This is a genomic window from Blastococcus sp. SYSU DS0533, from assembly GCF_054050775.1.
Genome location: NZ_JBJGZZ010000009.1, coordinates 115,343 through 171,927, shown reverse-complemented (window position 1 = coordinate 171,927; position 56,585 = coordinate 115,343). Strand labels below are relative to the sequence as shown.

At 76.1% G+C, this 56,585-nt stretch carries 54 protein-coding genes and 1 pseudogene (2 of these 55 running past the window's edge); 23 read left to right on the top strand and 32 right to left on the bottom strand.

Annotation, left to right across the window (positions count from 1 at the left end; all coding sequences use genetic code 11):
* From ACI79W_RS12975 to ACI79W_RS12950, 6 genes are all read right to left on the bottom strand, one after another.
* Window positions 1-137: the beginning of a GntR family transcriptional regulator gene (locus tag ACI79W_RS12975; RefSeq protein WP_456562496.1), read on the bottom strand. It extends 277 nt beyond the left edge of the window; the window shows 137 of its 414 coding nt (coding positions 1-137); the start codon lies at window positions 135-137; its stop codon lies beyond the left edge, outside the window.
* Between the two features lie 247 nt (window positions 138-384).
* Complete coding sequence (gene egtE / locus ACI79W_RS12970) at window positions 385-1,518, bottom strand: ergothioneine biosynthesis PLP-dependent enzyme EgtE (RefSeq protein WP_456562495.1); 1,134 nt, start codon at window positions 1,516-1,518, stop codon at window positions 385-387.
* 19 nt (window positions 1,519-1,537) lie between these two features.
* Window positions 1,538-2,281, bottom strand: a complete 744-nt coding sequence (locus tag ACI79W_RS12965) for an anti-sigma factor domain-containing protein (protein WP_456562494.1) — start codon at window positions 2,279-2,281, stop codon at window positions 1,538-1,540.
* Entirely contained in the window at window positions 2,262-2,864 is a 603-nt protein-coding gene (locus tag ACI79W_RS12960; RefSeq protein WP_456562493.1) for an RNA polymerase sigma factor, read from the bottom strand. Before ACI79W_RS12960 ends, ACI79W_RS12965 begins: the two co-directional genes overlap by 20 nt.
* A gap of 44 nt (window positions 2,865-2,908) precedes the next feature.
* Window positions 2,909-3,589, bottom strand: a complete 681-nt coding sequence (locus ACI79W_RS12955) for a class F sortase (RefSeq protein WP_456562492.1) — start codon at window positions 3,587-3,589, stop codon at window positions 2,909-2,911.
* Between the two features lie 19 nt (window positions 3,590-3,608).
* Window positions 3,609-4,430 carry a DUF4397 domain-containing protein gene (locus ACI79W_RS12950; RefSeq protein WP_456562491.1) on the bottom strand — a complete coding sequence of 274 codons (822 nt, stop codon included), beginning with the start codon at window positions 4,428-4,430 and terminating at the stop codon, window positions 3,609-3,611.
* A 141-nt stretch (window positions 4,431-4,571) separates the two neighbouring features.
* Between ACI79W_RS12950 and ACI79W_RS12945 the strand changes: the two genes are divergently transcribed.
* The gene (locus tag ACI79W_RS12945) at window positions 4,572-5,039 is read left to right on the top strand and encodes a DUF309 domain-containing protein (RefSeq protein ID WP_456562490.1); all 468 of its coding nucleotides are present in this window, start codon (window positions 4,572-4,574) and stop codon (window positions 5,037-5,039) included.
* A gap of 29 nt (window positions 5,040-5,068) precedes the next feature.
* On the opposite strand, the gene ACI79W_RS12940 is transcribed toward ACI79W_RS12945, so the two are convergent.
* A complete protein-coding gene (locus ACI79W_RS12940) occupies window positions 5,069-6,436 on the bottom strand; it encodes a cryptochrome/photolyase family protein (RefSeq protein ID WP_456562489.1) in 1,368 nt (455 codons plus the stop codon).
* A 49-nt stretch (window positions 6,437-6,485) separates the two neighbouring features.
* A complete protein-coding gene (locus ACI79W_RS12935; RefSeq protein WP_456562488.1) occupies window positions 6,486-6,812 on the bottom strand; it encodes an STAS domain-containing protein in 327 nt (108 codons plus the stop codon).
* A gap of 141 nt (window positions 6,813-6,953) precedes the next feature.
* Between ACI79W_RS12935 and ACI79W_RS12930 the strand changes: the two genes are divergently transcribed.
* From ACI79W_RS12930 to ACI79W_RS12920, 3 genes are read left to right on the top strand one after another with little or no spacing between them, the layout of a single operon-like run.
* Window positions 6,954-7,670, top strand: coding sequence for a response regulator (locus tag ACI79W_RS12930; protein WP_456562487.1), 717 nt, complete (start codon window positions 6,954-6,956; stop codon window positions 7,668-7,670).
* Window positions 7,671-7,677: 7 nt separating this feature from the next.
* A complete protein-coding gene (locus ACI79W_RS12925; protein ID WP_456562486.1) occupies window positions 7,678-9,051 on the top strand; it encodes a sensor histidine kinase in 1,374 nt (457 codons plus the stop codon).
* On the top strand, window positions 9,048-10,163 hold the full coding sequence (locus tag ACI79W_RS12920) for an AMIN-like domain-containing (lipo)protein (protein ID WP_456562485.1): 1,116 nt from the start codon (window positions 9,048-9,050) through the stop codon (window positions 10,161-10,163). Before ACI79W_RS12925 ends, ACI79W_RS12920 begins: the two co-directional genes overlap by 4 nt.
* A gap of 85 nt (window positions 10,164-10,248) precedes the next feature.
* Here ACI79W_RS12920 and ACI79W_RS12915 read toward each other — a convergent pair whose 3' ends face one another.
* The gene (locus tag ACI79W_RS12915; RefSeq protein WP_456562484.1) at window positions 10,249-10,827 is read right to left on the bottom strand and encodes an AMIN-like domain-containing (lipo)protein; all 579 of its coding nucleotides are present in this window, start codon (window positions 10,825-10,827) and stop codon (window positions 10,249-10,251) included.
* Window positions 10,828-11,054: 227 nt separating this feature from the next.
* On the opposite strand from ACI79W_RS12915, the gene ACI79W_RS12910 reads away from it, so the two are divergent.
* Window positions 11,055-11,909, top strand: a complete 855-nt coding sequence (locus ACI79W_RS12910) for an Fpg/Nei family DNA glycosylase (RefSeq protein ID WP_456562483.1) — start codon at window positions 11,055-11,057, stop codon at window positions 11,907-11,909.
* Window positions 11,910-12,037: 128 nt separating this feature from the next.
* Here ACI79W_RS12910 and ACI79W_RS12905 read toward each other — a convergent pair whose 3' ends face one another.
* The 6 genes from ACI79W_RS12905 to ACI79W_RS12880 form a co-directional block, all read right to left on the bottom strand.
* Entirely contained in the window at window positions 12,038-13,246 is a 1,209-nt protein-coding gene (locus ACI79W_RS12905; protein WP_456562482.1) for an MBL fold metallo-hydrolase, read from the bottom strand.
* Window positions 13,247-13,384: 138 nt separating this feature from the next.
* On the bottom strand, window positions 13,385-15,844 hold the full coding sequence (locus ACI79W_RS12900; RefSeq protein WP_456562481.1) for an ABC transporter permease: 2,460 nt from the start codon (window positions 15,842-15,844) through the stop codon (window positions 13,385-13,387).
* A gap of 4 nt (window positions 15,845-15,848) precedes the next feature.
* Entirely contained in the window at window positions 15,849-16,622 is a 774-nt protein-coding gene (locus ACI79W_RS12895; protein ID WP_456562480.1) for an ABC transporter ATP-binding protein, read from the bottom strand.
* 224 nt (window positions 16,623-16,846) lie between these two features.
* On the bottom strand, window positions 16,847-17,542 hold the full coding sequence (locus ACI79W_RS12890; RefSeq protein ID WP_456562479.1) for a response regulator: 696 nt from the start codon (window positions 17,540-17,542) through the stop codon (window positions 16,847-16,849).
* A complete protein-coding gene (locus ACI79W_RS12885) occupies window positions 17,539-18,720 on the bottom strand; it encodes a sensor histidine kinase (protein WP_456562478.1) in 1,182 nt (393 codons plus the stop codon). The genes ACI79W_RS12890 and ACI79W_RS12885 overlap by 4 nt, the downstream gene beginning before the upstream one ends.
* 75 nt (window positions 18,721-18,795) lie before the next feature.
* Window positions 18,796-19,383: a copper chaperone PCu(A)C gene (locus tag ACI79W_RS12880; RefSeq protein WP_456562477.1), complete on the bottom strand. Its 588-nt coding sequence runs from the start codon at window positions 19,381-19,383 to the stop codon at window positions 18,796-18,798.
* Window positions 19,384-19,492: 109 nt separating this feature from the next.
* Here ACI79W_RS12880 and ACI79W_RS12875 point away from each other — a divergent pair, with 109 nt between their 5' ends.
* Complete coding sequence (locus ACI79W_RS12875) at window positions 19,493-19,648, top strand: hypothetical protein (protein WP_456562476.1); 156 nt, start codon at window positions 19,493-19,495, stop codon at window positions 19,646-19,648.
* Between the two features lie 5 nt (window positions 19,649-19,653).
* On the opposite strand, the gene ACI79W_RS12870 is transcribed toward ACI79W_RS12875, so the two are convergent.
* Window positions 19,654-20,967 carry a Rieske 2Fe-2S domain-containing protein gene (locus ACI79W_RS12870; protein WP_456562475.1) on the bottom strand — a complete coding sequence of 438 codons (1,314 nt, stop codon included), beginning with the start codon at window positions 20,965-20,967 and terminating at the stop codon, window positions 19,654-19,656.
* Between the two features lie 217 nt (window positions 20,968-21,184).
* On the opposite strand from ACI79W_RS12870, the gene ACI79W_RS12865 reads away from it, so the two are divergent.
* The 6 genes and pseudogenes from ACI79W_RS12865 (at window position 21,185) to ACI79W_RS12840 (ending at window position 27,336) form a co-directional block, all read left to right on the top strand.
* Complete coding sequence (locus ACI79W_RS12865; protein WP_456562474.1) at window positions 21,185-22,312, top strand: sensor histidine kinase; 1,128 nt, start codon at window positions 21,185-21,187, stop codon at window positions 22,310-22,312.
* A pseudogene (locus tag ACI79W_RS12860) lies at window positions 22,309-23,073 on the top strand (LytR/AlgR family response regulator transcription factor); the annotation flags it as partial. The gene ACI79W_RS12865 and the pseudogene ACI79W_RS12860, both read left to right, overlap by 4 nt.
* Window positions 23,074-23,269: 196 nt before the next feature.
* Window positions 23,270-23,620, top strand: coding sequence for a hypothetical protein (locus tag ACI79W_RS12855; protein ID WP_456562473.1), 351 nt, complete (start codon window positions 23,270-23,272; stop codon window positions 23,618-23,620).
* 25 nt (window positions 23,621-23,645) lie between these two features.
* Window positions 23,646-25,166 carry a sodium/solute symporter gene (locus ACI79W_RS12850; protein WP_456562472.1) on the top strand — a complete coding sequence of 507 codons (1,521 nt, stop codon included), beginning with the start codon at window positions 23,646-23,648 and terminating at the stop codon, window positions 25,164-25,166.
* Between the two features lie 168 nt (window positions 25,167-25,334).
* Entirely contained in the window at window positions 25,335-25,730 is a 396-nt protein-coding gene (locus ACI79W_RS12845; protein ID WP_456562471.1) for a DUF485 domain-containing protein, read from the top strand.
* The gene (locus ACI79W_RS12840; RefSeq protein WP_456562470.1) at window positions 25,723-27,336 is read left to right on the top strand and encodes a solute symporter family protein; all 1,614 of its coding nucleotides are present in this window, start codon (window positions 25,723-25,725) and stop codon (window positions 27,334-27,336) included. Before ACI79W_RS12845 ends, ACI79W_RS12840 begins: the two co-directional genes overlap by 8 nt.
* A 189-nt stretch (window positions 27,337-27,525) precedes the next feature.
* On the opposite strand, the gene ACI79W_RS12835 is transcribed toward ACI79W_RS12840, so the two are convergent.
* From ACI79W_RS12835 to ACI79W_RS12825, 3 genes are all read right to left on the bottom strand, one after another.
* Window positions 27,526-27,801 carry a hypothetical protein gene (locus tag ACI79W_RS12835; RefSeq protein WP_456562469.1) on the bottom strand — a complete coding sequence of 92 codons (276 nt, stop codon included), beginning with the start codon at window positions 27,799-27,801 and terminating at the stop codon, window positions 27,526-27,528.
* Between the two features lie 99 nt (window positions 27,802-27,900).
* Window positions 27,901-28,761: a manganese catalase family protein gene (locus tag ACI79W_RS12830; protein WP_456562468.1), complete on the bottom strand. Its 861-nt coding sequence runs from the start codon at window positions 28,759-28,761 to the stop codon at window positions 27,901-27,903.
* Window positions 28,762-28,867: 106 nt separating this feature from the next.
* The gene (locus ACI79W_RS12825) at window positions 28,868-29,605 is read right to left on the bottom strand and encodes a sensor histidine kinase (protein WP_456562467.1); all 738 of its coding nucleotides are present in this window, start codon (window positions 29,603-29,605) and stop codon (window positions 28,868-28,870) included.
* Between the two features lie 59 nt (window positions 29,606-29,664).
* Between ACI79W_RS12825 and ACI79W_RS12820 the strand changes: the two genes are divergently transcribed.
* Window positions 29,665-30,381 carry a response regulator gene (locus ACI79W_RS12820; protein ID WP_456562466.1) on the top strand — a complete coding sequence of 239 codons (717 nt, stop codon included), beginning with the start codon at window positions 29,665-29,667 and terminating at the stop codon, window positions 30,379-30,381.
* 91 nt (window positions 30,382-30,472) lie between these two features.
* On the opposite strand, the gene ACI79W_RS12815 is transcribed toward ACI79W_RS12820, so the two are convergent.
* Window positions 30,473-31,852, bottom strand: a complete 1,380-nt coding sequence (locus ACI79W_RS12815; RefSeq protein ID WP_456562465.1) for a PH domain-containing protein — start codon at window positions 31,850-31,852, stop codon at window positions 30,473-30,475.
* Window positions 31,853-32,023: 171 nt separating this feature from the next.
* Complete coding sequence (locus ACI79W_RS12810; RefSeq protein ID WP_456562464.1) at window positions 32,024-32,563, bottom strand: PH domain-containing protein; 540 nt, start codon at window positions 32,561-32,563, stop codon at window positions 32,024-32,026.
* 68 nt (window positions 32,564-32,631) lie between these two features.
* Here ACI79W_RS12810 and ACI79W_RS12805 point away from each other — a divergent pair, with 68 nt between their 5' ends.
* Window positions 32,632-32,961: a rhodanese-like domain-containing protein gene (locus tag ACI79W_RS12805; RefSeq protein WP_236826386.1), complete on the top strand. Its 330-nt coding sequence runs from the start codon at window positions 32,632-32,634 to the stop codon at window positions 32,959-32,961.
* 57 nt (window positions 32,962-33,018) lie between these two features.
* On the opposite strand, the gene ACI79W_RS12800 is transcribed toward ACI79W_RS12805, so the two are convergent.
* The 4 genes from ACI79W_RS12800 to ACI79W_RS12785 all read right to left on the bottom strand — a co-directional run bounded on the left by ACI79W_RS12800 (window position 33,019) and on the right by ACI79W_RS12785 (window position 37,343).
* Complete coding sequence (locus tag ACI79W_RS12800; protein ID WP_456562463.1) at window positions 33,019-33,798, bottom strand: hypothetical protein; 780 nt, start codon at window positions 33,796-33,798, stop codon at window positions 33,019-33,021.
* Window positions 33,795-34,301, bottom strand: a complete 507-nt coding sequence (locus ACI79W_RS12795) for a SigE family RNA polymerase sigma factor (protein ID WP_456562462.1) — start codon at window positions 34,299-34,301, stop codon at window positions 33,795-33,797. Before ACI79W_RS12795 ends, ACI79W_RS12800 begins: the two co-directional genes overlap by 4 nt.
* Window positions 34,302-34,380: 79 nt before the next feature.
* Window positions 34,381-35,997: a long-chain fatty acid--CoA ligase gene (locus ACI79W_RS12790; protein ID WP_456562461.1), complete on the bottom strand. Its 1,617-nt coding sequence runs from the start codon at window positions 35,995-35,997 to the stop codon at window positions 34,381-34,383.
* A 137-nt stretch (window positions 35,998-36,134) separates the two neighbouring features.
* Entirely contained in the window at window positions 36,135-37,343 is a 1,209-nt protein-coding gene (locus tag ACI79W_RS12785; protein WP_456562460.1) for a cytochrome P450, read from the bottom strand.
* 87 nt (window positions 37,344-37,430) lie between these two features.
* Here ACI79W_RS12785 and ACI79W_RS12780 point away from each other — a divergent pair, with 87 nt between their 5' ends.
* Window positions 37,431-38,363 (top strand): DUF5926 family protein, encoded by a 933-nt coding sequence (locus tag ACI79W_RS12780; RefSeq protein WP_456562459.1) that lies wholly within the window; start codon window positions 37,431-37,433, stop codon window positions 38,361-38,363.
* 394 nt (window positions 38,364-38,757) lie between these two features.
* On the opposite strand, the gene ACI79W_RS12775 is transcribed toward ACI79W_RS12780, so the two are convergent.
* The 3 genes from ACI79W_RS12775 to ACI79W_RS12765 form a co-directional block, all read right to left on the bottom strand.
* Window positions 38,758-40,200 carry a M20/M25/M40 family metallo-hydrolase gene (locus tag ACI79W_RS12775; protein WP_456562458.1) on the bottom strand — a complete coding sequence of 481 codons (1,443 nt, stop codon included), beginning with the start codon at window positions 40,198-40,200 and terminating at the stop codon, window positions 38,758-38,760.
* Entirely contained in the window at window positions 40,197-41,681 is a 1,485-nt protein-coding gene (locus ACI79W_RS12770; RefSeq protein ID WP_456562457.1) for an MFS transporter, read from the bottom strand. The genes ACI79W_RS12775 and ACI79W_RS12770 overlap by 4 nt, the downstream gene beginning before the upstream one ends.
* Window positions 41,682-41,814: 133 nt before the next feature.
* Complete coding sequence (locus ACI79W_RS12765; RefSeq protein WP_456562456.1) at window positions 41,815-43,041, bottom strand: arginine deiminase; 1,227 nt, start codon at window positions 43,039-43,041, stop codon at window positions 41,815-41,817.
* A gap of 117 nt (window positions 43,042-43,158) precedes the next feature.
* Here ACI79W_RS12765 and ACI79W_RS12760 point away from each other — a divergent pair, with 117 nt between their 5' ends.
* Entirely contained in the window at window positions 43,159-43,926 is a 768-nt protein-coding gene (locus ACI79W_RS12760; RefSeq protein ID WP_456562455.1) for an SDR family oxidoreductase, read from the top strand.
* A 125-nt stretch (window positions 43,927-44,051) separates the two neighbouring features.
* Here the strand turns inward: ACI79W_RS12760 and ACI79W_RS12755 are convergent, their stop codons facing one another.
* A complete protein-coding gene (locus tag ACI79W_RS12755; protein ID WP_456562454.1) occupies window positions 44,052-47,372 on the bottom strand; it encodes a BTAD domain-containing putative transcriptional regulator in 3,321 nt (1,106 codons plus the stop codon).
* Between the two features lie 339 nt (window positions 47,373-47,711).
* A complete protein-coding gene (locus tag ACI79W_RS12750; protein WP_456562453.1) occupies window positions 47,712-47,852 on the bottom strand; it encodes a hypothetical protein in 141 nt (46 codons plus the stop codon).
* 38 nt (window positions 47,853-47,890) lie between these two features.
* On the opposite strand from ACI79W_RS12750, the gene ACI79W_RS12745 reads away from it, so the two are divergent.
* Window positions 47,891-48,130 (top strand): hypothetical protein, encoded by a 240-nt coding sequence (locus ACI79W_RS12745; RefSeq protein WP_456562452.1) that lies wholly within the window; start codon window positions 47,891-47,893, stop codon window positions 48,128-48,130.
* 145 nt (window positions 48,131-48,275) lie between these two features.
* Here the strand turns inward: ACI79W_RS12745 and ACI79W_RS12740 are convergent, their stop codons facing one another.
* Window positions 48,276-49,928, bottom strand: coding sequence for an FAD-binding oxidoreductase (locus ACI79W_RS12740; protein WP_456562451.1), 1,653 nt, complete (start codon window positions 49,926-49,928; stop codon window positions 48,276-48,278).
* Between the two features lie 38 nt (window positions 49,929-49,966).
* On the opposite strand from ACI79W_RS12740, the gene ACI79W_RS12735 reads away from it, so the two are divergent.
* Window positions 49,967-51,460 carry a glycerol-3-phosphate dehydrogenase/oxidase gene (locus ACI79W_RS12735; protein WP_456562450.1) on the top strand — a complete coding sequence of 498 codons (1,494 nt, stop codon included), beginning with the start codon at window positions 49,967-49,969 and terminating at the stop codon, window positions 51,458-51,460.
* A gap of 151 nt (window positions 51,461-51,611) precedes the next feature.
* Window positions 51,612-52,406 carry a methyltransferase domain-containing protein gene (locus ACI79W_RS12730; protein ID WP_456562449.1) on the top strand — a complete coding sequence of 265 codons (795 nt, stop codon included), beginning with the start codon at window positions 51,612-51,614 and terminating at the stop codon, window positions 52,404-52,406.
* A gap of 4 nt (window positions 52,407-52,410) precedes the next feature.
* Here ACI79W_RS12730 and ACI79W_RS12725 read toward each other — a convergent pair whose 3' ends face one another.
* Window positions 52,411-53,499 carry an FUSC family protein gene (locus tag ACI79W_RS12725; protein ID WP_456562448.1) on the bottom strand — a complete coding sequence of 363 codons (1,089 nt, stop codon included), beginning with the start codon at window positions 53,497-53,499 and terminating at the stop codon, window positions 52,411-52,413.
* A 299-nt stretch (window positions 53,500-53,798) separates the two neighbouring features.
* Here ACI79W_RS12725 and ACI79W_RS12720 point away from each other — a divergent pair, with 299 nt between their 5' ends.
* The 4 genes in view from ACI79W_RS12720 to ACI79W_RS12705 are tightly spaced (each overlapping or abutting the next) and all read left to right on the top strand, a layout consistent with a single transcriptional unit that may run on beyond the window.
* Window positions 53,799-54,440: an ABC transporter permease gene (locus ACI79W_RS12720; protein WP_456562447.1), complete on the top strand. Its 642-nt coding sequence runs from the start codon at window positions 53,799-53,801 to the stop codon at window positions 54,438-54,440.
* Window positions 54,433-55,617: an ABC transporter ATP-binding protein gene (locus tag ACI79W_RS12715; RefSeq protein WP_456562446.1), complete on the top strand. Its 1,185-nt coding sequence runs from the start codon at window positions 54,433-54,435 to the stop codon at window positions 55,615-55,617. Before ACI79W_RS12720 ends, ACI79W_RS12715 begins: the two co-directional genes overlap by 8 nt.
* Entirely contained in the window at window positions 55,614-56,429 is an 816-nt protein-coding gene (locus tag ACI79W_RS12710; RefSeq protein ID WP_456562445.1) for an ABC transporter permease, read from the top strand. Before ACI79W_RS12715 ends, ACI79W_RS12710 begins: the two co-directional genes overlap by 4 nt.
* Window positions 56,429-56,585, top strand: the beginning of a protein-coding gene (locus tag ACI79W_RS12705; RefSeq protein WP_456562444.1) for a glycine betaine ABC transporter substrate-binding protein. 824 nt of this gene lie beyond the right edge of the window; only the first 157 of its 981 coding nucleotides appear in the window; its start codon is at window positions 56,429-56,431; its stop codon lies beyond the right edge, outside the window. The genes ACI79W_RS12710 and ACI79W_RS12705 overlap by 1 nt, the downstream gene beginning before the upstream one ends.

The following is a 56,585-nucleotide window of genomic DNA, read 5'->3' as shown; positions in this document are numbered from 1 at the left end:
GCCTGGGCTTCCTCAGCCAGGGAGCCGTCGACGATCGCGGTCTCGATCTCGGCGGCCACCTGCCGGAAGACGGGGCCGGCGTCCTCGTTCGCTGAGCCGTCCGGGGGCACCAGGGTCGCGTCAGCCCCTGGGTCCACTACTCATGTGATGCGCCATAGGACCGGTGCGGCGCCGGCTGCAAGGGGTTCCGGGCACACCCGTCGGTGCCGTCCGTGCGGCGATGCGGTGGACGCGCGCTCCGTACGGCAAGAGGGGCGGCGCCCCGTGGTCCGTGCCGACGGCGGAGGTCGAGGCCGAGGGCCAGGGGGGCACCGTCCTGGTGACGGCCGTGGAGGACGACGCCCTCGGCGCGGACGGCCGAGCGAGCCGCCCGGCTGACCGGCGTCAGAGCGCCGCGGCGAGCGCCTCCAGGTCCTCGACCGTGGCGTCCACGTGCGGGGAGACGCGCAGCACGGGGCCGGTCATCTCCCCGGGCGCCCGCTCCGGCCCGAAGGCGCTCAGCACGATGCCGTGCTCGCTCAGCAGGCGAGCGCGCGTCGCGACGACGTCGACGCCGTCCGGTGGGCGCAGCGTGGTGGTCGCGGTCGGCTCCGCCAGCGGCTCCACGACCCGCCACCCGGCGACGCCGTCAAGGAGCTCGCGGGTGGCCCGGCCGAGCCCGGCCAGCCGCGCACGGACCCGGTCCGGGCCGGCGGCCAGGTGCTCCCCGACGGCGACCACGAGGCCGATCCGGCCGGCGACGTGGGCTTCCCCGGACTCGAAGGCCCGCATCGGCGGCACGCCCTCCGGCTCGGGGAGCACCGGCACCAGCTGCGCGGCGACGTGGGGGCGGGCGATGAGCACCCCCACGCCGCGCGGCCCGGCCAGCCACTTGCGCGAGGTGCCGTAGACGACGTCCGCGCCGAGGTCGACGTCCACGTGCCCCAGGGACTGGGCGGCGTCCAGGACCAGCGGGACGCCGGCCGCGCGGCACAGCGCCGCCACCTCACGCGCCGGCTGCACCAGCCCTCGGTGGCTGGCCACGTGCGTCAGGTGCACCACCCGCGGCGGGTCGGTGGCCAGCAACCGCTCCAAGCGGTCGAGGTCGGCGCGCCCCAGGCCGTCGACCGGCAGCGGTTCCGGCCGCAGACCCGCGGCGCGCAACTGCGCCACGTTCGGCGCGAACTCCCCCGGCAGGCAGGCCACCCGCGAGCCGGCGGGCAGCCGCCAGCCGCTCAGCAGGGCGACCAGCGCCGCCTGGGCCGACTCCACGAACGCGACGTCGGCGGCGGCCATGCCGGCCAGCCCACCGAGGACCGAGCGGCCCTGCTGGAGCAGGTCATCGGCCGTCGCCTCCGCCACGTAGCCGCCGAGCTCGGCCTCGTGCCGCGCGTGGTGCGAGGTCGCCTCCAGCACGCGGTGGCTCTGCCGACTGCACGCCGCGCTGTCCAGGTGCCGGCCCGCCGGTCGGGGCCGGGCCTTCCGCCAGGCGGCGCCCAGCTCGTCCAGCGGTAGCGGGGACGGTCGTGCGGCGGTCACCACTGCACGGTAGGCGGCGTCAGCTCTCGATCTGGCCCCGGGCCACGGAGACCCCCGAGTGCGTCGGGTCGCCGTCCAGCGGCTCCACCGATACGTCGACGATCGGGTACGCCGCCAGGTCCAGCCCCGTCGGCAGCTCGAAGGTCTGGGTGCCCGGGCGCAGGACGCCGAGCGGCACCATGTCCACGATGCCCGGCTCGATCAGCCAGATCTCGTAGTACGCGTCCTCGACCGCCGGTGCGTCGAGGTCGACCTCCAAGGCGCGGGAGCCGTCCGGGCGGACGACGACCTCGGCCCGGCCCGAGGCCGGTTCGCCGTCGAGGGGTTCGAGGGCGACCGTCGTGACCGGCTGGGGGGAGCCCTCGCCCTGCAGCAGCGCCACGGCACCCGCGCCGACGACCGCGCCGGTGATCGCGGCGGCCGCGGCCAGCAGCACCGGGCGGCGGCTGCGGCGGAGGGGGAGCACCTGGCCGCCGGTGGCGACAGGTGGAGGCGCGGCGGGCGCTTCCGCAGGCTGCGCGTGGGCCCCCGGCGTCGCCTGCACCCCGGTGGCCGCCGCGATGCCGGCCCACACCGACGCGGGCGGCGCCACGGGCGGCCCGGGCTCGGCGAGCTCCGGTACCGCGACGGCGTCGACGGCGCGCTGGAGGCTCGCGACCTCCGCCCGGCACTCGGCGCAGGAGCCGAGGTGGGCGGCGTCGTCGGCCGGGAGCGGCTCGTGCAGCGCGGCCAGGGCGAGCTGCTCAGGCTGGCAGTGCGGCACCGTCCACCTCCAATCGGGTCCTCAGGCGCTCGAGAGTGCGGCGGATGTGCGATTTCACCGTGCCCAGCGGGATCCCGGTCCGCTCGGCGATCTGGGCGTGGGTGAGATCGGCGAAGAACGCGAGCTCGATGATCCCGCGCTGCGGCTGGCCGAGTCGCTCCAGCTCCTCGAGCACGAGCACCCGGTCGGCCACAACGCTGTCCACGGCGGGCGTCGTCCCGCCGGCCGGTGTGGCCTGCGCCTCGGAGACGGCGGCCTCGGCCTCGCGCCGCATGCGGTCCCGCCGGGCCCACGTGTCGGCGATCTTGTGGCGGCAGACGCCGACCAGCCAGGCCGGCAGCGGGCCCTGCTCGGGGCGGTAGCGCGCGCGGCCGGTCCAGGCGGAGATGAAGGTCTGCTGGGTGACGTCCTCGGCGTCGGGGCCGGGGCCGAAGGCGCGCACCGCCATGCCGTGCAGCTGCCCCGCCCACCGGTCGTAGGCGAGGGCCAGCGCCTGCTCGTCACCCGCGGCGAACCGGCGGCCCACCTCGGCGTCGTCCGGCTCCGCGGAGCCGCGCGGCGCCGGATCGGGGTCGGGGGTCACGGCGCCGACGCTACCCAGGCCCGCGGCCCGGTCCAGGAGCCCGGTCACGGTCTGCTGCCGGGAGCGGGTTCGGCCACCACGACGACGTTGTCCCGGTAGCTGCGGAACTCGGGCAGGAACGGGCCCCCGCACGTGATGACGACCAGCCGGGGCGGGCCGTCGCGGCGGAAGATCTCCTCGAGCGGGAGCACGTCCTTCTCGATGACCTCGCGCGACACGACCCGCCAGCGGGTGCTCTCGCCCGCGGCGTCCGTGACGGTGAGCTCCTCACCGGGGTCGGCGGTCCGCAGGGGGAAGAGCGCCCCCGGGCCCTGCTCGCGGTCGTCCACGTGGCCGGCGATCACGGCGTTCCCCGCCTCGCCGGGCTCGGGGCCGAAGCGGTACCAGCCGACCCGCGCGACGTCCTCCGGCAGGGCCATCTGGCCGTCACCGGCGGTGCCCACGGGTTCGACCGGGGCGGTCACGCCCAGCGCGGGGGCTTCGATGCGCACCGGCGGGGTGATCGCGGGGGCCGCCGTCGGTGCGGCGTCCCGGACGCCCACCGGCGGCAGCCGGGAGGCCGGGGGTTCGGTGGTGAGGGGTTCGGGAGCGGCGGGCCGCTCCAGCACCTGGTCGACCGGCGGACCCGCCGCCGCGTCCGGCCGGGACAGGGCCCAGGCGGTCGGCGCGCCGACGGCGAGGGCCAGGCCCACCACGGCACTGGCGGCGGCGGGTCGCACGGTCATCTCCTCGGGGTGCCGGGGATCAGCGCGAGGAGCGGGCCAGCCGGGACGCACCGGCGGCGGCCAGGGCCACACCGGCGACGGCCGCGGCCCCCACCGGCAGCGGCAGGCCGGAGTCGTCGGCCAGGCCGGCGCTACCGCCCGGCACGCCGGAAGGCGCCGAGTGCTGACCGGAGACGCTCTGGACGGCGAGCTCGTAGCCGGCGTCCTCCGATCCCCACGCGTAGACGATCGTCGTGGCGCCCTCGGCCAGGTCCAGGTCGGCCGGGCCGATGGCGACGGTGTCGGTGCCCGCGAGCACGACGTCGGCGTCGACCGTGCCGGCCGGGACGGTGAGCGACTCCTCGTCCGGGTTGGTCAGCCCGTCGACGACCACCTGCCCGCCCGCGCGCACGTCGACCGCGGGGGCGGCCGCCACGTGGCGCACGGTCACGCGGGCCTGGCCGGCGGGGATGTCACCGGTCTCGTTGACGAACGGGGTGAGCGCGGCCTCGCCGCTCTCGGTCAGGTGGGCCACCACGGTGGCGTCGGCCCCGGCCGGGACGCTGACGCCGTCGGCGGACAGCAGCGGGTCGCCCGAGCCGTCCGGGGCGTCGGCCGGGAACAGCGCCAGGTCGTACGAGCCCGCGGGCAGCTGCAGGGGGTCGGTCAGCGTGCCGGGCTGGAAGTCGTCGATCAGCCGCTCGCCGTTGGCGTAGACGTCCACCGGCGTGTCCGGCACGCCGTGCAGGACCGAGACGGTGGCGGTGTGGTTGTCGGCCAGGGCCGGGGTGGCGACCAGGACGAGGCCACCGGCAACGCCGAGGGCGCCGGCGGTGCGGCCGATGGTGCGGGCGGTGCTCATGGTTGGTTCCTCTCGTCGAAGGGGTCGTGCTGCCCGGTCTTCCGTCCCGTCCGCCGGATCGGATGCAGGCTCCGCCCGGCTGATGTCGCCGGACCGTCGCCCCGAGCTGCTGGCCGGTGGCGAGGGCGGGAGGATGGCCCGGTGCCGGACCGGGATCGCGACGAGGACGGCCGCGCCCGCAACGCCCGCCCGCGGGACGCCCTCGGGCGCCCGCTGCCGCGCGGCGCCGTGGGGGAGGACCGCGCTCCCGAGGGCGTGGTGCGGGCCCCGGCGGTGGCGCTCGCCGAGGCCCAGCGGCTCCTGGACGCCGGCCGGCCCTTCCACGCCCACGAGGTGCTGGAGGACGCCTGGAAGAGCGCGCCGGAGGAGGAGCGGGAGCTGTGGCGGGGGCTCGCCCAGCTCGCCGTCGGCCTCACCCACGCCGCTCGGGGCAACGGCCGGGGCGCGACGACGCTGCTGGAGCGGGGCGCGGGGAGCATCGCCGCTCACGCGGCCGCACCGCCCCACGGCGTCGACGTCGCCGGCCTGGTGGTGTGGGCGAGAAAGCTGGCCGCGGCCCCGGGTGCGGGCGCCGACCCGGCCGCCGCCGCCCCCCGGCTCACCCGGTGAGCCTGCTCGTCGGCTGACCCGGCGGGGGGTCAGCGGCCGCGGACGCGGGCGTAGCGGTCCAGGGCGACCTGGCGCTCGTGCGCGTGGTCGACGACCGGCTCCGGGTACCCGGCCGGGGCGCCGCCGGGCGCCGTCCAGGGCTCGTGCACGTACCGGGGGTCGACGTCGCGGAGTTCCGGGACCCACCGCTTCACGTAGCCGCCGTCGGGGTCGAACTTCTTGCCCTGGGCGACCGGGTTGAAGACGCGGTAGTAGGGCGAGGCGTCGGTGCCGGTGCCGGCCACCCACTGCCAGCCGTGGTTGTTGCTGGCCAGGTCGCCGTCGACGAGGTGCCGCATGAAGTACCTGGCTCCGAGGGTCCACTCCTGGTGCAGGTCCTTGACCAGGAACGAGGCGACGATCATGCGCACGCGGTTGTGCACGTAGGCCTCGCCCAGCAGCTGGCGCATGCCGGCGTCGACGATCGGGAAACCGGTGCGGCCGGTCTCCCAGGCGCGCACCAGCTCCTGCGCGTCCGGGCCGTGGTCGTACCCCATCCCCCGGAGTTCGGGCTTCAGGTACTCCCGGGCCGACTCCGGCCGGTGCCAGAGGACGTCGGCGTAGAAGTCCCGCCAGGCCAGCTCCTCGGTGTAGCGGCGCACCGACTCCGACTGCTCGGCCGCCGTGAGGTCGGCGAGCAGCGTGCGGGGGTGGATGCAGCCGTACTTGAGGTAGGGCGACATCCGGCTGGTCCCGTTCCCGCCCGGGCTGTTGCGCCCGTCGGCGTAGCCGAGCAGCCGCTCGTCGCGGAACCGCGCCCAGGCCTCTCGCGCGGCGGCCTCTCCGGCCGGGGGGAGGGCGACGCCGTCGAGGTCCGGTGCCGGAGGGCGGTCGTCGGAGCGGACGCCGGTGCGCCAGCGCACGCCGCCGGGCGACGACGCCGGTGCGCGCCAGCCGTGCTCCCGCCAGGCGCGGGCGAAGGGCGAGAACACCTGGAACGGCGTCCCGTCGCGCTTGGTGACCCGGCCGGGCGTCACCGCGTACGGCGAGCCGGTGCGCACGAGGGCGACCTCGCCCAGCGCGCGCTCGACCGCCTCGTCGCGGCGGCGGCCGTACGGCCCGGCGTCGGCGCTGACGTGCACCGACGTGGCGCCGACCTCGCCGGCCAGGGCCGGCAGCACCCGCACCGGGTCGCCGCGGCGCACGACCAGGGCGCCCCCGAGGTCGGCGTCCAGGGCAGCCAGGCAGTCGAGCAGGAAGCGGCGGCGGGGTCCGCCGGAGGGGCCCCAGAGCCGCTCGTCGAACACGAACACCGGGACGACGTCGCCGTCCGGGCCGGCCGCGTCGCGCGCGGCCAGCAGGGCGGGGTGGTCGCGCAGGCGCAGGTCACGGCGGAACCAGAGCAGCGCGGTGGGCACCCGGCCGAGCCTAGGAACGATCGCCGCAGCCCGCTGCCCGGGCGCGGCCTCAAGCGGTGCGGCCGAGGTCCTCCAGCCCCAGCACCCGCCACAGACCGGTGCGGCGGAGCAGGTCGAGGGTCCGCCGGTTGGCCCCGCGGACGACGACGCTGCCGCCGCGGGCCCGGCACGCCCGGTGCGCGGACAGCAGGCTCGCTGCCGCCGGGCTGGACAGGTGCTCCACCTCCCGGACGTCGACCACCACCCGGCGCGCGCCCGCGAGCAGCGCGTCGTGCAGGGCCCACCGGATGTCGGCGACCCCGTCGGCGAGCATCTCCTCGGTCAGCCGCAGGACGACCTCGCCGTCGGAACCCGGATGACGGTCGGCAGGGCGCACGGTGGTCTCCTCCGCGGTCGGGGTCTGCTCCACCTGAAGCCTGGCGGGCGGAGTTTGCGATCTCCCCGGTCACGACATTGCGATCCGATGACGGTGGCCGGCCGGCCGTGGGCCGCCGTGGCGCGGTGGGAGCATGGCCGCGTGTCGCTGCGGATCATGATCGTCGAGGACGACGACTCCATCCGGACCGCGCTGCGGTGGGCGCTGGAGGACGAGGGGTACGACGTCGCGGAGGCGGCCTCGGGCGAGGACGCCGTCCGCATGGTGGGCATCGCCGCGCCGGACATGATGATCGTCGACCTGATGCTCGGGGCCGTGGACGGGCTCACCGTCATCCGCGAGGTCCGCCACGCCCACGACCTCCCCGTCGTCGTGGTCAGCGCCCGCGCGGACACGCAGGACATCGTCGAGGCGCTGGAGGCCGGCGCCGACGACTACGTGACCAAGCCCTTCCAGATCAAGGAGATCACCGCGCGGCTGCGCGCCCTGCGGCGCCGGACCGCCCTGGTGCCCGCGGGCGCCCCGGCCGCCGCCACCCGGCCGGGCGTCGTGCTCGACCACGACCCGGCGGCGCCGCTGGTCCTGCGGGAGGCCAGCGGCACCGTCTACCGCGGGGACCAGCTGGTCCCGCTGACGCTCACCGAGTTCCGCGTGCTCTGCGAGCTGGCCGCCGCGCCGGGGCGGGTCTTCAGCCGGCAGGCGCTGCTCGAACGGGTGTGGGAGCACGGGTTCTTCGGCGACGAGCGGATCGTCGACGTGCACGTGCGGCGGCTGCGGACCAAGGTCGAGCGGGACCCGGGCAACCCGCGCCTGGTGGTCACCGTGCGCGGGCTGGGCTACCGGCTGGACCCGCAGTGAGCCGCTCGTGAGGAGGGGCCCGGGGCGGCGCGGGCTCCGGGGCCGCATCGTGGTGGGTTTCGCCGCCAGCACGCTGCTGGTCTCGGCCGTGCTGGTGACGACGACCTGGCTGCTGGCCCGCAGCTTCGTGGTGGAGCAGCGCGAGCAGGCGCTCACCCAGCAGGCGTTCGCCGACGCCGAGGTGCTGCGCAACCGGCTGTCCGCCGCCGGAGCCGACGTCGGGGCGGTGCTCGGCGAGCTCGTCCCGTTCGGCGACGCCGAGGTCCTCGTGCGCAGCGGGGACGACTGGTTCTCCTCGAGCCTGGAGGTCGGGGGACGGGACGTGCCGGCCGCCCTGCGGGAGGTGGTGGCCGGCGGCGCGGCGGGGGCCCTGCGGGTCGACACCGCCGACGGCCCGCGGCTGGTGGTGGCCGTCCCCGTCGTCAGCGCGGGGGTGGAGTTCTACGAGGTGGCGCCGCTGGACGACCTGGAGGCGCTGCTGCGCACGCTGGGGCTCGTCCTCGGCGCCGGTGCGGTCGTCGCGACGCTGGCCGGTGCCGGGTTCGGGATGTGGGCCAGCCGGCGCGCCGTCCTCCCGCTGGAGCAGGTCGCCGGTGCCGCCACCCGGATCGCCGGCGGGGAGCTCTCCACCCGCCTCCCGCCGACCGACGACCCCGACCTCGTGGGCATCGTGGCGGCCTTCAACAGCATGGTCGACGCCCTGGCCGCCCGGATCTCGCGGGACGCCCGGTTCGTCGGCGACGTCAGCCACGAGCTGCGCAGCCCTCTCACCAGCCTGACCACGAGCGTCGAGGTGCTCGCCACGCGACGCCAGGAGCTGCCCCCGCGGGCGCAGCAGGCGCTGGACCTGGTCGAGGGCGAGGTTTCCCGCCTCCGCGTGACCCTGGACGACCTGCTGGAGCTGGCCTGGTTCGACGGCGCGGGCCAGGCCCCCGCCGCCGTCCCGGTGTCCATGACGGCCCTCGTGCGGGAGGTGCTCGAGCGGACCGGCCGGCCCGTCGGCCTGCTGGACGCCGGGCCGGAGGCGGAGACCACCGTGCTCGGCGACAAGTCACGGCTGGAGCGGGCCGTGCGCAACCTGCTGGACAACGCCGACCGGTACGCCGGGGGAGCCGAGCGCGTGGGGGTCGAGCGCTGCGACGGCTCGGTGGTCGTGACCGTGGACGACGCCGGCCCGGGGGTGGCCCCGCTCGACCGGGAACGCATCTTCGAGCGCTTCGCCCGGGCGCCCGGCTCGGCGCGCCGCTCGGTGCCCGGGGCCGGGCTGGGGCTGGCCATCGTGGCCGAGACGACGGGGCAGCACGGGGGCGCGGCGTGGTGCGCCCCGAGCCCGCAGGGCGGAGCGCGCTTCGTCCTCTCGCTGCCGGCGGCACGGACGTGAACCGGCTCCGCCTGGCGGGTGCGGTGGGCGCCGTGCTCGTGGGGACGGCGGCCTGCGGGGTGCCCACCGGGAGCGCCCCGTCGACGATCGCCCCCGGCGACGTCCCCTACGGGCTGGCCGCGCCGACGTCCCCGCCGACCGCGGTGCCGTCCGCCGTGCCCGCCGACGAGGCGGGCTGGGCCTACCTCGTCGGCGCGGACGGGGCGCTCGTCCCCCGCGCGCGGGACAGCGGTACCGGGTCCCCCGAGGAACGGCTGGGCGAGCTGCTGACCGCGCTGGCCGCCGGGCCGACCGAGGAGGAGCGGGCCCAGGGGCTGTCCACGGCCCTCCCCTCGGGGATCTCGCTGACCGCCGCCATCGACGGCGCCACGGCGACGATCGACCTCTCCGGGGCCGCACCGCTGTCGTCCAACCGTCGCGCCGTCGCGCAGCTCGTGCTCACCGCGGCCAGCCTGCCGGGGGTCGAGGCGGTCCTGCTCACCAGCGACGGCGAGCCGGTGGAGGCGCCGCTGCCCTCCGGGGCGCTCACCGACGCGCCCCTGCTCCCGGCCGACTACGCCGTCTTCCTCAGCCCGCCCCCGGTGTCCCCGGCCGCCGCCACACCGGTGCCCACCACCGCCGTCCCGCCCGGCACGACCACGGCACGGCCGGTGCCCACGGTGCCGCCGCCCTTCGTCGCCGACACCCGGCCCGACACGGCCGTGGCGTCACCCGGGGCCATGGTGACGGTGACCGACGTCCGCACCGCGCGCCAGGACGGTTTCGACCGCGTGGTGCTGGAGGTCGGCGGCACGGGGCTGCCCGGGTGGGACGCCCGCTACGTTCCGGTGGCCCGGTCGGCGGGGAGCGGGCTCCCGGTGGAGGTCGCCGGGGACGCGGTCCTCCAGCTGGTGCTCACCGGCGTGGGGCTGCCCGGGGACACCGGCGTCACCCCCTACGCGGGGCCCGACCCGGTGCCCCTGGGGGGCGCCGCCGTGCAGGAGGTCGTGCTGGACACCGTCTTCGAGGGCGAGGCGGTGGCGTTCCTCGGCGCCGCGGGCGAGCGCCCGTTCCGCGTCTACCGGCTGCAGAGCCCGAACCGCGTCGTGGTGGAGGTGCTCCACCAGGGCTGAGGCGGCCGCCGCCTGCCCGGGCCGCGGACGGGGGCCCGCGCGCCGGAGCCGTCCGCGCGCGCGGGCCCCCTCGGGGCCGGACCGGTCACCAGCGGTGGGCGATGTCGACCACCAGGCGGACCGCGTCGTCACCGGGCGCGCCGATCAGGGTGAAGGTGCGGAACGGCAGTCGGGCGCGGGTGCCGACCCCCAGCGTGGTGCGGCCCTCGTAGGAACCGGCCCAGGCGACCTGCTCGAGGGTCCGGAAGCCGTCGACGTCCACCACCTCGCCGCGGCTGGGCGGCAGGTACGTGGCCCGGCCGTCCGCGTCGTACGCCGGGGAGTGGACGACGACCTCGAGCGCGGCCCCACCGTCCAGCGGGACGACGTCGCCCGTGCCCGCCTGGTGCACCGCGTCGACGTAGCGCACCGAGTACCCGGTCGCCGCCGCGGGGCCGTGCAGGTCGACGACGAGGCGGTCGAAGCAGGTGTGCCGGCCGGCGCGGACGTCGGTCACGGTCAGGCCGGCCGTGGTCGCCTGGCTGCCCTCCGGCAGCGAGCCCCAGACCAGCCCGCAGTACGGCGCGGTGGCTGATCCCGCGGCCGACGCCGGGCCGACCACGCCGACGAGCAGCGCGACCACGCCGGCGAGGACCGCCAGTGAGCCGAGTCGGATCCTTCTCACGATGGCCTCCATCCCCCGGGGCCGCCCCCCTGCGGGGTGGGCCTCCGAGCGGAGGTCTACTCGCCCGCGGGGCCCCCGGAGGCCGCCGCAACAGGGTCTCCACCACCTCGTCGCGGCCGTCACGCGGTCGTCGCACCCCCGCAAGACCGTCGTCGCCGGACCGCCGGGTGGGCCGGGTCCATCGATCGGGGGCCGCGCCGCGGCGGTATCCGGTGGATCATGGTCGGGTGCCCGAGTTGCCCGAGGTGGAGGCGCTGGCGGCGTTCCTGCGGGAGAACGCCGTCGGCCACGTGCTGGCGCGCGCCGACCTGGCCGCCGTCCAGGCGATCAAGACCTTCGACCCGCCGCTCTCCGCGCTCGCCGGCCTCGAGATCACCGGTGCCGCCCGGCACGGCAAGTTCCTCGACCTGGACGTCTCGGGGCTGCACCTGGTCGTCCACCTCGCCCGGGCGGGCTGGCTGCACTGGCGGGAGAACCTCCCCACCGCCCCGCCGAAGCCCGGGAAGGGGCCGCTGGCGCTGCGCGTCCACCTCGACGACGGCAACGGGTTCGACCTCACCGAGCAGGGCACCCGGAAGGGGCTGGCGGTCTACGTCGTCCGGTCGCCCGCGGAGGTGCCCGGCGTCGCGCGGCTCGGCCCGGATGCGCTGGAGGTCGACCGCGAGGCCTTCGCTCGGCTGATGGCCGGCCGGTCGGGGCAGCTCAAGGGCGCGCTGACCGACCAGACGGTCGTCGCCGGCATCGGCAACGCCTACTCCGACGAGATCCTGCACGCCGCGCGGCTCTCGCCGTTCAAGATGGCCGGCAAGCTGAGCGACGACGAACTGGTCCGTCTCTTCGACGCGGTGCGCACCGTCCTCACCGACGCGCTGGGCCGACAGGTGGGCCAGCGGGCCGCCACGATGAAGGGCGAGAAGCGCTCGGGCCTGCAGGTGCACGCGCGCACCGGTCTGCCGTGCCCGGTCTGCGGGGACACGGTGCGCGAGGTCAGCTTCGCCGACACCTCGCTGCAGTACTGCCCCACCTGCCAGACCGGCGGCAAGCCGCTGGCCGACCGGCGGATGTCGAAGCTGCTGCGCTGAACCGCGGCCCGCGGCCGGCGGCCGGCGGCCACGACCCAGGTGACCTGGTCGTCGAGCGTCCTCCCTCGTGGTGTGCGGTGAGGGAGGACGCAGTGCGGTGAGGGAGGACGGCGGACGCGCGCGGGCGGCTAGTCGGGCAGGAGGGACACCAGCCGGGTGAGCGCGCGGACCAGGACGCTGCTGCCGACGCCGGCGTCCTCCGGGTGCCCAGCGGCGCCGGCCGAGCCGACCGCGGTCCACCAGTCGCGCAGGGGTGGTGGGGCGAGCACGTCCACCCGCTCGCCCGGCTGCGGGACGACGACGTCGACGCCGCGGGCGCCCGCCGCGGTCAGCAACCGCTCCACCGGCTCGGCCCAGCGGTGGAACGCCAGGTTGAACGTGGCCCAGTGCACCGGCAGCAGCACGCGCCCGCCGAGGTCCCCGTGGGCGCGCACCGCCTCCTCCGGGTCCATGTGGATCGCGTGCCAGGCGTCGTTGTAGGCGCCGATCGGCAGCAGGGTCAGGTCGAAAGGGCCCAGCCGGGCGCCGATGCCGGCGAACGCGGGGGTGTAGCCCGTGTCGCCGCCGAAGAAGACCCGGTGGCGGGGGCCGGCGATCGCCCAGGACGCCCACAAGGTGGTGTCGCGGTGGAGGTAGCGGCCGGAGAAGTGCCGCGCCTCGGTGCAGGTGAGGGACAGCTCGCCGATGCGGTGCTCCCCGTCCCAGTCCAGCTCGACGATCCGCTCCTCGGGCACCCCCCACTTGCGCAGGTGCTCCCCGATGCCGAGCGGCACGACCCAGGGTGCCCGCTGGGTGCGCAGCAGGGCGCGCACGGTGGGCAGGTCGAGGTGGTCGTAGTGGTCGTGCGAGACGAGGACCGCGTCGACCGGGGGCAGCTCCTCGAGCGGCACCGGGGGCTCGTGCAGCCGCGTGGGCCCGATGATCGGCGACGGCGAGACGCGGTGGCCCCACACCGGGTCGAGCAGCACCCGCCGGCCGTCGATCTCCAGCAGCGCGCTGGCGTGGCCGAACCAGGTGACGGCGAGATCTCCGGCGTCGGCGGGCAGGTCGGCGTGCGCGAGCGGGATGGGCCCGCCGGGCAGGCCGACGTGCCGCTCCTCGTGCCACTGCCGGAGCAGCCCGTCGCGGGTGTTGGCGGGGGAGAGCGCGGGGGTCGGCATCCGGTTCTGGAACTTGCCGTCGGAGAACTGCGGGGAACCGGCGACCACGGGGCGCAGCCGGCGGCGGTGCGCACCGAGCGCGGTCGGCAGGCCCCAGGCGGCGGTGGCCACCCAGCCCACGGGGCCGGCGAGCAGGGCGGCGGTGAGGGCGGCGCGGCGAGCGATGCGGGACGGCACGGTTCGAGCATCCCAGCCGGACGTGGACGGCGGCTGTGAGGCCAGCGACGTCTGCCCGACCCCACGGTGGAGCGTCCTCCCTCACGGTGTGCGCTGAGGGAGGACGCTCGATGATCAGGGGAACCTGATCCCGGCGGGTCAGCCGGCGATGGCGGCCACCGGTGGGGTCCGCGCCGCCCGCCGCGCGGGCAGCACCGAGGCGAGCAGCCCGGCCACCGTCGCGACGAGCACGATCGCGCCGACCTGCAGCCAGGGCATGCTCAGCACCAGCTCGCCGTAGGACCCGAGCACCGACGCGACGCCGACCAGCCCGTAGAAGCTGCCCAGCAGCACCCCGAGGACCGCCGCCACGCCGGCCACCAGGGCGGACTCCCAGGCGAGCAGCCCGCGCAGCTGGCGCCGGGTGAGGCCGAGCGCCCGCAGCAGGCCGTTCTCCTGCCGCCGCTCGACCACGGACAGGGCCAGCGTGTTCCCCACCCCGATCAGGGCGATCACCACCGCCACGCCCAGCAGGCCGGTGACGACGAGCAGCAGCACGTCCAGCACCGAGTCGATCGCGGCGCGCTCGCTGGCCAGCCCGGTGACGAAGGCGAACGGCATCGCGGCGCTGGCCACGTCGGTGACCTCGTCGATCACGTCCGTGTGGTCGGCGTCGTCGGCCAGCCGCAGCCAGACGGTGTCGACGGCGCTCTCGGGTGCCAGCCGGGCCAGCTCGGCGGCGGGCAGCGTGGGGCGTTGGACGTCGCCGTACAGCGCGGTGAGGGTCGCCGTCCGGTCGCCGGCGGTGAAGGTCACCGGACCGCCTGCCGGGATCCCCCAGCTGGAGTCCGCCCACCACGGCAGCACGATCTCGCCGGCCGCCGGGATCGGCACGTCGCCGGTCGAGCGCAGCACCGGTGCCGCCGTCGCGGCGTCCAGCCCGGAGACGCCGGTCTTCTCGCCGTCCGGCCCGGTCACCGTCGCGGCGGTGAGGGACGACGCCGCCACCACCCCGTCGACCGCGGCGAGGCGGCCCGGCAGCGACGCGGGCATCGTGCCGTCGCCCTGGACGATCACGTCGGTGGGGTACTGGGCGGCCAGCCCGGCCTGGGCCGTGGCCCGCGTCGACGCCGCCCCGACGACCATGGCGGTGGTCAGGGTGACGCCGATGAGCAGCGCCGTCGCCGTGGCCGCCGTCCGCCGGGGGTTGCGGGTGGCGTTTCCGGCGGCGAGCCGGCCGGGCACCCCGCCCAGCCGGGCGGCCAGCCGGCCGACGGCGCCCACGACGGGGGGCACGGCCCGCTGGGCCAGCAGCACCACGCCGAGGAAGCTCAGCGCCCCGCCCGGCAGCGCGATCAGGACGTCGGCCAGCGCGACCCCGACCCCCATGAGCAGCACCCCGGGGACGAGCAGCAGCAGGCCGAGCACCAGGCGCAGCACCCCGCCCCGCGACCGCAGCGGCTCCGGGTCGACCGGCCGGAGCGCGGCCAGGGGCGCGACCCTCGTGGCGCCGCGGGCGGGGGCGAGCGCGGCGAGCAGCGTGGTGGCCGTGCCGACGGCCAGCCCGGCGACGATGGCGACCAGCGGCACGGACAGGCCCGAGAGCGGGACGGGGGAGTCGGCGGCCCCGGCGATCGCCGACACACCGGCGGCCAGGCCGATCCCGGCGAGGACGCCGACGGCCGACGCGGCCAGGCCGGTCAGGGCGGCCTCGCCCAGCACGCTGCGGCGCACCTGGCGGGCGGTGGCGCCCACGCAGCGCAGCAGCGCCAGCTCGCGGGTCCGCTGCGCCAGGAGGACCGCGAACGTGTTGGCGATGACGAGGCCCGCGACCAGCACGGCCACCGTGGCGAAGACCAGCAGCACCGCGGTGAGGGCCATCGTGTCCCCGGTCAGCCGGGCGGCCTCCACCTCGGCCTGCTCGGTGCCGGTGCGCACCAGGACCTGCCGGTCGGCCAGGGCGGCGCCGACCTGCTGCACCACGTCACCGGCCGGTACGCCGTCGGCCCCGGCCACCCGAACCTCGGTCGCGTCGACGGCGCCCCAGGCGCGCAGCTGCTCGGCGGTGCCCCAGACGCGGCCGTAGACGCCGGAGGTGGGGTCGCCGCCCAGGTCCACGACGCCGGTGACCGTGACGGAGGAGCTCCGCTCGGTGCCGTCGGGGGCGTAGGAGGTCAGCGGGAACGTGTCGCCGACGGCTGCGCCGGTGCGCTCGCTCACGGCGATCTCACCGGGCGAGTCGGGCAGCTCGCCGTCCGCCATCACCTGCCAGCGCAGGGCCGGGGCGTCGGCGACCGACTCGGCGAGCAGGTACTGCTGCCCCGTGCGGCCGGGCAGTAGCGCCTGGACGCCGCTCTCCCAGGTGGCGTCGACGGCGGCGACGCCGTCCAGCACCGCGATGCGCTCCAGCTCGTCGTCCACGCCGGAGCCGTCGTCCGAGGTGACGACCGCGTCGGCGCGGACGTAGGGGGCGCCCACGGCATCCAGGACCGTGGCGCGGGACGTCTGGTTGAGCACGAGGGTGGCGACGACGAAGCCGACGGCGATGACGATCGCCAGCGTGGAGGCGATGAGCCGGGGCAGGTGCGCCCGGATGCTCGCCAGGGTGACTGCCCGCACGACGTCAGGCCCCCAGGCCGCGGAGGGCGTCGAGCACGGAGGCCGCGGTCGGGTCGGTGAGCTCGCCGGCCAGCCGGCCGTCGGCCAGCAGCACCACGCGGTCGGCGTAGGCGGCGGCCGAGGGGTCGTGGGTGACCATGACGACGGTCTGGCCGGTCTCCTTGACGCTGGAGCGGAGCAGGCCGAGCACCTCCGCGCCGCTGCGGGAGTCGAGGTTGCCGGTGGGCTCGTCGGCGAAGACGACGTCGGGGCGGGGGAGCAGCGCGCGGGCGATCGCCACCCGCTGCTGCTGGCCGCCGGAGAGCTCGTGCGGGCGGTGCCCCAGGCGCTCCCGCAGGCCGAGCCGGGCGACGACGTCGTCGAACCACGCCGGGTCCGGTCGCTGCCCGGCCAGCTGCATCGGCAGCACGATGTTCTCGCGGGCCGGGAGCACCGGCAGCAGGTTGAACGCCTGGAAGACGAAGCCGATCCGTTGGCGGCGCAGCCCGGTGAGCTGGTCGTCCCGCAGCCTGGTGAGCTCGGTGTCGCCGAGCCACACCTGCCCGGCGGTGGCGGCGTCCAGCCCCGCCAAGCAGTGCATCAGCGTGGACTTGCCGCTGCCGGAGGGGCCCATGATCGCGGTGAACCCGCCGCGGGCGAAGGCGACGTCGACGCCGGCCAGCGCGTGGACGGCGGTCTCGCCGCGGCCGTAGGTCTTGCGCAGGCCGGTGGCGCGGACGGCGGCGCCGGAGAGGGACGCCGGCTGCTCGCCGGGGACGGTCATGACGGGGACGGGCACGGGATGCCTCCGGGATCGGGCTTCATCGACGGCGCTCACGCTGCCGCCCGGGGGCCTCCTCCCGCGTCGGAGCGCAGGACGATCTCCGGGGTCATCCCCAGGTCGTACCGGCCCCGTCGGCCCGGCATCGGCGCGGACCCCCTCGGGGCATAGGAAGCTTCACCGGCGGATGGGGCCGTCGGTCCGCACGTATAGCTTCCTATGCCCGGGGGCGCCGGCCCGGCTCAGGCGTTGCGGAGCAGGTCCGCGGGGGCGACCAGCCCGCTGCGGTAAGCCAGGACGACGGCCTGCACGCGGTCCCGCGAGCCGGTCTTGGCCAGCACCCGCCCGACGTGCGTCTTCACCGTGGCCTCGCTGACGACGAAGTGCGCGGCGATCTCGCTGTTGGTCGCGCCGTAGGCCATCTGCTCCAGCACCTCGCGCTCCCGCGGGGTCAGCTCGGCCAGGGCCCCGTCGTCGGCGCCGGCCGGTGCGACGGCCGCCCCACCCCGCAGGATGGGCGCGACGTGCTGCAGCAGCCGGCGGGTGGAGCTCGCCGCGATCACCGAGTCGCCGGCGTGCACGGTCCGGATCGCGGAGAGCATCTCCTCCGGCGCGGCGTCCTTGAGCAGGAAACCGCTGGCCCCGGCACCGATCGCGGCCACGACGTACTCGTCGAGGTCGAAGGTGGTGAGGACGACGACCCGCGGCGGCTCGGGCAGCGCGGTGACCCGCCGGGTGCCCTCGATGCCGTCGGTGCCGGGCATGCGGACGTCCATGAGGACGACGTCGGCCGGCGTGCGGGCCAGCGCCTCGACGGCTGCCGCGCCGTCCCCGGCCTCCCCTACCACGGCGAGGTCGGACTGGGAGTCGATCACCATGCGGAAGCCGGCCCGCACCATCTGCTGGTCGTCCACCAGGAGGACCCGGATCGCGCTCATCGGGGCGAACGGTAGGGCAGGGCGGCGTGCACGCCGAACCCGCCACCGTGCCGGGGCCCGGCCTCCAGCCGCCCGCCGTGCAGCTGGGCGCGCTCCCGCATGCCGCGCAGCCCCTGGCCCAGGCCGTCGGAGCCGGTGACCGCGGCCGCGGCGCCGCGGCCGTCGTCGAGCACCGAGAGCTCCAGCGCGTCGGGCCGCCACTGCAGCCGCACCCAGGCGCGTCCGGCGGGGCCGGCGTGCTTGAGCACGTTCGTGAGCGACTCCTGCACGATGCGGTACGCGGCCAGCTGGGGGCCGGCCGGCATCGGCTGCGGCGTCCCCTCCTCGATGAGGTCGACGTCCAGGCCGCTGCCCCGCACGTCCTCGACCAGGGGGTGGATCGCGGCGACGTCGGGCTGCGGGGCGTACTCCTCGCCACCGCCGTCGCGGAGCACACCGAGCAGCGCGCGCATGTCGGTGAGCGCCTGGCGCCCCGTGGCGGCGATCGCCTCCAGCGCGTCGGTGGCCGCCTGCGGGTCGGCCTTCCCGGCGTAGCGACCGCCGTCGGCCTGCGCGATGACGACCGAGAGGGAGTGCGCGACGACGTCGTGCATCTCGCGCGCGATGCGGGCCCGCTCGGCGGTGGCGGCCAGCCGCATCTCCTGCTCGCGCTCAAGCTCCAGCAGCTGGGTCCGCTCCTCGAGGGCGGCCAGCCGCTGCAGCCGCGCCCGCCGGAGGTCGCCCAGCGCCCACGCGGCGACCACGGCCACGCCGATGGAGCCCGCGGGGACGACGGCGTCGAAGACGTCCGTCGAGTAGTACCGCAGGCTCGCGAGGACCGCTCCCACCAGCCCGACCGCCAGCCCGGCCTGCCCGGCCCACCGCGGGGCGTAGGCGGCCAGCGAGTAGACCGTCACCAGCGCTGCGTAGTTGGCCGCCAGGAACTGGTCGGAGACCAGCAGCTCGAGCAGCCCGGCCGCGACGACGACCGCCGCTGCGGGGACCGGCGCGCGCCGGCGCCACGCCAGCGGCGCCACGAGGAGCACGCCGACGACGAACGACGCGTCCTGGCTGGACCAGTACGTCCCGGCGGGCAGGACGACGGTGACCAGGCCGATGAGCGCGGCCAGCGCGGCGTCCACGACGAACGGCCGGTCCCGGAGCCACGGGGCCAGGAGCTCGGCGGGCGACCGTTCCATGCCCAGGAGCCTAGGGAGCGCGGTCGCCCGCCTCGTCGCCCCTCGGGATGATCCGCGGGTCGTCCCCCGGGGGGATCAGTTCTCCGAGGTCGGGTCCTCCGGGGCCTCGAAGTCGCCCTGGCCGGGGGGCTCGGAGGCCACCGGGGCCTCCAGCGTCACCTCACCGGCCTGCTCGAAGACGAACGTGACCGGGATCGACTGCGATGAGCGCAGCTCGGTGGACAGGTCGGTCAGGAGCACCGTCGGCGGGCCCTCGGGCTCCAGGTAGACGTTGTCCTCCTCGGGGACCTCGATCGTCCCGGCGGCGCCGTCCAGGGGCGTCAGCTCGGCGCCGCCGAAGGCATCGCCCCGCACCTCGACCAGCTGGTCACCCGTGGTGCCGGTGTTCGCGATGGCGGCGTAGAGCTGGACGTCCTCGCCCACCTCCCACACGCCGTCGTCCGGGTAGGCCAGCTGCAGCGCGGTGACCTTGATGTCCTCGGTCGCGGCCTCGTCCGGCCCTGGATTGCCGCCGATCACCTCGTCGCCGGGCACGTCGAGCGGGTTGTCCTGATCGTCCACCCCCGGGCTGTCGGCGCCCCCTTCCCCACCGCAGGCGGCGAGGGGCAGGGTGGTGGCGAGGAGCAGTGCGGCGAGCGGGTGCCTGCGCGTGCGGCGGGTCATCCTGGTCCTTCCGGGAGGTCTCTCGTGCGACCGTGACGGGTTACCCCCGGCCGGTCACCGCACCCCTCGGTGGGCGGGCCGCAACAGAGTTGTCGCATTGGGGGGATCCGTGGACGACGACGACGACCGGACCCGGGTGGGGACGGACGACGGCGGCGACCCGGCGTGCTGGCTGCGCCGCGTCTGCCCGGCCTGCGGCGGGCTGGCCGACGAGGACCCACCCACGGTCTGCCCCCGGTGCGGGGAGGAGCTGCCCGCAGGGTGAGCCGGTCAGGCGGCCGCGCGCGCCCGCCCGGCCGCCCGGAAGTCGCAGAGCGCGTCCCGCAGCGCCACGCCCAGCCGGTCGGCGGGCAGGTGCAGCTCGGCGCGGGGGTCCAGCGGGAGCCCGGGGGACGGCGCGCCGGCCAGCAGCGCCAGGTCGGCGTCCAGGGCCTGCTGCTCGGCCGCGGCGTGGGCGGTCAGCAGCGCGCGCGAGGGCAGCGGCTGCCCGGGGCCCGCCGAGTGCAGCAAGCGGGTGAGCACGCGGGTGGAGTCGGCGTCCTCGGGCTGCAGCAGGGTCACCACGGTCGTGGTCGCCCCGGAGTCCAGGTGGTCGCGGCGGACCCGGAGGGCGAAGGGCGCCCGGTGGACGTAGGTCACCCGGCGGCGCTGCCGCAGCGGGCGCCCGCCGAGGGCGACCTCGGGGTCCAGGGGGTCGTCGCACCACTGCTCCTGCACCGAGCGGAACCCGCCCGGCTCCCGGACCACCTCGTACGGCGGCACCTCCGGGTGGTCGGCGGCGCCGGTCGTCGTGCCGTGCACGAAGGGCAGCCGGGCCACGTCGAGCAGCAGGTCGGCGACGACGGCGGCGGGAGCCGGGGTGCGCCGCGGTGCCAGCCACCGGTGGAGGAACCGCCGGTCGGCGTCCTCCGGCACCTCCAGCGGGACGCAGGACGGCGCGCTCGGGGCGAGCTCGACCACCCCCCACCGCTCGCGGACCCCGTGCGCGGGCGGATCGGCGCGCAGCTCGTCCCCGTCCCGCCGCAGGGTCCAGGTCCGGCCGAGCAGCCGGACCTGCAGCCAGCCGCCGTCCCTGAGCTCGGGGGTGAGGGCCACCGGGTGCCAGGCCGCGTCCAGCGAGGGGTCGAGGTTGCCGAAGACCGGGCTCCGGGGCGCGGCGGCGGGCGGCGGGTCCTCGGGCGCGGGCGGCTCGACGGGCCGGGGCGGTAGCGGGAGGGCGGTGCGGTCGGGGGCCAGCCACACCCAGCCGTGCCGCTCCTCGACCGCCCACGGCATCGCCAGGTCGGCACGGGGCGGCGGGACGCCGGCGGGCCCGAGGGAGGGGGTGGCGACGCACCGGCCGTCGGCGTCGAACCGCCAGCCGTGCCGGGGGCACTCCAGCCGGCCGTCGACGACCGCGGCGGCCGCGAGCGGGACGGGCCGGTGCGGGCAGGCGGCCGGGAACGCGCTCACCTCGCCCCCTGGCCGCAGCCGGACGACCACCCAGGCCCGCCCGCCGGCGCCCACCGGCACCGGCGTCGTCCCGACGTCGGCGGCGCGGGCCACCGCGAACCACCCCGACGGCAGAGCGCTGATCGCGACCATGAGCCATTGCACCCCGCCCCTGTGCCCGCCGGGTTACGGCGGTGGAGCGATCCGGCTACGGCTGCGCTCGACCGCGATCTCCGCACCGGCGGTCGGTCTCTACAGTGACCCCGACCACATCCCGGGCCGTCATCTCCCGGGATGCCACGCGGGCCGGTGGCGCGGGTGCCCGGTGCACCGGCCTGCCCCGCCCGACGGCTGCCAGGAGGGAGGAACCGTGTTGCGCGGAGCGCTGCGCTGGCTGCGCCCCGGGCACCTGGGCACGGAGGCGGAGCAGGCGACGTTCCGGACCCTCCACTCGGCCTCCCTCACGGCACCGGAGCTGCGCGAGGGGCTGACCAGCGGCTCCGCCGGGCGCGCGATCCGGCACCTGCGGGACCTGCTCGGGGTGCCCGCCGTCGCGCTGACCGACACCGTGACGACGCTGGCCTGGGACGGCCGCTTCGCCCACCACGAGCGGGATGCGGCAGCCCTCGCCGCCGTCGTCCTGGAGTCGGGCGGCACGGTGGTCCGGGACCGTTCCAGCTTCGCCTGCTCGGACGCCGGGTGCGGGCTGCGGCAGGTGGTGATCAGCCCGCTGGTGGTGGAGGACCGGGTGGTCGGAACCCTGCAGGCGTTCACCCCGTCGGCCTCCGCCGGGCTGGTCCGGGCCGCGACCGAGGTCGCGCGCTGGGTGTCGGGCAACCTGGAGCTGGCGGAGCTCGACGCCTCGCGGACACGGCTGATGGAGGCCGAGGTGCGGGCGCTGCGGGCGCAGATCAGCCCGCACTTCATCTACAACTCGCTGACCGCGATCGCCTCCTTCGTCCGGACCGACCCGGTGCGGGCGCGGGAGCTCCTGCTGGAGTTCGCCGACTTCACCCGGTACTCCTTCAGCCACCACGGCGAGTTCACGACCCTGGCCGAGGAGCTCAGGTCGATCGAGCGGTACCTGGTGCTGGAGAAGGCGCGGTTCGGTGACCGGCTCCAGGTCACGCTCCGGGTGGCGCAGGAGGTGCTGCCGGTCGCCGTCCCGTTCCTGTGCCTGCAGCCGCTCGTGGAGAACGCGGTGCGGCACGGTCTGGAACGCAAGCCGGGCGCCGGGACGGTGACCATCATCGCCGCCGACCAGGCCGGGGAGTGCCTGATCTCGGTCGAGGACGACGGGGTGGGCGAGGACCCGGAGAAGGTGCGGCGGGCCCTGGCCGGCGACGTCTCGGTCGACTCGGTGGGTCTGGGCAACGTCGACGCCCGGCTGCGCACCGCCTTCGGTGACGACTACGGTCTGGTCGTCGAGACCGCGCCCGGCGCGGGGACCAAGGTCACCGTGCGCGTCCCCAAGTTCGCGCCCGGGGTGCACCCGTGATCGGGTCCGCGACGTCCCGCACGCGGACGGTCCGCCGGGGCGCCGACGACCGCCGGCGAGGAGGTGCCGTGACCGCAGACCGGTTGACCGTCCTGGTCGTCGACGACGAGCGCCCGGCCCTGGAGGAGCTGCGCTGGCTGCTCGAGCGGGACGTGCGGATCGGGACCGTGCTGGCCAGCGACTCGGCCACCGAGGCGCTGCGCCTCCTCCAGGAGCGGGCGGTCGACGCCGTCTTCCTCGACATCCGCATGCCCGGGCTCAGCGGCGTCGACCTGGCACGCGTGCTCTCCCGGTTCAAGGTGCCGCCTCCGGTCGTCTTCGTCACCGCGCACGACGACCACGCGGTGGACGCGTTCGAGCTGGGCGCCGTCGACTACGTCCTCAAGCCGGTCCGCGACGACCGGCTGGCCGAGGCGGTCCGCCGGGTGGTCGGCGCGCGGTCCGGTGGACCCCTGCCGGTGGACGACGACATCGCCGTGGAGCTGGGCGGTGTGACCCGGTTCGTCCCGCGCTCCAGCGTCGGCTACGTCGAGGCGCAGGGGGACTACGCCCGGCTGCACACCGCGTCGGGCAGCCACCTGGTCCGCGTCCCGCTGACCACCCTGGAGGAGAGCTGGAAGGACGCCGGCTTCGTCCGGATCCACCGGTCGCTGCTGGTGGCGCTCCAGCACGTCGAGGAGGTCCGGATGGACGCCGGGCGGTGCACGGTGGTCGTCGGGGGCACCGAGCTGGTGGTGAGCCGGCGGCACACCCGGGAACTGCGCGACCTCCTGGTGCGGGGGGGGGGGGGGGGGGGGGGCGGGGGGGGGGGGGGGGGGGGGGGTTGGTCGGGGGGGGCGCCGCCGGGCGCCCCCCCCCCCCCCCCCCCCCCCCCCCCCCCCCCCCCCCCCCCCCCCCCCCCCCCCCCCCCCCCCCCCGGGCCGGGGCTGAGCGGTGCCGGACTCCCTGCCCCGCCGCGTGCGCATCACCAGCCCGCGCACCGGGGCCGCGCGCGTGCAGCGGGTCCCGGGTGCCCGCGAGATCGACGCCCAGACAGCCCTGGGCGAGGTGTACATGTCCTCGCTGCTGCGCTCGCAGCTCCGGCTGGCGCTGCTGGCGCTGGCCACGCTCGTCCTGGTGGTCGGCGGGATCCCCCTGCTGTTCTGGCTCGCGCCCGAGCTCTCCACCGTCGAGGTGCTCGCCGTGCCGCTCCCCTGGCTGCTGCTGGCCTTCGCGGTGTACCCGTTCCTGCTCGCGGTCGGCTGGCTCTACGTCCGGGCCGCGGAGCGCAACGAACGCGCCTTCACCGACGTGCTCGACCGATCGTGACCCCCAGGCCGACGGGCGACCGGTCGTGAGCGCTGCGGGCTACAGCCTCCTCGCGGTCACCGCCGTCGTGGTGGCCACGCTGGCGGTCGGTGCCTACGGCTGGCGGTTCTCGCGCACCACCAGTGACTTCTTCGTGGCCTCCCGCACCGTGCGGCCCGGGTTGAACGCCTCGGCCATCGGCGGGGAGTACCTCTCCGCTGCATCCTTCCTCGGCGTCGCCGGCCTGGTGCTGGCGTTCGGCACGGAGATGCTGTGGTACCCGGTCGGCTGGACGGCGGGCTACCTCGTGCTGCTGGTCCTCGTCGCCGCGCCGTTGCGGCGCTCCGGCGCCTACACGCTGCCCGACTTCGCCGAGAGCCGGCTGGAGTCGCGCGGGGTGCGCCGGCTGTCGGCGCTGCTCGTCGTGGCGATCGGCTGGCTCTACCTCATGCCGCAGTTCCAGGGGGCCGGCGTCGCGCTGGCCGCCACGACCGGGACCGGGGCCTGGCTGGGCGGCGTGCTCGTCGCGACGGTGGTGCTGGTGAACGTGCTCTTCGGCGGCATGCGCAGCATCACCTTCGTCCAGGCCTTCCAGTACTGGCTGAAGCTCACCGCGCTGCTGTTCCCGCTGCTGTTCATGGTGACCATCTGGCTCGGCGACGGCGCCGTCTCCCCGGCCTCGACCGGGAGCACCCCGGGGGACTCGTGGGAGTCACCGCTGGCCGGGGCCGGGGAGCACCAGCTCTACACCACGTACTCGATCATCGTCGCCACGTTCCTCGGCACGATGGGCCTCCCGCACGTCGTCGTGCGCTTCTACACCAACCCCGACGGGGCCGCGGCGCGGCGCACCACCCTGTTCGTGCTGGCGCTGCTGGGCCTCTTCTACCTCCTGCCACCGGTCTACGGCGGGCTGGGGCGGCTCTACGCGCCCGACCTCATCGCCAGCGGCGACACCGAGTCGGTGGTGCTGGAGCTGCCGTCCCGGATGCTGGCCGGCACGCTGGGCGACCTGCTGTCGGCGCTGACCACGGCCGGGGCGTTCGCGGCTTTCCTGTCGACGTCGTCCGGGCTGACCGTGGCGGTGGCGGGCGTCATCAGCCAGGACGGGCTCGGCCGCCGGCTCGGCGGGGTGCGCGCCTTCCAGGCCGGTGCCGTGGTCGCCGTCCTGGTGCCGCTGGCCCTGGCCCTGCTGGCCGAGGGGGTGGGCGTCGCCCGGGCGGTCGGGCTGGCCTTCGCCTTCGCGGCCTCCACCTTCTGCCCGCTGCTCGTCCTGGGCATCTGGTGGCGCCGGCTGACCGACGCCGGTGCGATCGCCGGGATGCTCGTCGGCGGTGGGTGCGCCGGCGGTGCGGTGCTGGCCACCCTGCTCGGCGCGGCCCCGGCGGGGTGGCCCGGAGCGCTGCTGGCCCAGCCGGCGGCCTGGACCGTCCCGCTGGCGTTCCTGACCATGGTGGCGGTGTCCCTGGCCACGCCCCGGCGGGTCCCGCGCCACGCCGCCCGCACCATGGTCCGGCTCCACACCCCGGAGGCGGTGCAGCTCGACCGCGGGGTCCTGCCGCGCTGAGCGACCGCTCGTCCCGCCGGACCTGCCGTACGACGACTCCTGCTCACCGCTCGGCGCAGCGGCGGCGCGACCGGTGCTGCCCCGGCGCCGCGAGCCCTACCGTGACAGGGCTCACAGTACCGCCCATTCGCATGCCGACGCCCCGCTCAGACACCCAGGAGCTCGCCCGTGACCGATCCACAGGAACGGCGTCTGCTGACGCCCGAGGAGTACCGCGCTGCGCAGGACTCACCGGAGTTCGTGGAGCTGAAGAAGCGCTTCCGCAGCTTCGCCTTCCCGATGACCGTGGCCTTCCTCGTCTGGTACCTGCTCTACGTCCTGCTCTCGACGTACGCCTCGGACTTCATGTCCACCCAGGTGTTCGGCAACGTGAACGTCGGCCTGCTGTTCGGCCTGGGCCAGTTCGTGACCACGTTCGTGATCACGCACCTCTACGTCGCGCACGCCAACAAGCGCACCGACCCCATCGCCGACGAGATGCGCGAGCGCCTCGAGGCCCACGACTACGCACCCGGCGTCCGTGCCGGTGGCCAGACCCGCACCCAGGGGGCCACCCGTGCCTGACCTCCTCGCCGCCGACGCCACCATCGGCAACCCGGCGATCAACATCTCGATCTTCGGCGCGTTCGTCGTCGTGACCCTGGCGATCACCTTCCGGGCCAGCCGGAACAACAAGAGCGCCGCCGACTACTACGCCGCCGGCCGCACCATCACCGGTCAGCAGAACGGCCTGGCCATCGCGGGTGACTACCTGTCGGCGGCCTCGTTCCTGGGCATCGCCGGCGCCATCGCCATCTACGGCTACGACGGCTTCCTCTACTCCATCGGCTTCCTGGTGGCGTGGCTGGTCGCGCTGCTGCTGGTCGCGGAGCTGATGCGCAACACCGCCCGGTTCACGATGGCCGACGTGCTGGCCTTCCGGATGCGGCAGGGGCCGGTGCGCACCGCGGCCGCCATCTCGACGCTGGCGGTCTCGCTGTTCTACCTGCTCGCCCAGATGGCCGGCGCCGGCGGTCTGGTCGCGCTGCTGCTCGGCGTGAGCGGCCCGGTGGCCGAGGCGCTGGTCGTCACCGTGGTCGGCGCCCTCATGATCTTCTACGTCCTCGTCGGCGGCATGCGCGGCACGACGTGGGTGCAGATCATCAAGGCCAGCCTGCTCATCGCGGGCGCGCTCGTGATGACGCTGTGGGTGCTCGCCGACTACGGCTTCAACCTGTCGTCGCTGCTCGGCGGCGCGGTGCAGAGCGCCGGCTCCGAGAGCGTGCTCAACCCGGGCGCGCAGTACGGCCTCAGCGACACCACCCGGCTGGACTTCATCAGCCTGGCGCTGGCCCTGGTGCTCGGCACCGCCGGTCTGCCGCACGTGCTGATGCGCTTCTACACCGTGCCGACGGCGAAGGCCGCGCGGACCTCGGTGGTCTGGGCGATCTGGCTGATCGGCATCTTCTACCTGTTCAGCCTGGTCATCGGCTACGGTGCCGGCGCCATGGTGGGCGCGGAGACCATCGTCGCCGCCCCGGGTGGGGTCAACGCGGCGGCCCCGCTGCTCGCCTTCGAGCTCGGCGGCACGGTGCTGCTCGGCATCATCGCCGGCGTCGCCTTCGCGACCATCCTCGCGGTGGTCGCCGGTCTGACCATCACCGCGTCGGCGTCCTTCGCGCACGACGTCTACGCCTCGGTGATCAAGAAGGGTGACGTCCCGCCGAACGGCGAGGTCAAGGTCGCCCGGATCACCGCCGTCGTCATCGGCGCGGTCTCCATCGGACTGGGCATCCTGGCGCTGCGCGCCGGGCTGAACATCGCCTTCCTGGTGGCGCTGGCGTTCGCGGTGGCCGCCTCGGCGAACCTGCCGACGATCCTCTACACGCTGTTCTGGAGGCGGTTCACCACCCAGGGCGCGCTGTGGTCGATCTACGGCGGGCTGATCATCTGCGTCGGGCTGATCCTCTTCTCGCCGGTGGTCTCGGGCACCGAGACGTCGATGTTCCCCGGCGTCGACTTCGCCTGGTTCCCGCTGCGCAACCCGGGGCTGGTCTCCATCCCGGCGTCGTTCCTCCTCGGTTACCTGGGCACCGTGCTCACCAAGGAGAAGCCGAACGAGGCCAAGTGGGCCGAGCTCGAGGTGCGGGCGCTCACCGGCATCGGGGCGGAGAAGGCCGTCCAGCACTGAGAGAGGACCCCCTCCTCCCCACCACCTCGCTCCGCTCGGCGGCGGGCCCCGGGAGGGGGCCTGCCGCCAGCCGTGGCGCGCGTCCCGAGGGGGGCGCGCGCCTCGTGCGTGCGGACGCCGCCCCCGCGGTGTTCGGCGGGGGCGGCGGCGACGCGGCGGGGGCGACACGGTGGGGGCAGGGCGGTGGGGTCAGGTGGCGTGGGCCGGCGCCGCGGCGGGGACGGCGTCGGCGGGCAGGACGGCGTCGACCGCGCCGGTGGTGTCCGCGACGGCGAGCGCGACCGGTGCGGCCGCGCGCTGGGGCCGGCGGGCGCGGACGACCCAGCGGGCGACCAGACCGGTCAGCACGACCAGGCCGGCGGGGGCGTGCTGCCCGGGCGCGCTGATCGCGACGATGACCGCCGCCAGGTAGACCAGCGAGAGCAGGGCTGCGGGGACGGGCACGCGGGGCAGGTGCAGGTGCACGGCAGGACCTCCGGGTGGGGTGGGCCCGCCGGGCCGGCGGCCGCACCCGGGGAGGGTGGGCCGCCGGCACGGCGACGGCGCAGGGGTGGAGGCCAGGGCCTACTTGAGCATGTCCTTGGCCTTCTGCAGCATCGACTGGCCCTCCATCTGGGGCGTCGGGAAGAGCCGCGGGTCGCCCGGGGGCAGGATCGGGGCGTCCGCGCTGGCCTCGATCGGCCGGGCGGTCATCTGCCCGCGGCCGTCGACGGCCGGCCCGTGCGCCCAGCGGCCGGCAGCGGCCTCCGGGCCGTCGGAGGCGACGATGAAGGCGTAGCCGGCGTCGCCCGGCTCCTCCTCCAGCGGGAAGGCCTCCGGCACCGGGATGCCCTCGAGCCCGTCCTCCTTGAGCTCCTCGATCGCGGCGAGCCACTGCATCTGGTGCATGTGGTCGCGGGCGATGAGGAAGCGCAGCATGTCCTTGACGCCGGGGTCGTCGGTCATGTTGTAGAGGCGCGCGACCTGCAGGCGGCCCTGCATCTCCGCCGTGGCGTTGTAGTGGAAGTCGGCCATCAGGTTGCCGCTGGCGGTCACGTAGCCACCGCTCCAGGGCAGCCCCATGGAGTCGCGGTAGTAGGCGCCGCCACCGTTGACGATCGCGTGCTGCGGGTTGACGTCGCCGTAGCCGGCGGCCGCCTCCTTGGTGCGGTCGGCCGCGTCCGGCTTGAGCGGCTGGTGGTCCAGCAGCCGGTCGATCATCGTCACGATCATCTCGACGTGGGCCAGCTCCTCGGTGCCGATGGAGAGGAGCATGTCCTTGTACTTACCGGGCAGCCGGCAGTTCCAGCCCTGCAGCAGGTACTGGGTGGCGACGGTCATCTCACCCCACTGACCGCCGAGGATCTCCTGCATCCGGCGGGCGAACGCGGCGTCGGGGCCGTCGGGCTTCGCCTCGTACTGCAGGGCCTGGGTGTGCGTGAACACGGGCTCTCCTTGCGTCGTCGCTCCACCGCGATCGCGGTGACGACGGAGTCCTGCCCGCCCGTGGTGGCCCACCGGTGCCGTCCCGTGGCCCGCCGGTGCCAACCTGTCAGCGGTCGGGGAGGCGCACGGTCAGCGTGAGCACGTCGCCGTCCGCCGACCACAGCACCCGGCCACCCAGCTCCCCGGCCTGCCGGCGCACCGACCAGAGCCCGAGCCCGGTGAGGTCGACCGGGGGGCGGTCGTCGCCCAGGTGCTGGAGGACCCGCTCGACCGGGACGACGGCCTGTGTGATCGCCAGGTCCACCCAGCCGGCGCGAGCCGTGACCCGGAGGCGCACCGGCGCACCGTTCCCGTGGCGGTGGGCGTTCTCCAGCAGGTTGAGGAGGATGCGCTGCACGCGCGCGTCCGCGACGGCGATGTCCCCGGCGCCGTCCTCGACCTCCAGCGTGAGCTGGGACCGGGGGAGACCCGAGGCGGCCACCGAGGCCCGCAGGACGTCGCAGAGGGTCCGGGTGCCGCGGGACCGCTGGACGGCGCCCCCCGTGGCGTCGGCCGTGCGCAGCATCGACGACAGGTGCGCCGTCTGGGCCCGGGCGAGCGCGAGCAGCTCACCGGTCTGCCCGGGGGCGCGGTCGAGCGAGCCGAGCACGGCTTCCAGCGAGGCCAACGGGGTGCGCATGTCGTGGCAGAGCGCGCGGACGACGGCGTCCTCGGGGCTGGGAGCCTCCGGGTCGGGGACGGTCCCACGGCGTGGGCGCGGGAGGTGCGCGCGCAGCACGCGGGCGAGATCGTTGAGCAGTCCGCGGCTACGCGTCGACGCCTGCGTGTCGGCAGCCAGGGTCACGGGCACCTCCTCGGGAGTCCGGTCCGCAGCGCCGGAACGCACCGACCGTCAGGAGCGATGTGGGGCAGACCGACGACGTGGCCGCTGCTGACCGCAGGCCGCCGGTGGACGTGGTCGTCGTGGACGACCACCCGTTGTTCACGCGTGGGCTGAGCCTGTTGCTGCCGGGGCTCAGCGAGGGCCGGGTGCGGGTGGTGGCGACGACGGAGGACGCGTCGGCCGCCGCCGCGATGGTGCAGCGGCACCACGCCGACGTGGCGATCGTCGACCTGCACATGCCGCCCCCGGGCGGCACCAGGGCGATCGCCGCCATCCGGCGCGCGGACCCGATGGTGCGGGTGGTCGCGCTCTCCGGCCTGGCCGAGGCGGACGCCGCCATCGAGGCGCTGCGGGCGGGGGCGTCGGGCTTCCTGCCGAAGACCGCGGACCCCGAGGCGCTGGTGCGGCCGCTGCTGGCCGTACTCGACGGCTGGTCGGTGCTCCCGGAGGCGCTGCTCCGCCAGCTGCTCGCGGACGCCGCGCCGACCGGTGAGCAGAGCATCGCCGACCAGCTCACCGCCGACGAGCGGCGCTTGTGGCGGCTGATCGCCGACGGCACCAGCACCGTGGACATCGCCACGACGCTGCACGTCTCGGAGCGGACGACGAAGCGGCTGGTGGCGCACCTGCTGCGCCGGCTGCAGGTGGCGACCCGGGTGGAGGCGGCGGCGCTGGCCGGCCGCGTGGGGCTGGGCGCCGCGGAGCCGTTGCGGCACACGGGTGGCCTCACGGGCTGAGCTCCCCAGGACGACATCGCGGGCCAGCTACCCGGAGCGGTGATCGACTACCGCCGGTCTCGGAAAGGTTTGCCTTCCCTCCCCCTGCCGGTCACCTGCCGAGCGCGCCGGCCCACGGCTCGGAGGCGGCCAGGGCGAAGGCGGGCACCTCGTCGGCGGCCATGTCCAGGGCCGCGTAGCCGCCGCTGCCCGCGCCCACGCAGGCGGTGACGGTGGCCAGGCCGGCACGCCGCTGGAACAACGACTGCCGGACCTGCCAGCCCACCACCGCCCGCCGTTCCAGCACCGCGTGCTCGCGCACCAGCCAGCCGCTGCGGACGGCGAAGGTGCGCGGCCCGGCGGCGTGCCCGAGGGAGCGGTAGCGGGCGAGCCCCACCGGGATGCCCAGCACGGTCAGCACCAGGCCGGCGGCCAGCAGCCACCACCCGCCGTCCCCGGCCAGGAGGACGCCGCCGCCCGCGGTGACCAGCAGCCCGAAGGCGACGGCGCGCAGGACCCGGCGGCGGCGGGCCGCGGGCGGGTGGGCGACGAGCGCGCCGGGGTCGTCGGTGACCCGCCTGGCCAGCGCCCACGCCTCGGTGCGCGGGCCCAGGGGGAAGAGCTGCCCGCGCCCGGCGGCGTCGCCGAGCCCGGTGACCAGGGCGCTGACGCGGGCAGCCCGCACCAGCCGCATGCCGAGCCCGTCGGTGACCGTGACGCCGCGGATGCGGTCCACCTCGAGCTCGGTGTGCCGGCGGGTGAGCAGCCCGCGTGAGGCGATCAGCGACGCGCCGCGGCGGACGACGCGGAAGCGCCAGTTGACCAGGGCCGCGCCGACGACGGACCCGGCCAGCAGCACCAGCAGCGCGATGACCAGCCCGGCCGCGACCAGGCGCACGTCGGAGAGGTCGGGCTCCTGGAACTCAGGGGTCCACTGCCCGGGCAGCTCCTCGGCCAGCCGGACCAGCGCACCGACGGCGGCCAGCGGCACGGCGAGGTAGGTGCCGACCAGCGGGGCGTAGCGCAGCCAGCGGTGGTCGAAGCGGGCGTACTCCTCCTCGACCGGCTCGGGTGCCGGGGCGCCGTCCGGGGCGACCGCGGGTGCCGCGGCGGCGCGGTGGGTGAGGACGGCGACGCGCAGCCGGTCGCCCTCGGCGCGGGGGATCCCGTCGACCAGCAGCTCCTCGTCGCCGTCGGTGACCGCCCCGGCGGCGGCGTCGATGCGGACGCGCACCAGGCCGAGAACGCGGTGCAACGGCGGCGCCTCGACGTCGACACCGCGGATCCGGTCGTTCGGCACGGTGCGCACCGAGCGGGCCAGCAGGCCGCGGGTGATGACGACGGCGGCGGGCCCGTCGGCGTAGCTGAACCGCCACCAGTTCAGCGTCGCGGTGAGCAGCGAGAGCAGGGTGACGCCGACGACGAGCGCGATGACCGTGCGGATCCCGCCGTCGAACCCGGTCGCGGCGATGACCGGGATGACGGCGGGCACGAACGACCGGGCCTGCCGGAACGTCGCGGTGTGGACGGCGATGACGCGGGGGGAGAGCCGCCGAGGCTCACCGGCGGTCGGCGGGGCCGGCGGCGGGCCGAGGGGCGGCGGCCAGGGCGGGAGCGGGCCGGCCGGCCGGCGCGGGGGTGGGGGCGCGGGCTGCACGGCGGCTCAGGTGGCCTGGTCGCGGACCAGCTCGGCCCGGCGGGCGAGGTCGTCGGCGACGCGCTGGGCGACGTCGCGCTCGAGGTGCCAGATGCGCACGGTGCCCTGGCTGGAGGCGGTGAGCACCGCGACGGTGGCCAGGCCGAACATCTGCTGCAGCACGCCGCGGGTGACGTCGACGGTCTGGATGCGGGAGATCGGCACCAGCGTCCAGGTCTGGGTGAGCCAGCCGGTGCGGGTGTAGGCGGCCTCGTTGGTGATCTCCCACCGGTACACCCGGTGCTTGAACCACGGGCGGATGCTCAGCGCGATCACCGCGTAGACCGCACCGGCGAGGGGGACCAGCCGGCGCAGCAGCGGCAGCGGGTCACCGGCGTCGGCGGGCACGAACAGCAGGAACGCGCCGATGCCCAGCCACACGAAGGCGGCGCTGATCAGGCTCTCGACCACCCACAGCCCGATCGCCGAGCGCGGCAGCTCCCAGGCGGGCTCGCGCACGGGCGTCGGGCGGGCGCCGCCTGCGGCGGCCCGGTGGCTGGGGGACATCGGGCCCATCCTCCCAGTGCCGCGCGCACCGGTCGCGCATCCGGTGCCCGTGCCACGATGGGGGTGTGATGCCGCAGCAGGTCCCGACCGTGCCCGCCTCCGAGCTGCCCGAGGACGCCGTGGTCCTCGACGTCCGCGAGGACGACGAGTGGGTGCACGGCCACATCGAGGGGGCCACCCACATCCCGATGGGCGACGTCCCGGCCCGGCTCGACGAGCTCCCCGAGGGCGACCCGCTCTACGTCACCTGCCGCGGCGGCGGCCGCTCGGCACGGGTTGCCGCCTGGCTGAACGCCAACGGCTTCGACGCGGTGAACGTCGGTGGCGGCATGGGGGAGTGGCAGGCCGCCGGCAAGCCGATGGTCAGCGAGACCGGCGAGGAACCCTTCGTCCGCTAGGCCCCGTCCCGAGGCTCGCCGCGAGCCGGCGAGCGGTGAGGAGGACGGGGTCCTTCGTCAGCGCCAGGCGGCCGCGGTCTCCTCGTCGTAGTAGCGGGTGAAGCCGCACAGCCAGGCGATCGGCTCCAGCGGCGAGCCCTCCCACCGGTCGGCGCCGCTGACCAGCAGGCGCGACCCGACGCCGTAGACCGGCCCCGGCGTGCTGCTGCCCGCGACCGGGTCGTACGGCGCCGGGAGGTCCACGGTCACCGTCTCCCCCGATCCGCCGGAGAACCACTCCTGCACGGCGAAGGTGACCCCGACCAGGTCCTCCGGCGGACCCGGCGCGCCCGGCCGGGTCGTCACGGCGGGCCCGATGTCCACCACCGCGCCGGCGAAGGCGAACTCCTGCTTGCTGAGCGCGGCGGGGCTGTACTCGACGGCGCAGGAGCTCGTGGGGGTGCTGTCGAGCGGCCCGGTGCGCCCGGCGGTCGGGTCCCCGGCGAGCTGCGAGAGCTCGCTGCCGGCCGCCGTCCCGGGGTCTTCCCCGCCGTCCGCCGGCGGCATGCCGGTGCCCGGGGCGGCGTCGGCCGCCTCCGGACCGCCCTCCCGCTGCTCCTCGGCGCTCAGGGCCGCAGCCGAGCCGGCGCCGCCTCCCTGCCCGTCCGGCAGGTCGACGACGGTGACCACACCGCCGGCCACCACCGCCACGCCCGCGGCCACGGCGAGCGAGACGCCGGCGGTCCGGCGCCGGCGCGCCCGGCGGCCGGCCTTCAGCAGCCGCCCCACGGGTGCGGGGCCGACCGGCACCCGGTCGGCCAGCTCCCCCAGCAACGTCGAGGTCTCCCGATCGGTCACGATGCCCTCCCTCCCCGCAGCTCGGCGACGTCCAGATCCGCCTGCAGCTGGGTCAGCGCGCGCGAGAGCCGGCTCTTCACCGTGCCCGGTGCGATGCGCAGCGCGTCGGCGATCTGCTGCTCGCCCAGGTGGGCGTAGTAGCGCAGCACGACCACCTCGCGGTGCGCCGGGCTCAGCCGCGCCAGCGCCCGGCGGACGGCGTCGGCGTCGTCCACCTGCGCGGTGCCGTCGTCGGTGGCGACGTCGGGCACCTCGGCGGTCGGCCGCTCGCCCCACCAGCGCCGGCGGCGGCTGTCGTGGTGGCAGTTGACCAGCACCCGGTAGACGTAGGCGTCCCGGTTGGCCGCGCTGCCGACCTTGTCCCAGGCGACGTAGCAGCGCACCAGCGCCGTCTGCACCAGGTCCTCGGCCTCGGGTCGGGCGCAGCCGAGCAGCACCGCGGACCGGACGAGCACCGGCCAGCGCTCGTCCACGTACCGCGTGAACGCCTCGTCCCGCTCCACTCGCCCTCCGGAAGTCGTCCTCTGGAGAGCATGACGGGTCCGGTGGCGGGCGCGGTTCCACCGCGCCCGCCACCGGGGATCAGCTCTTCAGCTCGTACTCCGCGAACCGGCTGCGCAGGTCCTTCTTGGAGAACTTGCCGACGCTGGTCTTGGGCACCTCGTCGATGAACTCGACGGCGTCGGGCATCCACCACTTGGCCACCAGCGGCTTGAGGTGCTCGAGGATCTCCTCCCCGGTCGCCTCCTCGCCCTCCTTGAGCACGACGCAGGCCAGCGGGCGCTCGTCCCACTTCGGGTGCGGGATGCCGACGACCGCGGCCTCCTTCACCTTCGGGTGGCTCATGATCGCGTTCTCCAGGTCCACCGAGCTGATCCACTCGCCGCCGGACTTGATCAGGTCCTTGGTGCGGTCGGCGATGCGGATCGAGCCGAAGGCGTCCATGGCGGCGACGTCGCCGGTCTTCATCCAGCCGTCGGCCGTGGTGAGCTCCACGCCGGCGTCGGGGTTGTAGTAGTCCTGCGCGCACCAGGGGCCGCGCACCTGCAGCTCGCCGGTGGCCTTGTCGTCCCACGGCTGCGGCTCGAGGGTGTCGGAGTCGACGATGCGGGCCTCGACGCCGAGGAAGGGGATGCCGGCGCGGGCGCGCTGGGTGGCCTTGGTCTCGTCGTCGGCGTCCTGGTAGCGCTTGGGCAGCACGCCGGAGGAGGCGACCGGGTGGGTCTCGGTCATGCCCCACGCCTGCAGGATCGGGATGCCGACCTGCTCGCGGTAGGCCTCGCTCAGCGCCTTGGGCACCGCGGAGCCGCCGCAGCCGATGTCGCGGAGCTTGTGCGGCTTGCCGGCCAGGTGCGGCAGCACGCCCTGCCAGATGGTCGGGACACCGGCGGTGAAGGTGACGCCCTCGTCGACGATCAGCTTCGCCAGGGCCTCGGGCTGCATGAGCGCGCCCGGCATGACCAGCGAGGCGCCGGCGGCCGGGGCGGCCTGCGCGATGCCCCAGGCGTTGGCGTGGAACATCGGGACGACCGGCATCGCGACGTCGTTGATACCGAGGCCGAAGGCGTTGGGCGCCATCACGCCCATGGTGTGCAGGAACGTCGAGCGGTGCGAGTAGACGACGCCCTTGGGGTTGCCCGTGGTGCCGGACGTGTAGCACATCGAGGCGGCCCGCCACTCGTCGGTGACGGCGAACTCGACCGGCTGGGCGTCGGCCAGCAGCGTCTCGTAGTCGAGCACCCGGGAATCGTCGGGGATCTCGTTGTCGCCGCCGTCGTCCATGACCACGACGTGCTTGACCGTCTTCATCGTGTCGATCAGCGGCCAGAGCAGCGGCAGCACGGTGCGGTCGACGAAGACGACCTCGTCCTCGGCGTGGTTGGCGATGTAGGTCAGCTGCTCGGGGAACAGCCGGACGTTGAGGGTGTGCAGCACGCGGCCGGTGCACGGCGCGGCGAAGTAGAGCTCCAGGTGCCGCTGGCTGTTCCAGCCGAAGGTGCCGACCCGCCCGTCGGCGCTGATGCCCAGGGTGTCGAGGACGCCGCCCAGCTTGCGGGTGCGCTCCGCCCACTCCGCGTAGGTCGCTCGCGTCACCCCGCCGGGGTTGTTGGTGACGATCGTCCCGTCGCCGTAGTGCTGCTCGACGTGCCGGAAGATCGAGTCGATCGTGAGGGGGTAGTCCTGCATCAAGCCGCGCATGGCCGGATCCTGCCAGTGACCGCGCTCACCTTCTACTGCTGCTGCGACGATCAGCCCACCTGGTCATCGAGCGTCCGTCCTCGTTGTGTGCGGTGAGGGAGGACGCCGCGCGGTGAGGGAGGACGGCGGCGTCGCGGTCAGCGGCCGAGGACGACGGGGAGCGTCTCGAGGCCGCGGATGACGAACTCGGGGCGGCGCACCGGTTCCCCGCCGAGCTCCAGCACCGACGTCCGCTCCAGCAGCGCGCCGAACGTGGCCTGCAGCTCCACCCGGGCCAGCGGCGCCCCGATGCAGAAGTGGACGCCCGCCCCGAAGGCGATGTGCGGGTTGTCGGTGCGCCGCACGTCCAGCGTCTCGGGGGCGGTGAAGACGGCGGGGTCGTGGTTGGCCGCGCCGAGCAGGGCCGCGATCTTCTGACCCTCGCGCACCCTGACGCCGCCGATCTCGACGTCGGCGGTGGCGGTGCGCTCGAACAGCTGCAGCGGCGGGTCGAAGCGCATCAGCTCCTCCAGCGCCGCGGGCAGCAGGGAGCGGTCCTCGCGCAGGGCGGCCAGCTGGTCGGGGTGGCGCAGCAGCGCGAGCATCCCGTTGCCGGTGACGTTGACGGTCGCCTCGTGGCCGGCGTTGAGCAGCAGGATGCAGGTGGTGACCAGCTCGTCCTCGGTGAGCTTGTCGCCGTCGCTGTCCCGCACCGAGACCAGGTGGGAGAGCAGGTCCTCGCCGGGGGCGGTGCGCCGCTCGGCGGCGAGCTGCCGCAGGTAGGTGACGAACTCGTCCGCCGCTCGCTCGGCCGCCTCCTCGACGGCCGCCGTCCGCCCGTACTCGTACATCTTCACGATCGCGTTCGACCACGGCCGCAGCAGCGGGCGGTCGGTCTCGGGCACCCCCAGCAGCTCGGCGATGACCGCGACCGGCAGCTGCTCGGCCATGCCGGTGAGCAGGTCGACCGGCTCCGATCCGGCGGAGCGCTCGACCAGCTCGCCGGCCAGCCGTCCGGCGAGCTCCTCCACCCACGGCCGCAGCCGCTCCACGTGCCCGCGGGCGAACGCGCTGGTGATGAGCCGCCGCAGGCGGGTGTGGTCCGGCGGCTCCATCTCCAGGATGGCGTTGCGGTGGATCAGGTTGAAGCTGCCGAAGCGCTCGGCCGGCTCCCTGTCCCGCCAGATGCGACCGAGACGCCGGTCGCGCAGCACGGCGTTGGACTCGGCGTGGGTGAGCGCCAGCCACAGGCCCAGCCCCTCGTGCCACTGCACCGGCGCTTGGGCGCGGGCCCGCGCGAAGGCGGGGTAGGGGTCGGCGACGAACGACGGGGCGCGGAGGTCGAGCGCGTCGACGGACACGGTCACGCCGCCGACCTTAGGAGGACCCCCTCGCCCCCCGGCACTCGCCTGCTCGTGCCGAGCCCCCGCGAGGGGGCCGCTTAGGCTGCACGCATGGCTTCCCGCAAGCGCTCCACCGCCACCGCTCCCGTCGCCGAGGGTGGCGTCAACCCGAAGGCGCCCTGCCCCTGCGGGTCGGGCCGCCGCTACAAGCACTGCCACGGCTCGGGGTACGCCCCGCCGGTCACGCGGCCGTTCGAGGGCCTGCCCGGCGAGGCCGACTGGGTGGCGCTGCGGGAGCTGGTCCCGGCGGCGACGGCGACGCTCCGCTCGGCCGACGGCCGCGAGCTGACCCTGGCCAGCGTGCTGCCCGGGGGTGCTCCTGGTCTGGTGCGCGCGAACGGCCAGATCCTGGTCGGTGCGCAGCTGGCGACCTCGTCGGACGACGTCAGCCGTGACCTGGGCACCGCGATCGCCGCGGCGCTGGAGGCCCCCGCGGGTGCGCCCGTGGACCCGGGCCCGATCGGCGGCGCCGGGTCGGCGGGCCCGCGGCTGCAGGAGGTCCTGGACCTCACCGCGCCGCTGGAGGTGACCGTGCACGACACCTTCGACTTCTGGCTGGAGGGCACCGACCCCAACCCGCAGGCGCGCGCCGGCCTGGCGCAGGCGAACGAGGCGATCCTGCCCACGGTGCGGCTGGAAGGCCTGGAGGCCGCGTACTGGGTGCGCCCGGGCAACGAGCGGGCGCACCTGCGCTGGGTGCGGGCGGAGAAGGAGGAGCAGCTCCTGGACGCGCTGGCCCGCCTCTCCGCCGCGGAGCAGATACTCCTGGGGGAGGGCACGCGGTACGCCGGGGCCTTCCGGGCGCACGGGCTCGTCGTCCCGGTGTGGGACCTCCCCGCCGACGTCCCCGCCGCGGACTGGGTCGGCCCCGCCACCGAGTTCCAGGCCCGGCTGGAGAAGGCGCTCGCCGAGACCGCCCCGCTGACCGCCGACGAGCGGCGCGCCCGAGCGGGCCTGCTGTCGCGCCAGATCACCCTGCGCTGACCGCCGGGTCCCGCGTCCGGCAGCGCCGGGCGCGGGACCCGGCATGGCGAGGCCCGGACCGGGTAGGGCGCCGCCCGTGGAGAGCTACCGCCGGCACCCGGGGGCCGGGGACGGCACGCCGCCGGCCGCGCCCGACACGGCTGCCGGTGCACTCGCCGCCGAGTCCTCCCCCGGGGCGCTCGCCGTGCGACGACGACGTGCGGGCGGGTCGCCGGTGGCCCGGCAGGGGTGGGTCGGGCCCAGTCGCCCTCTGCCCTGCGGGTGTGGGCAGAGAGCGACTGCGTCGGGGCACCGTGGCGGGGGCGGGAGCTCGGCGCCGGAGCGAGCGCCCGGGAGTCCGTGACCCGGGGCAGAGCGCCGGCGTCAGGGCCGGTGCCGGGCGTCCTGGCGCCCCTCAGACGCTGCGGACCAGGTGCCGGAAGAACCCCGCGCCGCGGTGCAGGGCGGCGATCGAGATGCGCTCGTCGGCGGCGTGCAGCGCCGACAGCTCCTCGCGGCTCAGGTCGAAGGGCATGAACCGGTAGACGCTGTCGCAGATCTGGCTGAAGTGCCGGGCGTCGCTGGCCTGCACCATCACGTACGGCGCGACGACGGCGTCGGGGTAGGTCGCCCGCGCCGCCGCGCTGATCAGCGCGAACGCCTCGTTGTCCGCCCGCGAGACCGGCGACGGGTCGTTGCCCGACACGACCCGGACCTCCACCGACGGGTCGTCGATGACGCGGTGCAGCCGCTCCACCGTCGACTGCACGCTCTCGCCCAGCGCGATCCGGATGTTCAGGTGCGCCAGCGCGCGGGTGGCCAGCACGTTCGCCGCCCTGCTCCCCTCCAGCCGGGTGACCGCCACCGTCGTCCGCACCATGGCGCCGGCCTCGCGGCCCGCCCGCGCCAGCACCGACGCGAGCACGGGGCGCAGCTGGGCGGCGTGGGCGAACAGCGCCCGGTAGCCGAGAGGGGCCTGCCGGCCGACGGCATCGATCATGCCGAGGACGACGTCGTGCAGCCGCGCGGGGAACGGGTCGTCCTCCAGGGCGAGGATCGCCTTCGCCAGCCGCGCCGGCGCACCGCCACGGGCGGGGGAGGAGGCGTGCCCACCCGCGTCGGTGGTGACCAGCTCGACGTCCAGCAGCCCCTTCTCGGCCAGCCCGACGACGGCGACCTGCCCCGGCACGCCCGGGAACATCCCGCTCACCACGGCGCCGCCCTCGTCGACCACCGCCCAGGGCCGGATGCCGCGGGCGGTGAACGCCTCCACGGCGAGCCGCGCCCCGACGCCGGCGATCTCCTCGTCGTCGCCGAAGGAGAGGTAGACGTCGCGCCGGGGCGTGAAGCCTTCGTCCACCAGCGCCTCGACCGCCTCGAGGATCGCCACCATCGAGCCCTTGTCGTCGATGGCGCCGCGGCCGTGCACGTAGCCGTCCTCGACCAGCCCCGAGAACGGGTCGCGGCTCCACTCCTGGCCGGCGACCGGGACGACGTCGTAGTGCGCCATGAGCACCAGCGGCGGCTCGTCGGTGCTGCCCCGCCAGCGGTAGAGCAGCGCGCCGTCGCCGAGGACCTCGCGCTCGAGAGCCCCGTGGGTGCACGGGTACAGCTCGGCCAACCGTCCGCGGTAGGTCTGGAAGGCCGCGGTGTCCACCTGGCCGGGGTCGCGCGAGGAGACCGTCGGGATGCGGATGAGCTCGGCGAGCCGCTGCGCCGCGCCGTCGGCGTCCAGGCCGGAGAGGTCGACGGGCTCGGCCGGATGCGCCACCGGCCGGAAACGGGCGACCCGGCGGGCGGTCGTCGTGGCGGCCGCGGCGGCGGCCCCCGTCGCGGCCAATGCCAGCGCGCGCCTCATGCTCGGGACTCCTCGGCGGTCTCGGGGACGGCGGGGTCGGAGAAGGCCAGCCGCGGCACCACGAGCAGCGCCACTGCCGCCAGCAGCGCCGTCGTCCCGCAGATCACCCACACGGTGATGTAACCGGACAGCGAACCGGCGGTGCCCGCCGACCCGTCGGCCAGCAACGGGACGTTGGAGGCGAGCGCGAGCGCGAACGCCGCCGAGGCGAACGACCCGCCGATCACCTTCGTCGTGTTGGTCAGGCCGGTCGCGACCGCGGTGCGGCCCACCGGTGCGGCGGCCGCGGCCGCGGCGGGCAGCGCCGCCACCAAGGCGCCCGAGCCGAGGCCCGCGATCGCGATGCAGGTGAGCATCTGGGCCAGCGTGTCGTGGAAGGGGACCAGCAGCAGGTAGCCGGTGCCGGTGAGGGTCGCCGCGCCGATCAGGGTGCTCCGCGGGGTCGTGCGCCGGCTCACCCGGGAGAACTGGCTCGCGCCCACCAGCATGGAGATGACGTAGGCGCCGATGACGACCGAGACCTCGCTGGTCGTGAGGCCCAGCCCGTAGCCGTAGACCGCCGGGTCGGTGCGGGCGTAGGTGGAGAGCGGGCCCTGGGCGCCGAGCACGCTGACCCCGAACAGCCCGGCGGTGAGCTGCACCGGCCACATCGCGGGGCTGCGGAGCACGCGGAAGTCCACCAGCGGGTCGTCCTGGCGCAGCTCGTAGGCGACGAACGGGACGACGAGCAGGAGGCCGACCGCGGCCACCGCCCACGGCCACAGCGCGCCCTCGTTGAGCCGGACGAAGCTCAGCCCGCCGGTGATCACCAGCAGGATCACGCTGAGCAGGGCGACGCCGGTCGCGTCCACGGTGCCGCCGGTGCGGTCCTCGCTCTCGGGGACCCGGAAGGCGACGACCAGGCAGACGCCGACGACCAGCACCGCGGGCAGCACCAGCACCAGCCACAGGTGGTCGCCGAGGCTCTGCCCGATCTGGCCGCCGCCCAGCGCACCCGCGATCGCCCCGGCCTGCAGCGCGGCCACGATCAGGCCGGTCGCGCGGCGGGTCTGGCTCGCGGCCCCGGGGGTGCGGCGCGACCGGTCCCAGATCAGCGCCACCTGCAGCGGAAGCCAGACGACGTAGAGGCCCTGCAGCGCCCAGGCGACCAGGAAGACCGGGAAGCTCGTGGCGAACGCCAGCGCGACCGTGGCCAGCGCCGTGGCGACCGCCGACCACAGCAGCACCCGGCGGTGCCCGTGCAGGTCGCCCAGCTTGGCGAGCACCGGCACGGCGATCGCCGAGAGCACCAGCTGGGCGGCCTCGAGCCAGTTGACGTCGGCGTCGTTGACGCCCAGGTAGCGGGCGATGTCGGTGAGCAGCGGGATGTAGTAGCCCTGCAGCACGCCGCTGGTGAACTCGACGAAGACCAGGTAGCCGACGAGCCCGCCGCCGATCCCCGCGATCCGCCCCGTCCTGCGCGCCGTCCCCGTCGTCGCCACCGAGCCGTCCCTTCCCCGAGGCGCCGGGCCCGGCGCGGAGGGTTGGCAGCGTAGTGGCCGGGATCAACGCGGCGGCGCCCCTGCAGCGGGGAGTCCCCCGACCGGCGCCATGAGCACGGAAGGCCGGATCGGGTCAGAGGGGGTCGCGGGAGACCGGGCAGGACATGCAGCGCGGGCCGCCCCGGCCGCTGCCGAGCTCGGAGCCCGCGATGCGCACCACCTCGATGCCGGCCGCCTCGAGCGCGGCGTTGGTGACGGTGTTGCGCTCGTAGGCCACCGCCAGGCGCGGGGCCAGGGCGAGGGTGTTGTTGCCGTCGTCCCACTGCTCGCGCTCGGCGGTGACCGGGTCCAGCCCGGTGTCGATCACCCGCAGCCTGTCGATGCCCATCGCCCGGGCGGCCGCGCGGACGAACGGCTCGGGCCCGGTGACGTCGAGGTCGGTGGTGTCGGCGTCCTCCGGCGCGGAGCCCTCGGGCGCACGCACCGTCCAGGCGACCAGCGAGTCCGCCACCGCCGGGTACATGACCATCGCGTCGACGTCGACCATCGTGGCGATCGTGTCCAGGTGCATCGTGGCCCGTTCCTGCGCGATCGGGACGACGAGCACGGTGTGCGCCAGCCCGCGGGCGAACAGCCGGCGGGCCAGCCGCTCCGCGCCGCCGGGCGTCGTCCGCTCGCCCACGCCGACGGCCACCACGCCCTCGGCCAGCAGCAGCACGTCCCCGCCCTCGAGGTGCTCCAGCTCCGGGCCGTACAGCTGCCGGGCCCCGGCGAACCGCGGGTGGTGGGTGTAGATCGCGGCGGTGATCGTGCTCTCCCGGTGCCGCGCGGGCATGGCGAGGGAGGTCACCGCCACCTCGTCGCCGATCCACACCGACGAGTCGCGGGTGAACAGCAGGTTGGGCAGCGGGGGGACGACGAAGTCGGAGCGGTCCATGAGCTGGTAGGCCAGGCCGGAGCCGCGCAGCTCCTCGTGCGCCACGCCTGCGATCAGCGCCGTCGCCAGGTCCTCGGGGGCCAGCGAGGCCAGGTGCCGCGTGGCGTCGCGCTGCAGGGTGGCGCCGAGCCGGGGGTCGTCGACGGCGGCGGTGACGAGCTCGTCCCGGGCGGCGGGGACGGCGAGCACCTCGGCCAGGAGCGTGGCCACGTGCAGCACCTCGACGCCGCGGTCGCGCAGGGCCTGGGCGAACGCGTCGTGCTCTTCCTGCGCGCGCGCCACCCACGGGACGCCGTCGAACAGCAGCTGGTCGTTGTTCCGCGGCGTCAGCCGGCGCAGCTCGGGGCCGGGCCGGTGCAGCACCACGGTGCGCAGCGGGCCGACCTCGCTGGTGGCCCCCGGGGTCGCGGCGGATCCGATCACGACCGCCAGGCTGGCACAGGTCGGCGGGGACGGCGCCGTGGCGAGCTCTCCCCGCCTCGTTAGGGTGCCGGGGTCGGTGCCGACGACGGCGCCGCGACGCCCGAACCGGAGGTACCCGTGGACCTGTTCGACCTGACCGGCAAGGTGGCTGTGGTCACCGGGGGCACCCGCGGCATCGGCCTGATGATGGCCCGGGGCCTGCTGCAGGCGGGGGCGAAGGTCTACATCAGCTCCCGCAAGGCCGAGGCCGGCGAGGCCGCGGCCGCGGAGCTCGCCGAGTTCGGCACCGTCGTCTCCATCCCGGCCGACCTCTCCACCGAGGCCGAGTGCAAGCGCCTGGCCGAGGAGGTGGGCCGCGCCGAGGAGCGGGTGCACGTGCTGGTCAACAACGCCGGCGCCACCTGGGGCGAGCCGTTGGAGACCTTCCCCGAGTCGGCCTGGGACAAGTTGCTCGACCTGAACCTGAAGTCGCCGTTCTTCCTCACCCGGGCGTTCCTGCCGAAGCTGGAGGCCGCGGCGACCGAGGGTGACCCGGCGCGCATCGTCAACGTCGGCAGCATCGACGGCCTGCACGTCAACCCGATGCCGACGTACTCCTACGCGGCCAGCAAGGCCGGCCTGCACCAGCTCACCCGCGTGCTGGCCAAGGAGCTCGGGCCCAAGGGGATCACGGTCAACGCCGTCGCCCCCGGGCCGTTCGAGTCGAAGATGATGGCCGCCACGCTGGACGCCTTCGGGGCCGAGATCGCCGCGAAGTCGCCGCTGGGCCGCATCGGCCGCCCCGACGACATGGCGGGCGTCGTCGTCTACCTCGCCTCGCGGGCGGGCGCCTACGTCACCGGCGCCGTGATCCCCGTCGACGGCGGGATCGCCACCACGGCGTAGCGGGCGCCCGGCGATGACGAGGTGACCTGATCATCGAGCGTCCTCCCTGACCGCAGACGCTGCGGGAGACGCGCCACGGTGGGGGAGGACGGGGGTGCGCACGCCCGGACCTCCCCCGCCGGGGGTCAGGCGGGGCTCGGCTCGGCGGCGACCCGGCGCAGGTGCGACTCGGCCAGCGCGACCTGGTGCGGTGAGCCGACCAGTCCGCCCTCCTTCCAGGCCGCGGTCCACCACCGCCGGGCGCCGGCCTCGTCGCCGAGCCGCTCGGCGATCCGGCCCAGCAGCTCGTCGTAGGCGCCGAGGGTGAGCGAGGGCGTCCCGAGCACCGCCTGCCGGCCGCGGTAGGGGAGCAGCGATGCCAGCGCCGTCGCCCAGTCGGGTTCGTCGCCCAGCCACAGCGAGCTCTCGGCCTGCAGGTACAGGGCGACGTCGCTGGCCCAGTCCCGGACGAGGGTGCGGCCCCAGCGGGCGCGCAGCCGCCGGGCCTCGGCGACGTCACCGGACTCCGCCGCGGCGAGCACCGCCATCTCCTGCAGCAGCGGGTTGCCCTCGTCACCGGTCTCCACCAGCAGCGGCAGCGCGTCCGCCTCGCGGTGGTCGGCCCGCCGCAGGGTGAACTGGTGCGCCGCGTAGGCGTGCCGGGCGTGCGGGGTGACCCGCCGGAACAGCTCGTACGCCTCGGTGGTCAGCTCCTCCGCGCGGGCGGCGTCGCCGCGCAGCCAGGCCAGCCCGCCGGCCTGCCACAGCACGTGCGGGCGGACCTCGGGGCCGCTGAGCGAGACCGCCAGCCGCCGCGCCTGGGCGTGGTCGGCCTCGAAGCCGGCCAGGTCGCCCAGGTGCAGCCGGATCGCCGCCCGGTGCAGGTGCGCCAGGAACTCGGTGCGCCGCGGCAGCCCGCGCCCCGCGAGCTCCAGCGACTCGTCGGCCGCGGCGAGCCGCAGCTCGGCCGCCCGGGGCCGCCCCCACACCGCCAGGCTGAAGTTGTTGAGCGTGCGCCCGAGCAGCTCCGGATCGCCGATCCGGCGGGCCATCGCGATCGCGCGCCGGGCCGCCTGCACCCCGCGGTCGTCCGGGCCGAAGGCGAGCTCGACGCCCAGCGTGCCGAGCAGCCGGGCGGTGGTGGGGTCATCGCCGTCGGGGCGCTCGGCGAGCAGGTCCTCGAGGACGGCGACCATGTCCTCGTCGACCACCCCGTGCGGCCGCCAGTTCCACAGCGTGACGCTGCCCCAGACCGCCGCGGACTCGGCCAGGCACTCCCGGTCGTCGAGCTGGCGGGCCAGGCAGATCGCCTCGGCCACCACCTCGCGCGCCTCGGTGAGCTGGCCGCTCCGCAGCAGGTCGCCGCCCAGCGCGGTGAGCAGGTCGTGCCGGGTGCGGGCGGCGTCCGGCGCCTCCGGGTCGAGCAGCTGCAGGGCGCGCCGGCCGTGCGCGGCGGCCTCGCCGTGGGCCAGCCGGGCCCGGGCGGCGCGGGCCGCCGCGCCCAGGTAGAGCAGCGCAGGGCCGGACCCCACCACCGGGAGCGCCGCGACGAAGTGGTGGGTCAGCCGCTCCACGACCCCGTCGTCCGTGGACGTCGCGAGCTGCCGCTCCAGCGCCTCGCCGACGCGGGCGTGCAGCCGGGCCCGCCGCAGCGCGGGCAGGTCGCCGGCCAGCACCTCCTGCACCAGCGCGTGGGCGAACCGCCAGCTCCAGGGCCGCCCGCCCTCGCCCACCAGGCCGACGGCGAGGGCGGAGTCCATCGCGGTCAGCGCGTCGTCGACGGCGGTGCCGGCCGCCTCCAGCAGGGCCAGGGGCACCTCGCGGCCGGCGACCGCGGCCAGCTCGAGCACCTCCCGGGCGCCCGCGGGCAGCCGGGCCAGGCGCGTGCGCAGCACCTCCCCGACCGACGGCGGCACCGGGACGTCCTCCAGGTGGCGGTCGTGGGCGCCGAGCATCCAGCGCGACAGCTCGACGACGAAGAACGGGTTGCCGCCGGTGCGGTCGTGCACGGCAGCGGCCAGCGCCCGGTCGCCGGGAGAGCCCAGCTGAGCGGTGAGCAGCGCGGCGACGTCGTCGGCGTCCAGGCCGCGCAGCCGCAGGCAGGTGGCCGCGGGCTCGAGAGCCAGCCGGGCGAGGCAGTCGGCGACGGCCTCGGGCAGCGGCTCCCCGACGGTCCGCGCGGTGACGACGAGGAACACCGGCGCGCGGGGGAGGTGGCGGACGAGCAGCCCGAGCAGCTGCACCGACGTCGTGTCGGCGCCCTGCAGGTCCTCGAGGACGACGAGCACCGGGCGGGACGCCGCTGCCGTGAGCCGGGCGCGCAGGTCCTGGAACAGCCGGAAGCGGGCGGCGTCGGCGTCGTCGCCGGGTGTGGCGGCGTCGGGGACCAGCTCGGGCTGGTCCAGCTGCTCGAGCACCTGGGTCCACGGCCACAGGGCCGGCGCACCGGTGTCGTCGGCGCACCGGCTCCACGCCACCGGCCACCCCAGCAGCCGGGCGCCGTCGGCGATCGCCCCGGCCAGCCGGGTCTTCCCGATGCCGGCCTCGCCCTCCACCACGACGACGGCGGACCGCCCGCCCGCCACCCGCTCGGCGACCGCCCGCACCTGGTCGAGCTCCGCCCGCCGGCCGACCAGCGCGTCGGCCGAGGTGCTCGGTGCGGGACGGGGCGCCGGCGGCAGCACCGGCCGGGGCAGCCGCTCCAGCAGGCGCGGGTCCTGCCGCAGCACCGCCTGCTCGAGGTCGCGGAGCTCCGGCCCTGGGTCGATGCCCAGCTCGTCGCGCAGCAGCCCGGCGCACCGGCGGCAGGCGTCCAGGGCCTCGGCCCGCCGGTCGGCGGCGTACAGGGCGGTGACCAGGCGGGCCCACAGCCGCTCGCGCAGCGGGTGCTCGGCCACCAGGTGCTGCAGGTCGGGCACGGCGGCCTCCGGGCGGCCGACCGCCAGCAGCGCGTCGCAGCGCCGTTCCCGGGCGCGCACGTGCAGCTCGGTGAGCCGCAGCCGCTCGCTCGCGGCCGCGGGCAGGTCACCCAGCTCGGCCAGCGGCTCGCCGCGCCAGAGGCCCAGTGCCTCGTCCAGCAGGGCCACCCCGCGCGCGGGAGCGCCGTCGGCCACCGCGCGGTCGCCGTCCTCGATCAGCCGGGTGAAGCCGAGGAGGTCCAGGTCGTCGGCGCCGGCGCGCAGCAGGTAGCCCGGGGGTCGGGTGATCAGCACGGTCGGTGCCTCGCGCGGCCCGCGGTCGGGCTCCAGCACCCGCCGCAGGTGCGAGATGTACGCCTGGAGGGTGCCGGTGACCGTCGGCGGCGGCTCCTCGCCCCACAGCGTGCTCACGATGCGGTCGATGCCGACGACCCGCTCGGCGTCGGCCAGGAGCAGGGTCAGCAGCGCCCGGGGCTTGGCCCCGCCCACGTCGACGGGACGGCCGTCGGGACCGGTGACCTCGAGCGGCCCGAGGACTCGGAAGCGCACGCGGCGGATGCTCCCAGCGCGGCAGCCCCGGCGGGACCCCTTTCCGTGCGCCGCCGCGGACCGCGACCCGCTGCAAGCCGGCGTCCAAGTCGGCTCCAAGTGCCCGGCAAGCGGGGCCGCGCACGCTCCTCCCGTCCCGAGAAGCCGCGGCCCGACCGCGGTGCCCCACCCGCGGTGACCGCCGCGGCAGCGAAGAGGAATCCGCATGTCCCTCACCGAGCTCCCCCGCGAGCCCGAGCAGCCCGTCGCCCTCCTGGACGCGGCGGCCGTCGACAGCCTCGTCCCGCCCTTCCCCGCGGCAGACGTGGACGAGCTCCGCGGCCTGGTCCACGGCCCCGTCTACGCCGCCGGCGACGACGGGCTGGCCGCGGAGGTGACCACCTGGAACGTGGCGGTGCAGCACACCCCGGCGGTCGCCGTCGGTGCCACGTGCGCCGCCGACGTCGCCGCCGCCGTCTCCTGGGCCGTCGCCCGCGGCATGCGCGTCGCCGTCCAGGCCACCGGCCACGGCCCCGTCGATGCTGGTGCTCGGGCCGGGCGTGCCCGAGCTGGCCGCGATCGTGCCGGCCGTCGGGCGCGGCGTCCTCGCCGCGATGGCGCCGTGGAAGTCCCCGGGGTGCCTGACCAACTTCCTCGGGGACGTCTCCGGTCCCGGGGAGGTGGCCGCGGCCTACCCGCCCGGTGTCCACCAGCGGCTGGCCGAGCTGAAGGCGGCGGTCGACCCCGAGCGCGTCTTCTCGTTCGGCCACGCCTTCTGAGAGGTCGTCCACGGCTCGCGGGCCCCTGACCCCGGCCCTCCCGGCGTCGCGGACCCCTGACCCGGTCCGCGGCGCCGTCGCGCCTCCCTTGGTGACCGGGCGGGGTGGCCCCGATCAGGTCCCCTGATCCCGGCGGGAGGACGTTTCAGTCGGGGAGCAGGACGCCGGGGTTGCAGATGCCCTGCGGGTCCAGCCGCTGCTTGACCGCCCGCAGCACCTCGACGCCGAGCGGTCCCACCTCGCGCTCCAGCCACGGCCGGTGGTCGGCGCCGACGGCGTGGTGGTGGGTGAGCGTGCCGCCCGCGGCCAGCAGCGCATCGGTGGCGGCACGCTTCGCGGAGAGCCACTGCTGGATGGGCAGGGCGTCGTCCCGGTCGGCGATCACGGTGAGGTAGAGCGAGGCGCCGGTGGCGTACCCGTGCGAGACGTGCGCCATCACCAGCGGACGGTGCCCGCCGCGGGCCAGCGACTCCTGCAGCGCCCGGCGGGTCGTGTCGTAGACGGTCGGCAGCGCCGTCCAGGTGGCCGCGGTCTCCAGCGTCTCGACCAGCAGCCCGCCGTCCATGAGCCGGTCGCGCAGGTAGGGGGCCTCGAAGCGGTGCCGGCGCCAGGAGTCGCCCACCCGGCGGCCGAGCCGGACGGCGCCGCCGTCGCGGAGCACCGACGACGCGGCACGCACCCGGGCGCGCACCAGGTCGGGCACGCCCTCCCAGCCGACGACGAGCATGCAGCCCTCGGCGCGGCCCCGCGCCCGCAGGCTCCCGCGCAGCGCCTTGGCGCCGGCCCCGGCGGCCATCAGCAGGTTGGCGCGGGTCTCGTCGGCGTCGGAGAGGCGGACGACGTCGGGTAGCAGGTCGTGCCGGGCGAGCTGCTGGAGGGCGGCCAGCCCATCCGCCCAGGTGCGGAACGACCAGCCCTCGTAGGCGCTGGCCGAGGGCTTGGGGCGCACCCGCAGCGTCAGCTCGGTGATGACGCCGAGGGTCCCCTCCGAGCCCAGCGCCAGGCCGAGCAGGTCGGGTCCGGCGGCCGACGCCGGTGGGTGGCCGAGCTCCAGCACCCCGGACGGCGTGGCCAGCGTCAGGCCGGCGACCAGCTCGTCGAACCGGCCGACGCCGGTGGAGGACTGACCGGCCGAGCGGGTCGCGGCGTAGCCGCCGAGCGTGGCGAACTCCCAGCTCTGCGGCAGGTGGCCGAGGGTCAGCCCCTCGCGGGCCAGCGCCTGCTCGAGGGCCGGCCCGCGCATGCCCGGCCCCACGGTGACCAGCGACGAGGGCACGTCCAGCGCCTGCACCGACGCCATGCGGGAGAGGTCGACCGCGAGCGCGGGCCGGTCGTCGGGGTCGACACCGGCCAGCCCGCCGACGACGCTGGTGCCCCCACCGAACGGCACGACGACGATGCCGCGCTCGCTGCAGAGCGCCAGCAGCGCGGCCGTCTCCTCCGTCGTGCCGGGGAGCGCGACGGCGTCAGGGGCGTCGGAGGCGTCCCCCTCCCGCCGGCGCAGCAGGTCCAGGTAGCTCTTGCCCCCGGCCCGCCGCAGCCGCGCCTCGCGGTCGGTGCGCACGTGGTCCTCGCCGAGCAGGCCGGCCAGCGCGGTGCGGTCCTCCTCGGGCAGGCGGCAGGGCGCCAGCCGGATCCCCTCCACCGGCGCGGGCGGTGTGGCCCGCGGCTCCCAGCCGAGCTCGCGGGTCAGGTAGCGGCGCGCGGCCTTGGTCAGGACGCCGTCGGGGCTCTCGTCCCCCGCGGTGGCGGGGCGCGGGCCCCAGCCCTGGATCGTCAGTTCCGGCTGCTCGGGCACGGCTACAGTCTGCCGGTGCCGCAGCGCTGGAGGACCGGGTGATCGGTTCCCTCTCGCCCGCCCGCCGGGCGCGCGACCTCGCCGCGGTGACCGGGGCCGCCGTCGACGTGGTCGTCGTCGGTGGCGGGGTGACCGGTGCCGGGGTGGCGCTGGACGCCGCGGCGCGCGGGCTGTCGGTGCTCCTGTGCGAGCGCGCCGACCTCGCTGCGGGTACCAGCAGGTGGTCCTCGAAGCTGGTGCACGGCGGGCTGCGCTACCTGGCGCACGGCGAGCTCGGGCTGGCGCGGGAGAGCGCCCGCGAGCGCGCGGTCCTCATGGGGGCGACGGCGCCGCACCTGGTGCGCCCGCTGCCCTTCCTCGTCCCCGACGCCGCCGGCCGTGACGTCACCGCCCTCGCCGAGCTGGGCGGGCGGCTGGGCGACGCGGTGAGGGTCTCGGTGCCGGGCGGGCGGCGGTCGCTGCCCCCGACCCGGCGGGTGGGCGCCGCCGACGCCGGGCGGCTGGTCGCGGGCCTGCGACCCGGGGGCGGCGTCGTCTTCTGGGACGGGCAGCTGGTCGACGACGTGCGCCTCGTCGTCGCCCTGGCCCGGACGGCGGCCGCGCACGGCGCCCGCGTCCTCACCGGGGCCGCGGTCACCGCCGTCGACGGCGCGGACGTGCACGTGGACGCCGACGAGGGGCCGTTCACCGTGCGGGCGGGCGCGGTGGTGAACGCCGCCGGGGTGTGGGCGCAGCGGCTCGCGCCCGGCATCAGGCTCGTGCCCTCCCGCGGCTCGCACGTGGTGGTGCCCGGCGTGCGGCTGGGCTCGCCGTCGGCGGCGCTGACGGTGCCGCTGCCCGGTTCGCGCTCGCGCTACGTCTTCGCCCTGCCGCAGCCCGACGGGCTGGTCTACCTCGGGCTGACCGACGAGCCGGTCGAGGGGCCGGTGCCCGACGACGACGCGGCGCCGTCCGACGCCGAGGTGGCGCAGCTGCTGGACACCGTGAACCGCGTGCTCGCCGAGCCGCTGACCCGCGCCGACCTGGTGGGCGCCTACGCCGGCTACCGGCCGCTGGTGCTGCCCGCGTCGGCAGCGCCCGGCAGCGCGACCGCCGACCTCTCCCGCAGGCACCTGCTGGCGTGGGACGGACCCGTCCTCTCCGTGGTCGGAGGGAAGCTCACCACCTACCGCGCGATGGCCGAGGAGGCGGTCGACGCCGTCGTGGCGCGGCTCGGCCGGGGCGCGGCCCGCTCGCTCACCGCGCGGCTGGCGCTCGTCGGGGCGGCGCCGCGGGTGGCGCTGGACCGGCTGGTCGCGCCGCCGCGGCTGGTGGCCCGGTACGGCACCGAGGCGCCGGCGGTCGAGGCGCTCGGGCCGGCGCTGGTCGTCGCCGGGCGACCGGAGACGGTGGGGGAGCTGCGGTTCGCCGTCCGCCACGAGGGGGCGCGCACCGTGGCGGACCTGCTGGACCGTCGCACCCGCATCGGCCTGGTGCCCACCGACCGCGAACGCGCGGTGCCGGTGGCCGAGCAGGTGCTCGCCGAGGGCTGACCGGCCCGCCACGATCAGGGTCCCTGCTCATGGCGCGTCCTCCCTCACCGTGGGCGCTGAGGGAGGACGCGTCGCGACGAGGGAGGACGCACGCATCTCGCCTCGTAGGATGCTGATTCCACTCTGCCGGATACCGGGGCAGACTGTGGCCGTGGACACCTACACGCACGGGCACGCCGAGCCGGTCCTGCAGTCGCACCGCTGGCGCACTGCCGAGAACTCCGCCGCCCACCTCCTGCCCGCGCTGCGTCCCGGCCTCGACCTGCTCGACGTCGGCTGCGGGCCCGGCACCATCACCGCCGACCTCGCCGCGCGCGTGGCGCCGGGCCGGGTCCTGGGGCTTGACCTCTCGGCCGACCCCCTCGACGAGGCGCGGGCCCATGCCGGCCGGGCCGGGGTCGAGGTCACCTTCGCCGTCGGCGACGTCTACTCGCTGGACCTGCCCGACGCCTCGTTCGACGTCGTCCACGCCCACCAGGTGCTGCAGCACCTCACCGACCCGGTGGCCGCGCTGCGCGAGATGGCGCGCGTCTGCCGGCCGGGTGGGCTGGTCGCCGTCCGCGACGTCGACTACGCGGCCACCACCTGGTTCCCCGCCGACGAGGGGCTGGACCGCTGGCTGGCGCTCTACCAGCAGGTGGCCCGCCGCAACGAGGCGGAACCCGACGCCGGGCGGCGGCTCCTGTCCTGGGCGCACGCGGCCGGGCTGCGCGACGTCGCGGCGACGACGTCGTCCTGGTGCTTCGCCACCCCCGCCGAGCGGGAGTGGTGGGGGCGTTCGTGGGCGGGGCGCGCCACGGCGTCGGCGTTCGCCGAGCAGGCGCTCGGCTACGGGCTGGCGACGCCGGGGGAGCTGGGGCAGATCGCGGACGCGTGGCTGCGCTGGGCTGCCGCGGACGACGGCTGGCTCGGCATGCTGCACGGGGAGCTGCTGATCCGCGTCTGACCCCTCACGCCACCTCCTGCCGGTGGTGGTGCGCATCGAGGGCCGCCAGGCTGCGCCGGAGGCCGACGGCCACCGCCCCGAGGGCGAAGAACCCCTGGTCGTCGCCGATGGCGGAGTCGCGCACCAGCGCGGTGAGCCGCCCCGCCGCGGCGAGCGCGTCGTCGACGGCCCGGTCGCGCGCATCCGGCCCCGTGCCCGTGGAGCGGTACGGCACACGCACGACGCCGGCCAGGCCGTCGAGGGCGTCGGCCAGCACCCAGCCGGTCCCGTCGTCCACGCGGTCCAGGCCGCGGCGGTGCGGCTGGAACTCGACGACCAGCGTGGTGAGGTCGTCGATCAGGACGGCGACGCGGTCCAGGGCCCGTGACTGCTCCCGGATGCTCGCGGCGGTCCCGTGCCACTTCCGCGCCCGCGGATTGGCGCGCCGCGCGCGCTCCACCACCAGCTCCGCGTGCCGCATCCGCTCCAGGGCGCGGTCGAGCTCCGTCCCGCGGGCGTCCCACTCGTCGGGCGCGGGCACCTGGCCGCTGCGCACCGCGGCCGCCATCGTCGCCAGGTGGTCGGCGACCAGCGCCCGGGCCGCCTGGATCCGCTGGACGGCCGTGGTGAGCTGCAGCGGCGGGAAGAGCACGGTGGTGACCAGGACGCCGATCGCCGCGCCCAGGAAGGTGAGCCCGGCGTAGCGCACCGCGTAGTCGGCCGGATCGGCCGTGCCCACCGTGAGCATGAGGACGGCGGCGAAGCTGACCCAGCTCGCCTGCTCCCGCAGGGCCCGCCACTGCTCGACGACGATCGCCAGCAGCACGATCAGCGCGATGGACAGCGCATTGGGGACCGCGCGGGTGAGCTCGTAGACCCCCACGGCGAGCGCGAACCCGAGCAGGATGGCCAGGAGGCTGCGCCACGCCGCCGACGCGGAGTCCGCGACGGTCGGGCTGACGGCGATCACCGCGCCGAGCGGGGCGTAGTAGGCGTAGTCGGACAGGGTCCCCGGCAGCAGCAGGGCCACCTGCCACGACAGGCCCGCCGCCAGCGCCGCTCGCACCGCACGCTGCACCCACGGCTGCTGCAACCGCGCGACCACCCATCCCACCGCGCCAGGATGCGCTCCCTCCCCGGGGTCCCGTCGCGGGGGTGACCGGCCGGCGGGGCGGAGCGGCGCGCGGGCACCGGCGTGGCACCCCGACCAGCAGGACCCGCAGGCCTGTCACGGAACCGTCATGATCACCAGCTGGCCCGCTCCGGTGAGCTGTGCAAAAGTCGACAACCGCGCGTCGTGGGTCGCCGCGTGCCCGGAGTGCGCGCGCCGCTGACCCGCCCGATCGGGTGGATGGCTCGGAGAGCCGGACGACGAGGACACGGCCCCGCCGAGGGCCCGGAGAGGTGCGGCCCATGTGGGAGTACGTGACCGAGCGTTCCGGGCTCATCGCCTTCCAGGCCGTCCAGCACGTCAGCCTGGTCGTCCAGTGCGTCCTGCTGGGCTCCCTCATCGGCGTCGCGGTGGCCGTGCTGGTGTACCGCAACCGGACGGCGACCGCCCTGGCGAACGGGGTGTCGGCGGTGGGGCTGACCATCCCGGCCTTCGCGCTGCTGGGCATCCTGCTGGCGCCGTTCGGGTTCGGCATCACCCCTGCGGTGATCGCCGTGACCTTCTACGCGGCGCTGCCGGTGCTGCGCAACGCCGTGGTGGGCCTCGCGGGGGTCGACCGGGCCACGGTCGAGTCGGCGCGCGGCATCGGGATGACCCGCACCGCCACGCTGCTGCGGGTGGAGCTGCCGTTGGCCTGGCCGGTCATCCTCGCCGGGGTCCGCGTCGCGACCCAGATGGTCATGGGCATCGCCGCCATCGCCGCGTACGTCCTCGGGCCCGGCCTCGGCGGGCTGATCTTCTCCGGGCTCTCCCGGCTGGGCGGCGCCAACGCCCTCAACGCGGCGCTCACCGGGACGATCGCCATCGTCCTGCTCGCCCTCGTGCTCGACCTGCTGCTCGTGCTGGCAGGTCGGCTGACCACCCCCAGGGGGATCCGTGTCTGAGACCGCATCCGCACCGTCGGCCGCCGCGGTGGGCGGCGACCGGCACGTCAGCGGGGTGTCGATCCGCCTGGACGGTGTCACCAAGCGCTACCCGGGGCAGGAGCAGCCGGCCGTCGACGACGTCACCCTGGAGATCGCCGCGGGCGAGACGGTGATGTTCGTCGGCCCGTCGGGCTGCGGGAAGACCACCCTGCTGAAGATGCTCAACCGGCTCATCGAGCCGACCAGCGGCCGCATCCACCTCGGTGACGAGGACGTCACCGACCAGGACGCCGACCAGCTGCGCCGGCGGATCGGCTACGTGATCCAGGCGGGCGGCCTGTTCCCCCACATGACCGTCGCGACGAACGTCGGGATGGTCCCCCGGATGCTGAAGTGGGACAAGGCGCGCACCGCCGCCCGGATCGACGAGCTGCTGGACCTCGTCGGGCTCGACCCCGCCGTCTACCGCGACCGGTACCCGCGGGAGCTCTCCGGCGGTCAGCAGCAGCGCGTCGGCGTGGCCCGTGCGCTGGCCGCCGACCCGCCGGTGCTGCTGATGGACGAGCCCTTCGGCGCCGTCGACCCGATCACCCGCCAGCGGCTGCAGGACGAGCTGCTGCGCATCCAGGAGGAGCTGGGGAAGACGATCGTCTTCGTCACCCACGACTTCGACGAGGCCGTGAAGCTCGGCGACAAGATCGTCGTCTTCGACGTCGGGGCGCGGGTGGTGCAGTACGACACCCCCGAGCGGATCCTGGCCGAGCCGGCGGAGGACTACGTGGCCGACTTCGTCGGCGCGGGCGCCACGCTCAAGCAGCTCACCCTCACCCGGGTCGGCGACGTGGACCTCGTGCAGGTGACGACGGCGGTCGCGGGCTCGTCGTCGGCCGAGGCGGTGGCCGCGGCGCGGGCCGCCGGTGACGATTTCGTCGTCGTGCTCGACGACCGGGGCCGGCCGATCAGCTGGCCGACGGTGGCCGAGCTGGCCCGGACGACGACGGTGCCGCGCACGGTCGACGACCGGCTCCCGGTCGTCGGCCTGCGCTCGACCCTCAACGACGCGCTGGACACCATGCTCGCGGCCAGCCAGGGCGGTGTCGTGGTGACCGGACGGCGGGACGGCCTCGCCGGCGTCATGGCGGTGGAGACCGTCATGGCCGCCATCCAGCGCTCCCGCACGGAGGCCACCGGATGACCGCCGCCACCGAACGCCACGCGGACGGCGCACCGCAGGCGAACCCGCCGGAGGAGACCGCCCGGCAGGCCGGCACGTCCTCCGCAGGGGACGCCGGCTGGCGCGCTCTGCTGCTGCAACCGGCGCTCGTGGTCCTCGGCGTCGCCGCGTTCCTGGCGTGGCGGCTCACCGCCGACCTCAGTGACACCGAGCGCCGGCAGCTCGGCGGGGACGTGCTGGGCAACAGCATCCGCGAGCACCTGTACCTGACCGTCGCCGCCGCCGTGATCGTGCTGCTCATCGCCATCCCGCTCGGCATCGCGCTGACCCGCCGCCCGCTGCGCCGGCTCAGCCCGCTGGTGATCGGGCTGGCCAACACCGGGCAGGCCGCCCCCGCGATCGGGCTGTTCGTGCTGCTGGCCACCTGGCTGGGGTTCGGCTTCGGGACGACGGTCGTCGCGCTCGTCGTCTACGCGGCGCTGCCGGTGCTGCGCAACACCATGGTCGGCATCCAGGGCGTCGACGCGCGCCTGGTGGAGGCCGGCCGGGGGATGGGGATGAGCGCCCTGGCGGTGCTGCTGCGCGTGGAGCTGCCGCTGGCCGTGCCGGTGCTGCTCGCCGGCGTGCGCACCGCCCTGGTCCTGCTCGTCGGCACCGCGACCCTGGCCACCTTCATCGACGGCGGCGGGCTGGGCGTGCTGATCAACACAGGGATCACCCTGTCGCTGGACTCCCTGCTGATCAGCGGCGCGGTGCTCGTGGGGCTGCTCGCGCTGGCCGTGGACTGGCTGGGCCGGGTGGTCGAGCACGTCGCCCGGCCGAGGGGGCTGTGATGCGCCCCCCGCGCGCCGCTGCGGCCCTCCTGGTGTCCACCGCCCTGGCGACCGGCTGCGGCCTGGAGAGCGCGAACACCTTCACCCCGGAGGCGCAGCCGGGCTCGATCGAGCCGATCGCCGCCGCCGACGGTGCGGAGATCGTCGTCGGCACCA

Excerpts from the sequence above, each read along its gene's own strand:
- ACI79W_RS12955 (WP_456562492.1), bottom strand. The coding sequence starts at position 3,589 with ATGACCGTGCGACCCGCCGCCGCCAGTGCCGTGGTGGGCCTGGCCCTC.
- ACI79W_RS12950 (WP_456562491.1), bottom strand. The coding sequence starts at position 4,430 with ATGAGCACCGCCCGCACCATCGGCCGCACCGCCGGCGCCCTCGGCGTT.
- ACI79W_RS12890 (WP_456562479.1), bottom strand. The coding sequence starts at position 17,542 with ATGAGCGCGATCCGGGTCCTCCTGGTGGACGACCAGCAGATGGTGCGG.
- ACI79W_RS12885 (WP_456562478.1), bottom strand. The coding sequence starts at position 18,720 with ATGGAACGGTCGCCCGCCGAGCTCCTGGCCCCGTGGCTCCGGGACCGG.
- ACI79W_RS12880 (WP_456562477.1), bottom strand. The coding sequence starts at position 19,383 with ATGACCCGCCGCACGCGCAGGCACCCGCTCGCCGCACTGCTCCTCGCC.
- ACI79W_RS12870 (WP_456562475.1), bottom strand. The coding sequence starts at position 20,967 with ATGGTCGCGATCAGCGCTCTGCCGTCGGGGTGGTTCGCGGTGGCCCGC.
- ACI79W_RS12810 (WP_456562464.1), bottom strand. The coding sequence starts at position 32,563 with ATGTCCCCCAGCCACCGGGCCGCCGCAGGCGGCGCCCGCCCGACGCCC.
- ACI79W_RS12805 (WP_236826386.1), top strand. The coding sequence starts at position 32,632 with ATGCCGCAGCAGGTCCCGACCGTGCCCGCCTCCGAGCTGCCCGAGGAC.
- ACI79W_RS12790 (WP_456562461.1), bottom strand. The coding sequence starts at position 35,997 with ATGCGCGGCTTGATGCAGGACTACCCCCTCACGATCGACTCGATCTTC.
- ACI79W_RS12780 (WP_456562459.1), top strand. The coding sequence starts at position 37,431 with ATGGCTTCCCGCAAGCGCTCCACCGCCACCGCTCCCGTCGCCGAGGGT.
- ACI79W_RS12775 (WP_456562458.1), bottom strand. The coding sequence starts at position 40,200 with ATGAGGCGCGCGCTGGCATTGGCCGCGACGGGGGCCGCCGCCGCGGCC.
- ACI79W_RS12750 (WP_456562453.1), bottom strand. The coding sequence starts at position 47,852 with ATGCCGCGGGCGACGGCCCAGGAGACGGCGGCGGCGACGTCGGCGGCG.
- ACI79W_RS12745 (WP_456562452.1), top strand. The coding sequence starts at position 47,891 with ATGCTGGTGCTCGGGCCGGGCGTGCCCGAGCTGGCCGCGATCGTGCCG.
- ACI79W_RS12720 (WP_456562447.1), top strand. The coding sequence starts at position 53,799 with ATGTGGGAGTACGTGACCGAGCGTTCCGGGCTCATCGCCTTCCAGGCC.
- ACI79W_RS12710 (WP_456562445.1), top strand. The coding sequence starts at position 55,614 with ATGACCGCCGCCACCGAACGCCACGCGGACGGCGCACCGCAGGCGAAC.